General features: G+C 43.0%; 57 protein-coding genes (1 of these 57 running past the window's edge). 23 read left to right on the top strand and 34 right to left on the bottom strand.

Features of this window, described 5'->3' with window-relative positions; genetic code table 11:
- The 5 genes from KNP91_RS14530 to KNP91_RS14510 form a co-directional block, all read right to left on the bottom strand.
- Positions 1–468, bottom strand: the beginning of a protein-coding gene (locus KNP91_RS14530) for a GH1 family beta-glucosidase (RefSeq protein WP_214850784.1). It extends 879 nt beyond the left edge of the window; 468 of the gene's 1,347 nt are visible here — the first part of the coding sequence; its start codon is at positions 466–468; its stop codon lies off the left edge, out of view.
- 22 nt (positions 469–490) lie between these two features.
- Complete coding sequence (locus KNP91_RS14525) at positions 491–1,414, bottom strand: carbohydrate ABC transporter permease (protein ID WP_114597012.1); 924 nt, start codon at positions 1,412–1,414, stop codon at positions 491–493.
- A 3-nt stretch (positions 1,415–1,417) separates the two neighbouring features.
- Positions 1,418–2,314, bottom strand: a complete 897-nt coding sequence (locus tag KNP91_RS14520) for a carbohydrate ABC transporter permease (protein WP_214850782.1) — start codon at positions 2,312–2,314, stop codon at positions 1,418–1,420.
- Positions 2,315–2,374: 60 nt separating this feature from the next.
- A complete protein-coding gene (locus KNP91_RS14515) occupies positions 2,375–3,682 on the bottom strand; it encodes an ABC transporter substrate-binding protein (protein WP_214850780.1) in 1,308 nt (435 codons plus the stop codon).
- A gap of 204 nt (positions 3,683–3,886) precedes the next feature.
- Positions 3,887–4,900 (bottom strand): LacI family DNA-binding transcriptional regulator, encoded by a 1,014-nt coding sequence (locus KNP91_RS14510; protein ID WP_214850778.1) that lies wholly within the window; start codon positions 4,898–4,900, stop codon positions 3,887–3,889.
- 212 nt (positions 4,901–5,112) lie between these two features.
- Between KNP91_RS14510 and KNP91_RS14505 the strand changes: the two genes are divergently transcribed.
- Entirely contained in the window at positions 5,113–5,541 is a 429-nt protein-coding gene (locus tag KNP91_RS14505; protein ID WP_214850776.1) for a VOC family protein, read from the top strand.
- 82 nt (positions 5,542–5,623) lie between these two features.
- On the opposite strand, the gene KNP91_RS14500 is transcribed toward KNP91_RS14505, so the two are convergent.
- The 5 genes from KNP91_RS14500 to KNP91_RS14480 form a co-directional block, all read right to left on the bottom strand.
- Entirely contained in the window at positions 5,624–5,866 is a 243-nt protein-coding gene (locus KNP91_RS14500) for a hypothetical protein (protein WP_214850774.1), read from the bottom strand.
- 143 nt (positions 5,867–6,009) lie between these two features.
- Positions 6,010–6,438, bottom strand: coding sequence for a hypothetical protein (locus KNP91_RS14495; RefSeq protein ID WP_214850772.1), 429 nt, complete (start codon positions 6,436–6,438; stop codon positions 6,010–6,012).
- A gap of 19 nt (positions 6,439–6,457) precedes the next feature.
- The gene (locus KNP91_RS14490) at positions 6,458–8,443 is read right to left on the bottom strand and encodes an AAA family ATPase (protein ID WP_214850770.1); all 1,986 of its coding nucleotides are present in this window, start codon (positions 8,441–8,443) and stop codon (positions 6,458–6,460) included.
- The gene (locus KNP91_RS14485) at positions 8,443–8,625 is read right to left on the bottom strand and encodes a hypothetical protein (RefSeq protein ID WP_131503331.1); all 183 of its coding nucleotides are present in this window, start codon (positions 8,623–8,625) and stop codon (positions 8,443–8,445) included. Before KNP91_RS14485 ends, KNP91_RS14490 begins: the two co-directional genes overlap by 1 nt.
- Positions 8,626–8,642: 17 nt before the next feature.
- Positions 8,643–10,022 (bottom strand): DEAD/DEAH box helicase family protein, encoded by a 1,380-nt coding sequence (locus KNP91_RS14480; protein WP_214850768.1) that lies wholly within the window; start codon positions 10,020–10,022, stop codon positions 8,643–8,645.
- Positions 10,023–10,157: 135 nt separating this feature from the next.
- Between KNP91_RS14480 and dptF the strand changes: the two genes are divergently transcribed.
- The 3 genes from dptF to dptH are packed head-to-tail and all read left to right on the top strand — an operon-like array spanning position 10,158 to position 17,776.
- Positions 10,158–12,419 carry a DNA phosphorothioation-dependent restriction protein DptF gene (gene dptF, locus KNP91_RS14475; RefSeq protein ID WP_131503329.1) on the top strand — a complete coding sequence of 754 codons (2,262 nt, stop codon included), beginning with the start codon at positions 10,158–10,160 and terminating at the stop codon, positions 12,417–12,419.
- A 1-nt stretch (position 12,420) separates the two neighbouring features.
- Positions 12,421–13,794, top strand: coding sequence for a DNA phosphorothioation-dependent restriction protein DptG (gene dptG, locus KNP91_RS14470; RefSeq protein WP_214850766.1), 1,374 nt, complete (start codon positions 12,421–12,423; stop codon positions 13,792–13,794).
- Positions 13,775–17,776: a DNA phosphorothioation-dependent restriction protein DptH gene (dptH, locus tag KNP91_RS14465; protein ID WP_214850764.1), complete on the top strand. Its 4,002-nt coding sequence runs from the start codon at positions 13,775–13,777 to the stop codon at positions 17,774–17,776. The genes dptG and dptH overlap by 20 nt, the downstream gene beginning before the upstream one ends.
- Positions 17,777–17,812: 36 nt before the next feature.
- Here dptH and KNP91_RS14460 read toward each other — a convergent pair whose 3' ends face one another.
- The 7 genes from KNP91_RS14460 to dndD (KNP91_RS14430) all read right to left on the bottom strand — a co-directional run bounded on the left by KNP91_RS14460 (position 17,813) and on the right by dndD (KNP91_RS14430) (position 26,837).
- A complete protein-coding gene (locus tag KNP91_RS14460; protein WP_214850762.1) occupies positions 17,813–18,934 on the bottom strand; it encodes a cysteine desulfurase family protein in 1,122 nt (373 codons plus the stop codon).
- A gap of 14 nt (positions 18,935–18,948) precedes the next feature.
- Positions 18,949–19,320: a DndE family protein gene (locus KNP91_RS14455; RefSeq protein WP_131503325.1), complete on the bottom strand. Its 372-nt coding sequence runs from the start codon at positions 19,318–19,320 to the stop codon at positions 18,949–18,951.
- A complete protein-coding gene (dndD, locus tag KNP91_RS14450; RefSeq protein WP_214850760.1) occupies positions 19,317–21,323 on the bottom strand; it encodes a DNA sulfur modification protein DndD in 2,007 nt (668 codons plus the stop codon). Before dndD (KNP91_RS14450) ends, KNP91_RS14455 begins: the two co-directional genes overlap by 4 nt.
- Positions 21,298–22,947: a DNA phosphorothioation system sulfurtransferase DndC gene (gene dndC / locus KNP91_RS14445; RefSeq protein ID WP_214850756.1), complete on the bottom strand. Its 1,650-nt coding sequence runs from the start codon at positions 22,945–22,947 to the stop codon at positions 21,298–21,300. The genes dndD (KNP91_RS14450) and dndC overlap by 26 nt, the downstream gene beginning before the upstream one ends.
- Positions 22,948–24,051 (bottom strand): DNA sulfur modification protein DndB, encoded by a 1,104-nt coding sequence (dndB, locus tag KNP91_RS14440; RefSeq protein ID WP_131503322.1) that lies wholly within the window; start codon positions 24,049–24,051, stop codon positions 22,948–22,950. It lies immediately after the preceding gene.
- Positions 24,052–24,177: 126 nt separating this feature from the next.
- Positions 24,178–24,582: a hypothetical protein gene (locus KNP91_RS14435; protein WP_214850754.1), complete on the bottom strand. Its 405-nt coding sequence runs from the start codon at positions 24,580–24,582 to the stop codon at positions 24,178–24,180.
- Complete coding sequence (gene dndD, locus KNP91_RS14430) at positions 24,582–26,837, bottom strand: DNA sulfur modification protein DndD (RefSeq protein ID WP_214850752.1); 2,256 nt, start codon at positions 26,835–26,837, stop codon at positions 24,582–24,584. The genes KNP91_RS14435 and dndD (KNP91_RS14430) overlap by 1 nt, the downstream gene beginning before the upstream one ends.
- A gap of 178 nt (positions 26,838–27,015) precedes the next feature.
- On the opposite strand from dndD (KNP91_RS14430), the gene KNP91_RS14425 reads away from it, so the two are divergent.
- On the top strand, positions 27,016–27,405 hold the full coding sequence (locus tag KNP91_RS14425; RefSeq protein WP_214850744.1) for a RidA family protein: 390 nt from the start codon (positions 27,016–27,018) through the stop codon (positions 27,403–27,405).
- Between the two features lie 38 nt (positions 27,406–27,443).
- On the opposite strand, the gene KNP91_RS14420 is transcribed toward KNP91_RS14425, so the two are convergent.
- On the bottom strand, positions 27,444–27,824 hold the full coding sequence (locus KNP91_RS14420) for a hypothetical protein (protein WP_214850741.1): 381 nt from the start codon (positions 27,822–27,824) through the stop codon (positions 27,444–27,446).
- Positions 27,821–28,192 (bottom strand): hypothetical protein, encoded by a 372-nt coding sequence (locus tag KNP91_RS14415; RefSeq protein WP_251136080.1) that lies wholly within the window; start codon positions 28,190–28,192, stop codon positions 27,821–27,823. The genes KNP91_RS14420 and KNP91_RS14415 overlap by 4 nt, the downstream gene beginning before the upstream one ends.
- A gap of 204 nt (positions 28,193–28,396) precedes the next feature.
- Between KNP91_RS14415 and KNP91_RS14410 the strand changes: the two genes are divergently transcribed.
- The 6 genes from KNP91_RS14410 to KNP91_RS14385 all read left to right on the top strand — a co-directional run bounded on the left by KNP91_RS14410 (position 28,397) and on the right by KNP91_RS14385 (position 32,022).
- The gene (locus KNP91_RS14410) at positions 28,397–28,735 is read left to right on the top strand and encodes a PadR family transcriptional regulator (RefSeq protein WP_114596987.1); all 339 of its coding nucleotides are present in this window, start codon (positions 28,397–28,399) and stop codon (positions 28,733–28,735) included.
- Entirely contained in the window at positions 28,728–29,210 is a 483-nt protein-coding gene (locus KNP91_RS14405; protein WP_214850739.1) for a hypothetical protein, read from the top strand. Before KNP91_RS14410 ends, KNP91_RS14405 begins: the two co-directional genes overlap by 8 nt.
- On the top strand, positions 29,207–29,716 hold the full coding sequence (locus KNP91_RS14400) for a permease (protein ID WP_214850737.1): 510 nt from the start codon (positions 29,207–29,209) through the stop codon (positions 29,714–29,716). Before KNP91_RS14405 ends, KNP91_RS14400 begins: the two co-directional genes overlap by 4 nt.
- Before the next feature lie 17 nt (positions 29,717–29,733).
- On the top strand, positions 29,734–30,393 hold the full coding sequence (locus KNP91_RS14395; protein ID WP_214850735.1) for a Type 1 glutamine amidotransferase-like domain-containing protein: 660 nt from the start codon (positions 29,734–29,736) through the stop codon (positions 30,391–30,393).
- Positions 30,390–30,800, top strand: a complete 411-nt coding sequence (locus KNP91_RS14390; RefSeq protein ID WP_214850734.1) for an NUDIX hydrolase — start codon at positions 30,390–30,392, stop codon at positions 30,798–30,800. The genes KNP91_RS14395 and KNP91_RS14390 overlap by 4 nt, the downstream gene beginning before the upstream one ends.
- A gap of 235 nt (positions 30,801–31,035) precedes the next feature.
- On the top strand, positions 31,036–32,022 hold the full coding sequence (locus tag KNP91_RS14385; protein WP_214850732.1) for a DNA/RNA non-specific endonuclease: 987 nt from the start codon (positions 31,036–31,038) through the stop codon (positions 32,020–32,022).
- 57 nt (positions 32,023–32,079) lie between these two features.
- On the opposite strand, the gene KNP91_RS14380 is transcribed toward KNP91_RS14385, so the two are convergent.
- A complete protein-coding gene (locus tag KNP91_RS14380; protein ID WP_214850730.1) occupies positions 32,080–33,165 on the bottom strand; it encodes a GGDEF domain-containing protein in 1,086 nt (361 codons plus the stop codon).
- Positions 33,166–33,323: 158 nt separating this feature from the next.
- On the opposite strand from KNP91_RS14380, the gene KNP91_RS14375 reads away from it, so the two are divergent.
- Positions 33,324–33,509 (top strand): hypothetical protein, encoded by a 186-nt coding sequence (locus KNP91_RS14375; protein ID WP_012369209.1) that lies wholly within the window; start codon positions 33,324–33,326, stop codon positions 33,507–33,509.
- An 81-nt stretch (positions 33,510–33,590) separates the two neighbouring features.
- On the opposite strand, the gene tnpB is transcribed toward KNP91_RS14375, so the two are convergent.
- Positions 33,591–34,763, bottom strand: coding sequence for an IS200/IS605 family element RNA-guided endonuclease TnpB (tnpB, locus tag KNP91_RS14370; RefSeq protein WP_214850811.1), 1,173 nt, complete (start codon positions 34,761–34,763; stop codon positions 33,591–33,593).
- A 164-nt stretch (positions 34,764–34,927) separates the two neighbouring features.
- Positions 34,928–35,452 (bottom strand): NUMOD4 domain-containing protein, encoded by a 525-nt coding sequence (locus KNP91_RS14365; RefSeq protein WP_214850728.1) that lies wholly within the window; start codon positions 35,450–35,452, stop codon positions 34,928–34,930.
- A 137-nt stretch (positions 35,453–35,589) separates the two neighbouring features.
- On the opposite strand from KNP91_RS14365, the gene KNP91_RS14360 reads away from it, so the two are divergent.
- Together KNP91_RS14360 and KNP91_RS14355 are read left to right on the top strand one after the other, a co-directional pair.
- Entirely contained in the window at positions 35,590–36,174 is a 585-nt protein-coding gene (locus tag KNP91_RS14360; protein WP_214850725.1) for an AAA family ATPase, read from the top strand.
- On the top strand, positions 36,132–36,467 hold the full coding sequence (locus KNP91_RS14355; RefSeq protein ID WP_251136078.1) for a hypothetical protein: 336 nt from the start codon (positions 36,132–36,134) through the stop codon (positions 36,465–36,467). The genes KNP91_RS14360 and KNP91_RS14355 overlap by 43 nt, the downstream gene beginning before the upstream one ends.
- A 238-nt stretch (positions 36,468–36,705) precedes the next feature.
- Here the strand turns inward: KNP91_RS14355 and KNP91_RS14350 are convergent, their stop codons facing one another.
- From KNP91_RS14350 to KNP91_RS14340, 3 genes are read right to left on the bottom strand one after another with little or no spacing between them, the layout of a single operon-like run.
- Positions 36,706–37,032 (bottom strand): hypothetical protein, encoded by a 327-nt coding sequence (locus tag KNP91_RS14350; RefSeq protein WP_214850723.1) that lies wholly within the window; start codon positions 37,030–37,032, stop codon positions 36,706–36,708.
- Positions 37,029–38,084 (bottom strand): DNA alkylation repair protein, encoded by a 1,056-nt coding sequence (locus tag KNP91_RS14345; protein ID WP_214850721.1) that lies wholly within the window; start codon positions 38,082–38,084, stop codon positions 37,029–37,031. The genes KNP91_RS14350 and KNP91_RS14345 overlap by 4 nt, the downstream gene beginning before the upstream one ends.
- A complete protein-coding gene (locus tag KNP91_RS14340; RefSeq protein ID WP_214850719.1) occupies positions 38,081–39,133 on the bottom strand; it encodes a bifunctional transcriptional activator/DNA repair enzyme AdaA in 1,053 nt (350 codons plus the stop codon). The genes KNP91_RS14345 and KNP91_RS14340 overlap by 4 nt, the downstream gene beginning before the upstream one ends.
- A 168-nt stretch (positions 39,134–39,301) precedes the next feature.
- Between KNP91_RS14340 and KNP91_RS14335 the strand changes: the two genes are divergently transcribed.
- A complete protein-coding gene (locus tag KNP91_RS14335) occupies positions 39,302–39,868 on the top strand; it encodes an ATP-binding protein (RefSeq protein WP_214850710.1) in 567 nt (188 codons plus the stop codon).
- A 136-nt stretch (positions 39,869–40,004) separates the two neighbouring features.
- On the top strand, positions 40,005–41,795 hold the full coding sequence (locus tag KNP91_RS14330; protein WP_214850708.1) for an acyltransferase family protein: 1,791 nt from the start codon (positions 40,005–40,007) through the stop codon (positions 41,793–41,795).
- Between the two features lie 44 nt (positions 41,796–41,839).
- Here the strand turns inward: KNP91_RS14330 and KNP91_RS14325 are convergent, their stop codons facing one another.
- From KNP91_RS14325 to KNP91_RS14315, 3 genes are all read right to left on the bottom strand, one after another.
- On the bottom strand, positions 41,840–42,859 hold the full coding sequence (locus KNP91_RS14325; protein WP_214850706.1) for a copper resistance D family protein: 1,020 nt from the start codon (positions 42,857–42,859) through the stop codon (positions 41,840–41,842).
- Entirely contained in the window at positions 42,856–43,410 is a 555-nt protein-coding gene (locus KNP91_RS14320) for a copper resistance CopC family protein (protein ID WP_214850704.1), read from the bottom strand. The genes KNP91_RS14325 and KNP91_RS14320 overlap by 4 nt, the downstream gene beginning before the upstream one ends.
- A 69-nt stretch (positions 43,411–43,479) precedes the next feature.
- A complete protein-coding gene (locus KNP91_RS14315) occupies positions 43,480–44,853 on the bottom strand; it encodes a copper amine oxidase (protein ID WP_214850696.1) in 1,374 nt (457 codons plus the stop codon).
- 267 nt (positions 44,854–45,120) lie between these two features.
- On the opposite strand from KNP91_RS14315, the gene KNP91_RS14310 reads away from it, so the two are divergent.
- Positions 45,121–46,134 (top strand): MSCRAMM family adhesin SdrC, encoded by a 1,014-nt coding sequence (locus tag KNP91_RS14310; RefSeq protein ID WP_214850693.1) that lies wholly within the window; start codon positions 45,121–45,123, stop codon positions 46,132–46,134.
- 73 nt (positions 46,135–46,207) lie between these two features.
- Here the strand turns inward: KNP91_RS14310 and KNP91_RS14305 are convergent, their stop codons facing one another.
- Together KNP91_RS14305 and KNP91_RS14300 are read right to left on the bottom strand one after the other, a co-directional pair.
- Positions 46,208–46,693 carry a FixH family protein gene (locus tag KNP91_RS14305; RefSeq protein WP_214767208.1) on the bottom strand — a complete coding sequence of 162 codons (486 nt, stop codon included), beginning with the start codon at positions 46,691–46,693 and terminating at the stop codon, positions 46,208–46,210.
- A complete protein-coding gene (locus tag KNP91_RS14300; RefSeq protein ID WP_012369198.1) occupies positions 46,686–48,065 on the bottom strand; it encodes a PepSY-associated TM helix domain-containing protein in 1,380 nt (459 codons plus the stop codon). The genes KNP91_RS14305 and KNP91_RS14300 overlap by 8 nt, the downstream gene beginning before the upstream one ends.
- A gap of 489 nt (positions 48,066–48,554) precedes the next feature.
- On the opposite strand from KNP91_RS14300, the gene KNP91_RS14295 reads away from it, so the two are divergent.
- Positions 48,555–49,925: a copper amine oxidase gene (locus KNP91_RS14295; protein ID WP_214850691.1), complete on the top strand. Its 1,371-nt coding sequence runs from the start codon at positions 48,555–48,557 to the stop codon at positions 49,923–49,925.
- A 112-nt stretch (positions 49,926–50,037) separates the two neighbouring features.
- Here the strand turns inward: KNP91_RS14295 and KNP91_RS14290 are convergent, their stop codons facing one another.
- Positions 50,038–50,628 carry a DedA family protein gene (locus tag KNP91_RS14290; RefSeq protein WP_214767029.1) on the bottom strand — a complete coding sequence of 197 codons (591 nt, stop codon included), beginning with the start codon at positions 50,626–50,628 and terminating at the stop codon, positions 50,038–50,040.
- Between the two features lie 193 nt (positions 50,629–50,821).
- Between KNP91_RS14290 and KNP91_RS14285 the strand changes: the two genes are divergently transcribed.
- Positions 50,822–51,616 (top strand): NUDIX domain-containing protein, encoded by a 795-nt coding sequence (locus KNP91_RS14285; RefSeq protein ID WP_214850689.1) that lies wholly within the window; start codon positions 50,822–50,824, stop codon positions 51,614–51,616.
- Positions 51,617–51,668: 52 nt separating this feature from the next.
- Here the strand turns inward: KNP91_RS14285 and KNP91_RS14280 are convergent, their stop codons facing one another.
- Positions 51,669–52,523 carry a VOC family protein gene (locus tag KNP91_RS14280; RefSeq protein ID WP_214850687.1) on the bottom strand — a complete coding sequence of 285 codons (855 nt, stop codon included), beginning with the start codon at positions 52,521–52,523 and terminating at the stop codon, positions 51,669–51,671.
- Between the two features lie 120 nt (positions 52,524–52,643).
- Here KNP91_RS14280 and KNP91_RS14275 point away from each other — a divergent pair, with 120 nt between their 5' ends.
- Together KNP91_RS14275 and KNP91_RS14270 are read left to right on the top strand one after the other, a co-directional pair.
- Positions 52,644–53,024 carry a winged helix-turn-helix transcriptional regulator gene (locus KNP91_RS14275; protein WP_012369193.1) on the top strand — a complete coding sequence of 127 codons (381 nt, stop codon included), beginning with the start codon at positions 52,644–52,646 and terminating at the stop codon, positions 53,022–53,024.
- A gap of 80 nt (positions 53,025–53,104) precedes the next feature.
- The gene (locus tag KNP91_RS14270) at positions 53,105–53,875 is read left to right on the top strand and encodes a nucleotidyltransferase domain-containing protein (protein ID WP_214767033.1); all 771 of its coding nucleotides are present in this window, start codon (positions 53,105–53,107) and stop codon (positions 53,873–53,875) included.
- 273 nt (positions 53,876–54,148) lie between these two features.
- On the opposite strand, the gene KNP91_RS14265 is transcribed toward KNP91_RS14270, so the two are convergent.
- Both KNP91_RS14265 and KNP91_RS14260 read right to left on the bottom strand, forming a co-directional pair.
- Complete coding sequence (locus KNP91_RS14265; RefSeq protein ID WP_214767035.1) at positions 54,149–55,078, bottom strand: NADP-dependent oxidoreductase; 930 nt, start codon at positions 55,076–55,078, stop codon at positions 54,149–54,151.
- Between the two features lie 101 nt (positions 55,079–55,179).
- On the bottom strand, positions 55,180–56,652 hold the full coding sequence (locus KNP91_RS14260) for a methyl-accepting chemotaxis protein (protein ID WP_012369190.1): 1,473 nt from the start codon (positions 56,650–56,652) through the stop codon (positions 55,180–55,182).
- A gap of 148 nt (positions 56,653–56,800) precedes the next feature.
- Here KNP91_RS14260 and crcB (KNP91_RS14255) point away from each other — a divergent pair, with 148 nt between their 5' ends.
- Positions 56,801–57,202 carry a fluoride efflux transporter CrcB gene (crcB, locus tag KNP91_RS14255; RefSeq protein ID WP_012369189.1) on the top strand — a complete coding sequence of 134 codons (402 nt, stop codon included), beginning with the start codon at positions 56,801–56,803 and terminating at the stop codon, positions 57,200–57,202.
- Complete coding sequence (gene crcB / locus KNP91_RS14250) at positions 57,199–57,546, top strand: fluoride efflux transporter CrcB (RefSeq protein WP_026829473.1); 348 nt, start codon at positions 57,199–57,201, stop codon at positions 57,544–57,546. The genes crcB (KNP91_RS14255) and crcB (KNP91_RS14250) overlap by 4 nt, the downstream gene beginning before the upstream one ends.
- The last annotated feature ends 125 nt before the right edge of the window (positions 57,547–57,671 follow it).

Raw genomic sequence — 57,671 nt, 5'->3', positions numbered from 1 at the left:
CGAGTCAACGATCCCGTCGAGCTCTTCAAAGCAGACGCGGGCGAAGTCGAGGAACCAGTCGACCGAGTCGCGGTTGACCCAGCCACCTTCTTCGTGCGCCCACATCGGAAGATCCCAGTGGTAGAGTGTGACCGCCGGTTTAATGCCTTCTTCCTGGAGACGTGTCGCCAGTGTCTTGTAGAAGGCCATCCCTTCCGGATTGAACTGCCCTTTGCTCGGGAAGATTCGTGGCCAGGCAATCGAGAATCGGTACGTATCGACGCCTAACTGTTTAATGTGTTGGATGTCTTCTTCAAACCGGTGGTAATGATCGCAAGCGACATCCCCGTTATGTTTTTCAAAAACTTTTCCGTCCGTGTCGCAGAACGTATCCCAGATCGACGGCGTTCGGCCGCCCTCATCGTGTGCGCCTTCGATTTGGTAAGAAGACGTCGCCGTCCCGAAGACGAAATTCGGTGTAAATTTCATAGGTGTAAGCTCCTTTAACAGTTTATTCTTTGACGGCACCAGCTGAGATGCTGCTGACGATGTATTTCGAGAGGAACAGGAAGGCGATCATGATCGGTACGACGGAAATCGCGATTCCGAGATAGAGTGAACCCAGGTTTTCTGCGACCTGTGATCCTTTGAGGAAGCCCATCAGAACCGGTAATGTGTACTTTTCCGGTGAGAAAAGCAGGACGAGCGGCATAATGTAGTTGTTCCATGAACCGATGAACGTAAAGATCGACATCGTCGCGATGGCCGGCATCATCATCGGCAAGGCGATTGTATGGAAGATGCGCATTTCGCTCGCACCATCCATCCGTGCTGCTTCAATCAAACTCGGGTGCATGACCGTCTGTAAATACTGACGGACGAAGAACACCGTGAACGGACTGGCAATCGCCGGAACGATCAACGGGATGAAGCTGTCGAGCAGTCCTAAGTTCTTGCTGAGTTCGTAAAATCCGATCAATCCGAGTTGACCCGGAATCATCATCATGACGAGCATGAAGACGAACAGGACATTTTTTCCTTTGAACTGGTAAAACGCAAATCCGAATGCGGTCATCGCCGAGAAGTAACCGGATAAGACGGTGACGAGGACGGCGATGATCAGACTGTTCTTGAAACCGGACCAGATGTTGACGTAAGAACTTAAAGCCGCATAGTTTTCAGCGAGCGAGTTTCCTGGAATCAACGAGAAACCAGACAGGACTTCTTCGTTTGAGCGGGTCGCGTTGATGATCATCATCAAAAACGGAATGATACAGGCGATCGTCAAAGCAATCAGCGCGATATAAATTACACTCTTGCCGAACCAGGCTTTTTTCTGTTTCGGGGGTGGTGTCAATTTCAGTGGACGTTCTGAACGATCCGGTTGATCCTCCGTTTGTGGCACGATCCGACGTGCTTCTGCATTTCGTTCCATCGGTCAGGCTCCTTTCGGTGAACGTTCTTTTCGGAACATCCCTTTGAAGACGATAATTGAAAAGACGAGCGTTATGGCAAACAATCCGTATGCGACAGCAGCGGCGTAGCCATAGTTGTTGTACTTAAAGGCTTGGTTGTAGAGATAAAGCACCATCGTGTTCAGGGCACCATCCGGCGCACCGACACCATCCGTGATCAACATCGGTAAATCGAACAATTGCAGTCCGCCGATCAATGACGTGATCATGATGTAGAGCAGGATCGGTTTTAAGAGCGGTAATGTGATCCGCGAGAAGATTTGCCAGCGTGTCGCACCGTCAATCAGTGCCGCTTCGAAATAATCTTTCGAGATGCCGGATACTCCGGCCATGACGACGATGAACGAGTGACCGAGCCACATCCAGGTCAGGATGAGGGAAACGGAAATTTGTGCCGTAACCGGTTGTGTCAACCAGTTGATTGGCTCGGAAATCAAACCGATTTTCATCAGCATCATGTTGAGTGAACCGTGCTGCCAGTCGAGCAGGATACCAAACAATAAGGCAACCGAGCTGATTGTGATCAAGTTCGGCAAGTAGAATGTCGCGCGGAAAAATGCGAGACCTTTTATCTTGAGCTGTAAATCCGAGAACAGTAAAGCGAGCATTAACGCTCCCCCGATTTGCAGGATGAAGTTCAGTCCCCAAATCTTGATCGTATTGAAGAACGCTTCAATGAAGTACGTATCTCCGAGCAAACGCGTATAGTTCGCGAGTCCGACGAGTTGTTCGCCTTCTGCGCCTGTGTAGTTGGTGAAACTGTAATAGAACGTCAGCGCGACCGGATAGATGCTGAAGATCAAGAAGACAATCCAAAACGGTACGATGAACAGATAACCATGGCGATCAAGTTTTTTCACAGGTCAAACCCCTTTCTTAAATAAGAAAAGGTGAAGCGAGGATCGCCCCACCTAGACTCCTTATTCCGGTACTTTAACGTCCGGATACGCATTTTTGACTTTTTTGTAGAATTCAGCAAGTGCTTCGTCTTTCGACTTTTTGCCTTGGACATATTCCATGACTGACGCACCGTACAATGTGTCGAGCTGTTGGTCGTACTTCGTCACGATTCCCGGTGTGATCTTGTCTGCTTGATCGAGGAAGAACTCGTAGTTGTTCTGTCCGCCGAGGAACTCATCTTTGAAGTCGGTTTTGATTTTATCCGTAACCGGTTTGTAAGCGAGGACGTCGCCTGTTTCTTTCGCCCAGTCTGTCAGGAACTCTTCGTCTTGCGTCATCATCTTAACGAAATCATATGCAAGCTTTTGTTTCTTCGAATCTTTGTAGACACCTAACCATGTACCGCCCCAGAAGTATGGGCTCGGTCCGCTTGTAACAGCCCAGTCACCGGCTGATTTCTTCGCGTTTTCTTTCAAGACACTGTGTAAGCCCCATGTCGGAAGGACATATGAGAAGATTTCTGTTTCGGTTTCTTTGCCGTTTTCTTTGACTTTAACCGGCTTGTCCATCCCGGCGAACCATGATGGAGACCATTCCGGCGCAAGTGCTGTGTATTGTTTTGTCCGTAATTCTTTTGCGTAATCCATGTAGTTTTTCTTGTCTTCTGTCACGACGAGTTCTTGTTTGTCGTTGACCCAGGCTTGCGGCTCATTGCCTTGTGCGAACCAACGGATTGATCCTTCATCCGGGAACATTTTGTAGCCTTTGCCTTTCATCTTTTCAGCGACTTCGAAGACGCCGTCCATCGAGTTCATCATCGCACCGATTTCTTTTGGATCATCTGTGCCGAGAACTTTTTTCGCGATGCTTCGTTTGTAGTAGACGCCACCTGGTGTCGTTTGCCATGACAGGGCACGGACGTTACCATCTTTGTCTTTCCCCATGTCATAGACATACGGGATATAGTCATCTTTAACTTCGCCTGCGTTAAACGGTTTTTCTGAGAGGTTCGCCCAGTAGCCAGCATCCACCCATTGTTTTAAGAAGGCAATCTCACCTGTGAAGATATCCGGTGCGCCGACGCCGCTCTCAAGTGCCGGTTTTAATTTTGTTGGATAATCCGCGATCGGAACGATTGTCAATTCGACTTTGACGCCGTTTTTCTCTTCGAACTTTTTGATCGGTTCTTTTAACTCATCCGTGAATGACCAGATTTTCAAGACTTCCTTGCCGCCGCTCGTTTTTTCTTCTTCGCCGCCTGAACATCCTGCTAAAACGCTTGCTGTTAATGCGCCGATTGTTAATACGCTGACAAACTTCTTCTTCATGTCATCCCATCCTCGTCTTGTTTTAGTAGCCCACTAAGTAAGCGGTCTCATTTATTATTCAAAAATATCGAAAGCGCTTTCGTAAATGGTCTGAAAAAAGTTCCGAAAGCCCTTTCGGAAACGTACAAAAAATATAGTATGGATTTCGAAACCGCTCTCGCGTTTTCTCGAAGACAACCTGCGAGAGCGATTTCGAAAAAGTGATTATGCTTTGACAGGTCCCGTCGACTGGCGGACGATCAAGTCGACCGGAATGATATCCGTCGTCATGACCCGCTTTTTGTTGACGATCTGTTCGATTAAAAGGTTCGCTGCATGCTGTCCGATCGTATCCGTATCTTGCCGGACCGTTGTCAGCTTTGGTGTAATGAACTTAGCCAGTTCGATGTCGTCATAGCCAACAATCGAAATATCTTCCGGAATCCGTAAGCCAGCTTCATGAATTGCGTCAATGGCACCGATGGCCATTTGGTCACCTGCAACAAAGACAGCCGTTGGTTGTTCCGGCAGTGCGAGTAACTCTTGCATTGCCTGTTTTCCTTCTTCGACCGAAAAGAATCCTCCGCTGACGATATATTCATCAGGAATCGGTAATCCTAAGCATCCCATTGCTTGTTTGTACCCTTCAATCCGAGCCGATCCTGCGTCAGTCGTACTATCCCCTGCGATATGGGCGATAAGTCGATGACCGAGCTGGTGTAAGTGATTAACGGCAAGTGCGCCGCCGGTCAGATTATCCGAGAAAACGACACTGCAATCCGTACTGTCCATATCAACAACAACGATTGGAATCGTACTTTGAATCAGTTCCTGAACGTGTTGGTCCATTTGATCGGAACAGATGACGACGATGCCGTCGACCGCCCGATGCCGAAAGTGCTCGAGATAACTCATGTCCCGATTACGCAGATTCCGTGAAGCGAAGATTAAGTCATAGCCTTGTTGCTCTGTTGCTTTTCGGAAACTTTCGATGATCGCGTTAAAGAACGGATGCATCATTCCGACTCCATGTGCTTCCGAGAACATGACGCCGATTGTCCAAGATCGTTTCGTCGAGAGCGACTGGGCGTGGGCGTTCGGCAGGTAGCCCATATCGGCTGCTGCCTGAACGATTTTTGCTTTCGTCTTCTCACTGACATCGGAATAGTTATTTAAGGCTTTTGAGACCGTGGTGATCGAAAAACCGGTTATTTTCGCTAAATCATAAATTGTACCCATGTAACCACTCCATTTCACCGAAAGCGCTTTCGATAAATTTAGTATAGACGGTGATTTGGAAAGATACAACCATTTTTTTAGAATTTAATCGGAATTCGCAAAATAAATGATATCGCTTTCATTTTGTACTCGAGAAACCTTTAAATAAGAACAAACGTTTGGTATACTATAAATATCAGTCAGCCGTGTTTAAAATGGAGAGGAGCATTACTATGCCGATTACCCCTTATCTTGTGTTCAACGGTAATACCCGTGAGGCGATTCATTACTATGCCAAAGTCTTCGGCCAGGACATTCCCGACATCATGGAGTTTGGTCCCGGCAATGGTCCGGACGGTCAACCGTTTGAAAAAGATGTCCAGTTGCTTGTCCTGCATTCGCAATTGATTGTTCACGGGACGCGCGTCATGTTTTCCGATGCCATGCCACAGGATCCAGTGACGATCGGACAAAATGTCACGCTGGCCCTGCATCTGCCAGACGTCCAAGTCATTCACGAGACATTCGATAAGCTCGCGCAAGACGGCAACTTCATCATGCCGATCCAAAAAACGTTTTGGAGTGAAGCCTACGGCATCGTCGAAGATCCGTTTGGTGTTCAATGGCAACTGAATCACGAAGTGAGTGAAGTGACGGTGTAAAACGAACGACCTGGCTTCAAAAGTCAGGTCGTTTCAATTTATAAGTATATGTATTTGACTCATACATTACTACTGTTGAAGTTTAATCAATAGAAATATATAATCGAGCAGTTTTAATTTCACCTTCAATTTGATTTTGTTTCATTTCTTTTAGAAACTCTTCTGCATTTTGAAATGATTCAAATCTCATTGCATTTTCAAGAGTTCCCTCTAAAACTTTCCCTTCGAAAATATCATCTTCTACTACGTATAGACCTACATTTAAATCCATCGATGTTTGTACTACAAAACATTGATCAAATTCTTCTATTTCTTTTTTTGACATACTTATCTCCTCCTTTAATTTAATTATAAAAAAACATTTATTCAAATATCCGATTCCACATAGATTTAGTCTATAGATTTTGAATTAATAACCTCTAAACTTTATATATAATTAGCAAAAGTTTAGATTTTTACTCGCTAACATTAAAGATGATCTTTATAGAGAGTTTCTGTTACTAGACGGTTTCTATAGTTCTCTAAAGACTCCTCATCCTTGAAATCATATAATAATTCAATATATCGATCTATAGCGTTGCTTCCACTATTCTTAATCAATATTTCATAAAGATAAGAAACTCCACCCGCAGCATAATTTTCGATTCTTTGAAGCTCTTCTTTACTAGGCTCAACTTCTCCAAATTCATCGTAAATAATTGAATTAATTAGAAGCTCATCATCACTTGAAAAAACAGATTCGTTGAAAGCTTCTGCATTCTTCCCTCTTTTAAATGAAATAATTTTTCCGGTTTCACGCCCTATCATTAGTCCCGCCATAAAAATATCTTTGAACGTATTGAAAAAGCCGAACTCTCCATCACGATGTAATTCATCGTATTCACGTTGTTGTTCCAAACTCCGGGATAGTCTCATCTTAGATTCTTCCCTCCAATATTTGTGTATATTCTAAATTATTGTTGTCTTCAATGTAACGGAGTGTATATTCTTTACCTGCATGCTTATTTAACTGACTCTCTACTTCACCGTCCCATTGAGAGGTAGATACAATGACGATTACTTGGTCAGATAGCTGATGTATACCTTCTGCAACACGTTTTCTGTGATCCGCGTCTAGTGCACCAAACGGAGAATCCATCACAAGTGGATATACGGCTTTCATATTCGCACCTTTTATTTGAAGACCCCCATTCGGTTTTTCTGCTTTTTTACGTTGCATATCAACGATAGCACCAATAAATGCAAGACTTGTTAGTTGTCCTTCTCCTTGAGACATTCCTACTTCTTCATGTCCACTATCAGTAACAATCAATTCATATTCATTTGTCATTGTTACATTGTAATTTTTCCGTAGGAATTTAGAGAATACTTCTTTAATTTGAAAGGCAAGACGTTTTCTTATATCTTCCTCCTGAAATTTAAGAAGGCGGCCAATCACGTTTTCAAATTTCATTGCTGTATTTAAGCTATTTTGAAGATTTAACTCCTTTAAATTTTCTCTTTCTTTTTTTATGATCTGTTTTTCGAGTAAATCAACTTTTACAGTTAATTCTTCCCGTTGTTTTTCGTAATAGATAATCATTGCTTTTTGTTCTTGAATAGAACTTTCAAGTTGTGTAAACTTTTTTTGCAAATCAACTAGTTCTGGATTGTTTCTCGTACTCTTACTTATATTTAGCTCTGCAATTTCTTGCTGTACTGTCATGATATCTTTGAGTTGCTGATTTCTTTGATTTGAGTAAGCACGTACTTGTTCAAATATGCCGTTTCTTTTTTCTTTAATAATACTCATTTTTTTATGCAAAACATTAATCCCATTATCTTGTGAATAAATGGACGACTTTCTCAAATGCATAATATGTTCTTTTTCATGTTCTGAAATAGGACGACCACAGATACAAATTTCTTCTTGTTCGAGTTTTTCTAGGAATTCTTCATCTATATAAGACTCAATTCGATCATCGTTTTCAGATTTGAGTTCAATCTGTTGAATCAATGGTAGAGCAATGACAAGATGGCCATTATTACTTAATAACTTTGCTAACTCAGTTTCGATTAAAGTTAGATTTTTTTGTAATCGTTCTAATTCTTTTTTCTTTGAATCATATTCAATTTGTAATGCACCAATTTCTGCATCCGCTTGTAGCTTCTCATCAATCACTTTAATTTCTTCTTGTAATGCTATTGTGTTGTCTCTAGTATCTAAAAGTTTTTTTTCTATCGTCTCTTTTTCAGTGTATAGAACTCCCCTTTTATTTATTAGCTCTTCATATTCTCCTCCATTTTTCTGCGCAAGCTCTCCTTGAAGTCTATTTTTAGCTGATCGCAGATCTTTTTTAGCTGATACAAATAAATCGAGACCCATCATTAATTTAATTGAATCCTTAATTTCAGTTTTTGCTCTTTGTTTACCTAAATTATCAATTCTTTCTCCATCAAAAAAGAAAAAAGAGCTTAATTTTTGCGGAATAATTTTATCGATTGTATCGGTAACACTTTTTATGATTTCACCTTCACCTAGTTCATTAATTCTTTTCAAAAGCACTTCTGATTTTTTAAAGGGTGTATAAGTAACTCCATCAAATTTATGATTTAAAAATCGTTCAATCTCAAATTGATGATTTCCATCGTTAAAAAAAAGCTTTACTGAGGTACTAATTTCGGATAGTCCAACTAACATAGATTCTCGAGCAAATCTTCTATTTATAATTTCGTTCGGATTTGGTAAGTTAAGAGGTTTTCCATATAAAACCCACAGAAAAGCGTTAATTAATGCAGTCTTTCCAGATCCATTTTCACCATGTATAACTGTTACATTATCGGTTTCTCCATAGGCAAAGCTTAAAGACTGTTCACCATAGTACTGTCTAAAATTATTTAATACTATTTTTTTTATAATCATTAGTTATACAACCCTTTCAGAAGACGTACAATTTCTCCTACAATTTCTCCGTTAGTCCCACTTTTTGTACTTAAATAAGTATCCTCTAAATTTAGAATTTTTGAGAATACTAATTTTTCTTCATTGCTGAAATCATTAAATTCTTCTTCAAGAATATCTTGTAATGTTCTTTGTTCATCCATTTATACTCGCCCCTTACTTATAAATGTTGTAAGTTATATAAAATTTTCAATTCAAGTAATGTCTGCGCAGCTTGTGGCCCATTAATTGCTAGAGAAGCAAATTCTTGAACTCTCTTTAGCTCTTTTTCGAGTAAACTCCGTTCAATATTAAAATCCGCATCAGGCAATTGATTTGTATCTGAAATTTCCTGAGAAATAACAATAAAATCATATAGAATAGCAAATTCTTTTCCACGTGCTTTTCTCAATACTCGACCTCTTCGTTGAATAAATTCTTTTGGATTAGAACTACTTGCCAAAATATATGCAGTTCGAGTATTTGGAACATCAACACCTTCATCTAAACATCTAATAGCAATGAGTGCCTCAATTTCCCCAGAGTCAAATTGACTAAGTAAGTCCCGTCTTTGTTTATTATTTTCGTGAGACGTATAACTGCTGCTGTAAACCCCTAATTCCTTTCCCATCATTTGAACAAGTCGATCCACTTGTCGTTCGCCTTCTTTTTTTTGATCACCACAATAAACAATTGTATGTCTCATTTCTCCATCATTCTTTTGCTTTTTTAATAATTCTTTAAGTAATCCTTCTTTATTTTCAGCACTGTTGACTAATCGAGCACGCTTTATTAAAAGCTGTTCTAGATATTCATTTTTAGTGTCTTCTCCTTGAGAAGCAAATAGCTTGGCGATTTTTTTACTTAACTCCATATATTCTTCTCTTTCTGATTCAGTTAAAACTACAATTTGTGGATAATAATAATATGGAGTTAAATAACCTGCATGAATAGCGTCACGCAACTCATATTTAAAAATAGGTTCACCACCGAAATAGGAAAAAATAGCATCTGTTCCGTCATCATCATTCCATCGTCTTGGAGTAGCTGATAAAGCTAGTCGATATTTAAAATGACTTGGTAACGATTCAATTGATCTTGAAGTTCCTATATTATGTGCTTCATCAACAATGATTAAACTTTCTTTTGAAAGTCTTCCCAATTGTAGTTGTACATCTTTAGACATTTTTAAAGTTTGCATTGTTGTAATAAAACATAGTACATCCTGATTCTCTATATTATATTGAGTGATTTCACTACTTGTTAAATCAAACCATTGCTTTCTATTTTGATAAATACGTATTGGTTGTAGTCCAAATTCTTCCGCATTTTTCGCCCATTGATCTACCAAATCAATCAGCGGACATACAATAATAATAGCTAATCGTTTTTTTTCTTGGAATAATTTGCATGCAGCTGAAAGAGCTGTTAGTGTTTTTCCTGTCCCTGTGGCCATCTCAAATAATCCCTGATAATTGTTATCTTGCCAGCTTTTAATTGCTTGTTCTTGATAAGGATGAAGAGTCAGCCACTTTGGTATTTCATAGGATGTAGATTGCATAATTTTCTCAACTCCATCATCAGAAAGAAAATTTTTGTTATACTTTGATTGTAATCTTTTTAGCAAAAAATTGTTATTTTTTCTATTGTTAGTCTCAATAAATAATAAATCGATTTTATATAAGGAGTAAAAGCAATGAGTGAAAGTACTTTTGATTTTTTAAAAGAGTGGAACGAAGATGCCTTTAAATTAGCACTCGATATGGAACGCCAATATTATATTGATTCGGATGCTGCGTTAACATATTCACGTAAATTCATTGAAGAGCTCGCAAAAGATATGGTTTGGCGAAAAAAGTTAGATCAAGGATCTTTAGTAGAGATGATTCGATCACTTCAGGGAGCACATACCCTGTCAAGCAAATCAATTGATGATTTACACTATATACGAAAGCTTGGAAATAATGCTGTTCATAATCATTCAACGGAAAGCAGCATTCATTTGACTCGTGTACATAAAGCTATGTTTGATATTTCAGTCGACTATTGTACACGACATTTTGATATGCCAAATATTCCTCACTATACGTTACCGTCTGTTCCTGTAACTTCATCACCAATGGACGATCAAAGTATGAAAGAACTTTTCATGAGATTACTTGATGACGTTGGTTTGACTGCGCCTCCCGCTATACCTGAAGATCATATACAAGTTGAAGATATCAAACGACCTGCTTTTTCTTATTTAAATGAAGAAGTTAATGATAATTATCTCTTCACTTATATTTCTCGCTTACAAGAAACGTCTAAAGATGCAGTGGAAAATGGTAACGATCCATTAAATGAATTAAGTAATTATTTGCATGTTGATCGTAAAATCCAGGTAGAACTTGTCGAACAGTTGACAAATAGCCATGAAAATCGCCTCATCCTACTATGTGGAAATGTAGGTGATGGGAAATCTCATTTATTGAGTTATATACAAAAGAAACACCCTGATCTTCTTTCTGATTACAAAGTCTACAATGATGCTACAGAAAGCTTTGACCCTACGAAAAATGCTGTTGATACTTTGTTGGAACGACTTAAAGATTTTTCGGATCAATCTTTACAAAATAATTTAAGTTCATCAAAAATGATTCTTGCTATCAATATTGGAATGCTTGCTAAATTTCTTGATCATACAAAAGAAGATTCCGAATATACTTACTCATCACTTCGAGAATTTGTAGAGCAAACAAATGTTCTTAAACCGGGGAAAACTATTAGCATATCTTCGAGTTTTTTTACATTATTTAGTTTTTCAAGTTATCAATCTTATGAGCTAACTGATAATGGTCCAAAGTCTTCATTTTACTCTGATCTTCTTGAGAAAATTTGTTCTGACTCTCCAGAAAATCCTTTTTACGATGCATATCGAGTTGATAGAGAAAATGAAGTTGATACGATTTTACATCGTAACTACGCATTGTTAAGCCAAAAAAATATACAAGATCAAATTGTCCAAGTGTTAATTGAGTTGATTGTAAAGCATCACGAATTGATCTCTGTCCGTGCCTTTTTCAATCTAATTTCTGACTTATTGATTCCTGTGAACTGGAACGAATTAAAACATGTTTCTGTTAAACCTTCTATAATGCTCGAAAATGGTTTACCTGAGCAGTTATTTAATCGTCCAGAACGCTCAAAATTATTGACTCAAATAGCCCAACTCGATCCTTTAAGAACACGTCATCGTACTGTTGATGACTTATATCTTTCACTTTATACCGGTGGAGATGTAGATGAAATATTAGAACACTTAGACGAAAATGCTCAAGCCTTTTACTCACCAGCTCAAGTAGACAGCATTCAAGAATGGACAGGGCAATTGATTAGATTGATGGTTTTAAGTAATTCAGAATTTGCAGAAACAATTCAAGATTCAGTCTATCGAAATTACCTTCATTTTCTCTACCAATACAACAAAGGAAATACTCGGCTTTTGCAGCCGCTCTATGAAATAAGTAGCTCAGCTTACTACAAGTGGTTTGGCTCTCCAAAACCTTATTATGTATATACAAAAAAAATTACAAATCGTCATCGTCTTGCTTTTAAAGCTGAAATTGAAGGTAATCCAACAAAGATTAAATCAAGTACAGAAAGTATTCTAAGTAAGTTTAGCCCGACTATCCTCTTACACTTCAATAAAAAAGGTAACGAGACTAACTTAGCTGAGCTTGAAATCGACTATCCATTATTCCAATTATTCATGGATATTCAGGATGGATATCGTCCTACTAAAGAAGATGATCATCGATCTATTAAATTTTTAGAGTTCGCAGAGAAAATTCATGAAATGTGTACATCCCCATCAGAGGTAATGATTGTGACTGAAGACTCTAAACAAGCATATTTATTAAGTCAGGATCGCTTCGGTACTAAAACCTTTAAACATATGGGAACAGCGGAGGATTAACATGGAACTGCAAAGAGGAATTATTGAAAAAAAAGTTATTACAAGTAAAAAGAGAGATTTGAATGCATTCCGTCAAATGTTCCCTTTTAACACTAATGCTACCAAATTAAAAGTTGATGAAACTTTTAAAGAAAATTGGACAGGAGAATTTGCTTCTTTTGCTCGTTTAATTAGTGGATATAAAGGTGAATATTCAGTTGGAACTCAAACGAATGATTTCGAACCACTTTTAAATGAGATGTCTATTGAGCCTAAAGATCATGATGAATTTATTGCTTTACTAAACGAATTAGTAATCACAGGAGAAACAAAGCAACAACTCCAACATCCAAATATGTTATTGCACTTAGAACGAGTAGATTTAAAAAATCGTACTTTTAAAATTTCAGATTATCTTTATGATTTGTGCAAAGATCATACATCACTTCAGAATATGTTTAATGCTAATGAAGAGAACGATGTCTTACAAAATATCACGAAAAATTTTAAACCGCTTCCAGAAAAAAGAGAAAAATCGCTTACAACATTCGATCATAAACTACCTTGGTTAGGTGAACTGTTTACAGATGATTTATTATTTTTAAGAAATCATCCAGATTTCTTTATCAAATATGCTGACTTAGTAACTTACTACTATACATTTTTCTTACTGAGTCAAAACATTATTAAACTTTCATTACTTGAACATGCTGATTACAACAAAGGAAATGTAGAGCAACTTTATTTCACACTCGATTGGGAACCTACTGTTTCAAGCAGGCGCGATGCTGTGCGCAAGGGATTTAAATACTTGGAAGAAATGGCTAGTAAATTATTTAGCACACAGCTTACATTAGCTCAATTGAGTTGCAATACAAGAAATTTAGAATCGGAAACAATGATGGAATTTCCTACAATTAAATCAATATTTGATCAACTTTCAAGTGAAGAACAAGGTGTGTGGTTAGAAGAAGTAGATGCGCAATCTACTTACATCATTGAAAAATCAAAACTTCAACGTCAAATTACAAAAAGTAAAACATTTTCAGATTCTGTTAAGCAATTAATTTCTGTTATGGCAGTTTCTTCTCCTGAAGCTCCTCAAGGACGTTATGGAAATGCTGTTACTGAAATCGCCAAAACTCGAATCGTAAAACAACGGGGACGAAATGGGAATGTTTTTTCACTTAATCAAGAAATGCTCACTATGTTCCTTATAGTTATTGTTCGATCTTCAAAAATGCGCCTTCAGGATGTTTATTCAGAACTTGAAAGAAGAGGAGTTTTCTTGGATCGCTATAGTCGTATTGAATTTGAAAATACGTTAGAAAAAATGAACTTACTCATTAAAATGAGTGACAGCGGGGAGGCACAATATGTCAAATCAATTTTATGACTATTTATCATTACACATTAATGACTATTTTGTTCAGCATCCACCTAATAATGGTGATAAATATTTTATTCGTTTTGACCATCAAGAAGAAGTTACACAGTTCCTTGCGTCAGTTCAAAATAAAATCTCACCAGACTTTTTAAGTCCTTTTAAATATACACATGAACAGCAAACTCCTTTTCATTCTTATTCCATTCTCTATGGCAATATAAGATTGATACTAGCTGCTCAAACATCTGATGTAACAGCAGATTATTTAGTATTGTTACGAAATTTAGTAAGTCAACAACAAGAAGGATGGAAAAATACTGCACTCTTAATGTTACTACCTCATCAACTAGATAGTATAGAAGGTGGAAGTCGAAATTTACAAAAGCAAGGAATGCCTCTTCACGTAAAAGCCTTGATTCATTCTTTAAAAAAGGATGTAGGACAGAAGCTTTTCAATGAGTCTGATCAAGCACTAATGTCATTCTATTTATCTCAATTTATTGAAGAACATGGTGATACTGGTAATATAAATTTCATGGATTTTGAACCTATCCTTGATGTTCTAGCAAAAGGAAAAGTTTCCACAGATGATTATGAAAAACTTGGATTTTTTAAAGACGACTTAACTCAATATGTAGGAACAAAAAATATTGAATTGCGACTTAAAGAAAATCAGGAACTCTACCAAATCATTCAAGATTATCATCTCTACAATATAGAAAAAGTTCTTGATAAAAAGTTTACGGTTGAAGGGCAAAAAAAACTAAAAGAAACTGATTGGAAAGAGCTGAGTTATTCTCAAGTAAATTCATACGTTGAACAAACAAAGAAAAAATTTGAGCTTGTAACTATTTCAGCAAAGCAACATAATAAAAAAATTAGTGTTTGGGAATTACCTAAAAGTAATACTGCTGCCGGTCGAAAGCATCGTCATATTATTGTTTTCAATCCGGAGGGGTTAAATCAGATGACGCTCACACTGGAGTTTGATATCGACGGCGATCACAAAATGCCAAAAAGTATTAAATCTTCTGGTGCTCGTAGCAAAAATATTTCGGGACAAGCCAATGTTTCATTTGAACATAGTGGAAAAAAATTAAGAATTCTTTTGGATGAACTTGAAAATCAACCGCTTAACCTACATGCCGAATATCTTCATATTACTGGTCTTAAGAATAACTTTTATATAACTGTTCTTCCTTTTAGCGAAGACGTACTTGGAAATTACAAAGCATCTTATTCTAATGGTTGGACAGACGATTCCCCATTTCTTTCTTTAGAAGATCCAGATGGTGTCATTCGCATCGGAGATCCTAACTTTGTACACCCTGAAGAATTTATAGTAACAAGTGATAAAGAAATTATTCGGGTAACTAGTGAGACAAATGCCGTTTTTTCTTTTGATCCTGAGTTAATGGATGGTGATCAAATTCTCAGAATCAATCTGCAGATTGATGAATTTAACCCCATTGAGTTGCTTATTTCTGATTTACCAAATAAGCCTCATCCCATCACTGGAATGCGTCTTTGGCAAATGAAACGAGAAAAATCTTCTTCTGTTCTTGTTTCAGGAAAACGTCTGATTATAGGGAATGAGCAGTTTTATGATCATTCGGAATATCGTTCATTCGTAGAGCAAGAAATTCGTTGGGTTAAAGACAGTATGTTTACTGGTATCATACAGAATGGTGAGCTTTTTTCTAATGAAGAGTACGAAATACAAAATCTTTTATTACGTGAAACGTATAATCGATTTATTAATTATTTCAAAGGAATCAACAGTGTCCCCTTTTACGAGCAGGTTAATGAAGAATATTTAAATGTTGCTATTCCTTACCTGAATGCCTATCTTCAGTTGGTCCAGAATCTCAAAACAGATGAAAAATTGATGGAAGACGGATTAGGTACTGATCGTTTAGGAACTATTTATTCAGTTGATCAGAATCAGGTTTTCCTAACTCCTTTTCATCCATTGAATGTTGCTTATCAAATTGAACTTTATAAGCAGTTAGAAAATAATCATGTGAATTACTCTATCATCAATCGTTTGCGCCCTGATGCGCTCTTACCACTTTTGAGTTATCAGCCTGATGGTCAAAATCAACAATGGTATAAGCCAGAAAGTCAAAATGTTGCTCCAGAATGGATTTTATATAAACCGCTCGATGAACTCACTATTGTAGATGCTGAAAAATTTCTTGATAAAGTTATATTTGATAAAATGAATCAATTTATTAATCATTTTGATTTTCTTTTTAATACTGAAACAAAAGCTTCTTTGAAACTAAATATAATTGAAATTTCAAGTGGACGCCCTATTTTAAAAGGTATTGTTTCTTGGATGTTCAAACAAATAGAAAAACATGGTGCTGACAAACTAATTCCTGTAGAAGTTCGTCTATATAATCACCATCACGAATCTGGACATAAAGACTTAGATGACTTCTCTCAATATGATTTCTTCAATGACCTTGAAAATCAATTCGATGACCTTCGTTCTTTGATGAAAAAAAGTAGTAATTACTTATTTGAAGACTTAATTCGAATTGTTCGTGCTAACTTAAAATTTTATCGATTCAGCCAGAGTAATGATTTTGAGTATGCACATATCAGTTTTTATAAAATGAGAGGAAAAGAAAACATTTATCCAGATCGTGCGGATAATATGAAGACTGGTATGGCTTTAGGTGGGCTCTATTCTACTTTATCAGCAACAATAAATAAGACTTCTTATTTAAGCGGATTCGGAACAAAGTTATATCCAATTGACTCAGAAGAAATCTTGGCGAAAATTGCATATTCTGTGAATGAATTTAATTTCAACATGCGTGATGCAGGAAACAATCCTTATTCAAAAGGAACAGTAGCAGTTTCTTCGATGAAAGTTTTACCAGATGATACGTTTAATGAGATCTATGAACAATCTCATTGGGTAACATTTATAGAACCTACAGTAGATTTAGGATATTTTCATGGTAATAAAAATACAAATCAAGATTTACTAGTTATTCATTACAGCGATCAGTACACTTCATCATTCCGTTATGATGCTATCACCGTTACAAATAAAGCTGGTCAATATCAGTCAATTGTAAAAGAATTCTTTAAATCGAATCAAATGATTCATCATGAACCAACGGATCAGCATATTGTTCAGGCCATTAAAGCCTTTAATACAATTAATGGTGAATGGCTTCTTGAAATGATTCGCCGTGGTATTGAGAGTCCTGAAAAACGAAAACACTTTAGTCGAGAGAAATTTAGTATTCTTTCAGCTGTTCGATATGCGCTTGCTTTGTTTGATCACCCTGCAATTACATGGGTTCCGATATCACTTGAAGAAGTCCTTAGAGTTGCTGGTGCTGCAGGATTTACTCGCGATAGTGTATTTTCAGCAAAATCATTAAATCGTTCTGGAACTCATTCTGATGACTTACTTTTAATCGGTCTTGAAGAATCTTCAACTGGATTAAAACTTCACTTTTTCCCTGTTGAAGTGAAAATCGGTATTAATGATGAGAGTGTAATAAAAAAAGCAATTGAGCAAACAAAACATACAAAAGATCTTTTCCGTACTAATCTTTACAATCAAACTGGGGATACGTTTGAAAATGACTATTATCGTCTTTTCTTCGCTCAACTCTTCCTGACAAATGCTAAAAAGATTCATGAAAGTGAACTTTGGCCTGAACGGACAAACTATGATTTTGAAAATAATCGTCAATCAGTCATAACGTCTTTATTAAAAGGAGATTTTATAATTGATGATTCTCTGGAACCTTACCTCGGAGATGGAATTGTACTTTCCTTCAAACATGATGTCCCAAGCGCTTCTCTCGTAAAACGAGAGGATCATACATTAGTTCATTTGCCAGAAGCATTTGGTATTAGAGGAGTACTTCAACCAATTCAACAAATTAAAGATCATATCGATAAAATTACAAGTGATATCAAAAAAGAAGATTTAATCGAATCTTTATATACGACTTAACAAAAAATCAGCATCGGTTTATCCGATGCTGATTTTTTATAATTCTAAAAAGACATCTAACTCTTTTTCTGATTGATAAGGAGATAGTGAAAAACGAATAGTTGAACGTAATTGTTCCATGGAACAACCAATTTCTTGAAGTACATGACTTGGTTTACTTGAACTACATGCAGACCCTGTTGAAACCGCCATAACTGGTGCAAGCTCTTTGCAAAGAATCTCATTGTTCAAACCTTTAAACTGAACACTTAAGATTCCAGGGATTTTGTTTTGTTTATCATTATTGAAATGAATGACATCACCAAATTGTTGAATTAACAATTGATTAAGCCTATCTTCAAGTTTCGTTAATTGCTGGAGATTTTCATCTAACCTTGAATGAGCTATTTCTGCTGCCTTTCCCATTCCTACAATTAATGGGACTGCATGGGTTCCACTACGATAACCATTCTCCTGGGCACCTCCATGTAAAAGAGGCGTTATCTTCAAAGACAAACCCATATCGTCTTTCCGAACGATTGCTGCACCAATTCCTTTAGGTCCATAAAACTTATGTGCTGATACTGATAGAAGCTGCACGTATGGTAACTCATCTAAATTAACTCTTATTTTTCCAATTACTTGAGTCGCATCTGTATGAAAAAAAGCACCGTATTGACTTGCGAGTTTAGATGCTTCTTTGATTGGATTTAATGAACCTAATTCATTATTACCCCATAAAAGTGTTACCAGTACGGTTGGTTTCTCTAGTAAAGCTTCTTTCAAATCTTTCAAATCAATTCTTCCGTATGAATCTACTGAAAGATATACAACATCGAACCCTTGAGTCTCAAGATATCGAAGTGTTTCTAATACAGACGGATGTTCTACAGTACTCGATATAATTCGTTTACCACGATTAGGGTGCGACATCGCAATTCCTTTTAGTAAAAAGTTGTTACTCTCGGTTGCTCCGCTTGTAAAGATTACTTCGTCAGCTTTACTATTTACTAACTCTGCTACAGCTTGTCTAGCATAATCCACTGCCACTTTTGCATCAACAGCTTGAGAGTAGTATTTACTAGAAGGATTACCAAAAACATCTGTCCAATACGGTAGCATCGCATCTACAACGTCTTGATGCGTTGGTGTTGTTGCACTGTTATCTAAATACAGCATACTATTCTCCTTCTCTACTCAATTTCTAATATCTTCATCCAAAACTTTTGAGGATTTCCTGAGTATTGATAGATTTTAAATAGTTCGTCGGCTCCTCGATCAATATGAGCGTTAAAAAGATCAGGAAAATAATGTTCTTCTTCAATTGCTTGATTTGCATGTTGTAGAATCATAGCTTTATATGAAAAATCGTGTTCTCCAGTCAATGTAGCTCTGGAAATCTCAAAATTTGAAATTTCTTTTGTATTCACTTTTGGTATTTGTTCATTTTTTAGTGAAAGTGCAACAGCTATCCTTGCCAATACGTTAGGTGTAATATTCGTACTTGCTTGTAGCTGTTGAAATATTTCTAGTGTTGTCTTGGATAATTTTAAGCGATGATTCATGATATTTTCTCCGTTTCATTAAAGCGGAAGTAACTTGGTACTACCTTGATCGAGCGTTCAGTTGTATCGAAATTCAAACTGTATTCTCTATTGATGACAGGCTTTAATAATTTATAGTTTGCTTCTGTCACTTCAGAGTCTGTCGATAGAATCAATACTTGCTCACCAAATGCAGGAATGAGTTCGGTTAAAAGATTCTCACGATGTTCCACATCCAAACGACCTAAAAGTGTATCGAAAATAAACGGTAATTTGTTTCCTGATACATCAAATACTGCCCAAACTAGTGACATGAGTAATAGCTGTTTTTCCCCTGCCGATAATGTAGATTGAGGAATTCGTTTTTGGTCCTCAGAATATAAAGTAACCTCATACGTCATTGAATTAATTACAAGACGGTGCAAATAACCTCTTTTTCGGAAGAGACGATTAATCATTTTTAGTGCTTGCTTTTCAATCAATTGAATACCTTTTTGCTGTTGCTGATTTTGGAACTCTAAAAGTAATGCTCGCATCGCTGTAGCATTATGCATAACACTACTTGATTGGTTAGCTTCTCTATCAATTTCTTCACTCAATTGATCATATTCTTCCTGTAAACTGACACGTTCTCCTTGGACTACAGCCCATTGTTTAGTTGTTACTTTCAAATCTTGGTTTTTTTCTGCATATTGCTCTTGTAACTGCTCAAGTTCAGATAACATATCCATAAAATCTTCAACACTATCACTTTGAACTGTAAGTTTTTGTTTGATTAATTTAATTTGTTCATCCATATTTTGTTGATCACTTATTTTTTTACGATAATAAGAAAAATCAAGATTTTTAATCCCTTCAAATACAGACTCAATTTGAGCTTTTTCACCAAAGGAAGCACGATGAATAATTGATTGACTCTTCGGTTGAATAGCTGTTAAAGATTCTTGAAGCGCTTCTTCTAATTGATTTGAATTAGTTTTAATACGATGTGATAACTCACTGGCTAATTCTTTAAGCATTTCTCTTTTCACATCATCAATACTTTCAATCAATTTCTCTTCTTTCAACTGTCCTCTTACTTTTTCAATTAAATTACGATTCAATAGGAAAGGTAAATTACCATTAATGAGTTCTTGGACACTTGATTTATTCTCTTTTTTCTTGCGTTCTAATTCGTTCAATTCACTTTTTAATTCTTCTTCTTCTTCTTTTAAAAGACCACCAAATGATTTCAATTCATTTTTCTGAGAAGTGACAGTTAAACTAATTTCCTCTAAATCATCAGATAGAGTATCATATCTTTTTTGTAGCCTATCATCTTCTTGAATCAAATTATTCAATTCTAGTTTCAATCTTTCAAACTTATTTTGCTTATTCGGATCAACTGAATTTTTAGTTTCCTCGTTGATAACACGATTAATTGTGTCTTCCAACAAGAAAGGAACTTCTAGTTTTAAAGCACTTTTAATTAAGCGCTCTAAATGGTTAGATAGTTCATCTTGTTGAATAATTCTATTAATTTCTTCCCCATCAAATAAGCATACATCATACAAATATGGAGGAAGTGATTCACAAAAACGATTGAAAATCAGATCTCTTTTTTCGTCACTAACAGGAAGACTTGCACCGTCTTTATAAATTGAAAAAAACTCTTTTCCGCCTGTTTCCGTAAAATTCCACTCTCTCACAAATCGAATTTCTTCTCTTACAGAAGATTCTACCTGTTCAAAAGTTAAATCAATTTTAAACCAAGGCATTGATATTTTTAAGCCTTCTATTTTTTCTAATTCGTCATGATTCATTAATCCTTTAATTCGTTTAAAATATGTTGAGGAAGTGGTTTTCATATCATAAGCAAGAGGTCCAAATAGTCCTAGCTTCATTGCAGATAAAAATGTTGTTTTACCTGCACCATTCTTCCCACCAATCAATGTCACATTTTGCTTGTTACGTTTACTTGAAAAATCAAAAGTTTGTTGTTTATACGCGCCAATATTTTTAAGCGTCAATGACGTTAGTTTCATTCTCTATCTCCCCTTCATGGTACAACTGAAGGTAATCCTGCTTGAGCAAAGATGTCACTTCTTTTTGGAACCCACGTTTTACTTTTAAGCTTACATACTCGTTTCCAACGTGGAATAATTTTTTTACAGTATTTAAGTCAAGTTGATGTTTTTGAACTAGTAATTCTAAATCTGACATTTGATCTGCGGTCATTAATGGTCGATCATCATGCTCCCAATCCAGTTCTGTACCAAATACCTCTAGATAGATTTGTGGTAATGAGTCGTTCCAATCACCTTCACGTAACCACATTCTTCTGATCATACGAAGCTCTTCTTCTTGAATAAGCGGAATATCATGTGTAGTTGGTGCATTCAAGTCACGTTGTACTTCTAATAATTCTTTTAATAGTAATTGTCGTGCTTCAAGTGTGAACGGTCCTAGACCTAATTGCGAATACGTAACATTTCCTTCTCGATCCGTTTGACGAATGAAAAAATCTCGATGTTTTTCTGGTCGACTTAGATCAATTTGATTATTTACGATATATGAATTTAAGTTGTACTCTTCGACAATCACAGCAGTTTCTACGTTGTTTGATTCTACATCTTCAGTAGAATAAAGTTTTGCTTGTCTACCACCTTTTTTCTTAATTGAAAGATACGTGATACCATCTTTTTCATAGCTTTCCACACCAATCAAATAGAATTTACCATTCATCCGACGATGCATTCTTAAATTACGATCATCCCTCACATGGACTAAACGATTTCTATACTTTAGTAGAGGAGTCATCCATTCTTCACCGCTATTAATAAATCCTGTTAATGATTTGTCTTCAGAAACCACTGGACAAACCCAACATCCAAAGCGACTGTTCCCACATGATCCGGCACTTTCTTTGATAGATTGATCGACTACTAAAGGACATTCACCACTAGAATTCATGTACATTTCCTGTAATTTTGCATTGTCTTCTCCCCATGGTGAAGGGTTAGACAAAAGATATCCCCATACATCATCTAAACCAAAGTCTTTTATAGGAGCAAAAACAAAAGCATTGTTTAAAGTCGTGTGCTTTAACAATTCTGTACCTTGGATTTCATGTTCTTTGATTGAGTTACCTCGACTCTGACTTTCTTTAGAACGGACACCTAAAACCATAATAACTTCGCCAAAACGATTCACTTTATCTTTAATAAAGCGATCTGCAGGATCAATTTTTAAGCGATCAGTACACCATCTAAATGTTTGATTAGGTGTTGGATATCCTCGACCAATAATATTTGACCAGAATGTTTTTTCTGTTAATGGTTTTACTTTTTGAGTTTCTAAAGGTAAACCTACTCTTAACGCAGTATCTTGCATTCGCTGTAAAGAACCGTTAATCATTGCTGCCACAAGTGGATTTTCTACCATTGTATCTGAGGAAATTACATAGATTTTTTTATGCCACTGCTCTGGCGACATCTCTAGTAATGCTTCAAAAATAAGCTGTACTGTCAATGTTGAATCTTTTCCTCCACTGTAGCCGATAACCCACGGTCTCTCATCTTGTTCATATACGCGTTTAATTAGTTCTTTAGATTGTCTTGCTAAAGGATTGTCTTCTTTTTTTGCTAGTTGATTACTAATAATCCCCATTTAAATTAACTTCCTTTCTACAGAAAACTCCTGCTCCATCGACTTTTCTTTATCATTTAAATCTATATTCAAAAGTTGTTTGATTCGGATTGATGTCAGAGCAATCGTTCGACGATTTTTGATAATTCGTCCCGAATCATCATAAGCTCTTCCTTTCCAATCTTTTTCATTCGTCCGACTCCAGTCAATACCTGATAGTTCTCTAATTCCTAATAACCACGAATCAGGTCTCTGAGCAATCAATGTTCTTCCCACTTCTGCTACTGCTTCAATAAATAAACCTTGTGCCGTAATTGATTGCAGTCTCAATATTCTTGGAGAAATATTTCTTTTCAGTACTTCTTCCCATTCAGGAATAGTCTCACATAATGTACTCCAAAACAAATTAATAACTTCTACATCTTGTTCAGTAATTGGTTCGCCTTTTGATTTTTCAATCAATCTCAAGTTTGCGTTGTAAATATGATTAATTGAAAGTAATTTTGGAGAATTTTTTGAAAGTGATGTTCTTTCTTTTTCTGTATACCTAGCTAAAAGTGGAATCTCATCCAACAGATTTTTAGTTACCATAGATAGTTGATCGCGATGGTCGTACAGTATACCAATAGAAGATGTAGTATTAACGGCATGACGATTCAAATCTGAAAATATTTGTTGTGATCGCTTTAGACCAGCATCTTGGAAGAATACAACTGATATTGTTTCATTTCCAAGCTCAGGTGCTAGTTTTAATGCTTCTTCAATCGCCGCTCTTCGATGCTGGCCATCATTTATTAAAAATCTAGACTCTAGTGAAATAGAAAGTTGACCAAGGTTTTGGTAATTAGGATGATCATTGAATGGTTCAAAATTCATTTCACCATCTACTGATGCTGTTAAAGAAGAAAACACATAGTCCTCTGGATGATGAACAATATATTCTGTTATTTCCGGAATTCGTCCTTTATTAATAATTCGCTGAGCACGATATTCAACAGGTACTTCTTCCTCATCAAACAAAAAGATTTTAGGGATTAGTTTTAGTGGGCACATTACTACAAAATATTCTTTATTTGCTTGGTAACCTTTTAAAGCTGGAAAATTATAATTAAATGTAGCATTCATGTCGTATATAATCCCCTCTCATTACGTACGTAACTTTGATACAAGTATAAAAAAATAAAGGTTAATATTCAAGTGAATATAACCTTTATTTGTATTTTCTTTAATCAATATTTATTCTAAAGCTGTTTAGTTTAAAATCTTTATTTTAAAATCTTCTAAATCTCCACTGTTATGATGATTTTCCCATATGAGATATAACGATTCGATTCCGTGTTCTATAAACATTCTCATATGCTTTTTAATTTCAGAATCTGATAAAGAAGTTCCTGCTTCATTAATGATTAAATGTTTAAAGATCATAAAATCGTCGCCTGAAATTATTGATCCCATTTCCCAATCACTACTTTCACATCCAGAAGGGAATTCTTTATATAGCCCTCTACTGTTAGCGATGCCTGTAGAAAGCCCTAATTTTACAACGAATGGTCGAACATCTTTTGAGCTTTCATCAAAAGAGTCCGCGAACTCTCCCATTAAATCATCGATCCTTACTTTAGTTAATTTTGATAACTTTATTCCCTTAGAATCCATCACGATACTCCTTTCGTAAATTCAAAGTATCCTTCACGGATTACCGTGTACTTCTCTTGCTCGTTATAATCCAGCATAAGTTGTTTCGCTGTATTTTTCTCCATCAATTCCATATATTCTTTTGTGATTTCTGTATCTGTCGATAAAATAACAACTTGTTTACTTAATTTTCTATAAAAATGTGTTATCAAATTATTTCGGTGGTGACTATCCAATCTCCCTAACGGTGTATCAATTACTACAGGTAAATCTAAATCAGAAGCTTTTGTCATTGCCCATATAAATGCCGAAGAAATAATTTGCTTCTCACCTGCTGAACGCTCTTCAATCGGAATTTCTGTCCCAACTTCGTTTTTAATTCTGATACACATACTTTTTTGGTCAAAATAAGCATTTCCAAATTCATTTTGTTTTCTAAATAAGGCAGATAACATTTCTTTGAATTCGAAACTAATAAGAGCAACTTTCCAATTTAACACATGCTCTGTGTAATGATTGACTGCTTTTTGAATTCTTTTAGAGAACTCATATTTTTGTTGTAAATCAGAGTCTGTTTCTGCGTTTTCTCCAAGACGTTTTAATTCGTTCACTAATTTTGTAAGTTCTTCTTTGATTTGATTTACTTTATTTCTTCTAACACGTCGAGTTTTTTCTTTATCACCCACATCCCGATTTAAAACTTCAATTTCCTGATCTATCTCGGAGACGTCTATTGCTGAAGGTGCTAAACTAACTCTACGATTTAGATTTTTCAAATCGTTTTCGTATTTTGAAATATTTCGAATCAAATTCTTAATTTGATCGCCTTTTGCATTTGAAGCTAAGTTAGATAACATTCGTTTCATATCATTTGTAACATCATGGAGAATTTCGATCTCGTCAACTTTTGAAATATTGTGATCTTCCATCCAAATTAGTTTACCTAGTTCTTGAATTTGGATTAGTTGATTCTCAGTTAAGGCAGGTTTTAAAGGTTTTGATAATAACTGCTTCATAAACTCATCATATGGCTTCAACGCTGCTGTTGAGCGAATTATTTTTTCCTGTGAGAGCTGTTCTTCTTTCATTCGCTGGGATAGCAAATGTATTTTATTCTTTAAAATAGTTGGTATAATATTTTTTTTATAGAGAATATTTAAGTTGTTTTTTTCATTTTTTAATCTTTCTTCTAACTGGCTCACTTCTTTTACAATCACATCACGCGTATCTCTATTTTTCATTAAAATATCAGTTTTTTGTTTACGTAATTCAGCTAGTTTTTTATTACGCCCACTTAAATATATATCGACTTTATTTAACTTGGTTTCTGCTTCTTCTAATTCTTCTCTTAATGTTTTGATTACCTTGTTAATCCGACTCACTTTTGCGGCATCAGCCATTTGTGCAAGTGACCGTTCATAGTCTCTTACAATTGAATCAATATCACCTTTGAGGTTGTCATAAAACATTAAGCCAATCATACGGTTGATAGCATCTTTAAACTTAGTCGAGTTTCTAGAAGCAACAAGTGTGCTAATTTCTTCTCCATCAAATATAAAATATGGTGATGACTCCAATGGAAGCCATCCATCAATCAATCGATTAAAAGTATCCATGTTTTCCTTAGTAATAATGTTATTACTAACAGGTCTAACCGAACCATTTCTTTTCTTAATTAAAGTTCTTGTCTCACTAATCATTCTTTTGGCATTGTCATATTGCCATGTTAACTTTATTGTATGGGTGTAGTCGTTATCGACAGAAAGTGTTAACTCAGCACTTGATTCGCGACCGCCTTCAGAAAAAAAGCGATTACTGATCGTATTAGCAAATTGTTCCTTATACTCAAGATCAGTCATATTCCTTTTTCCATATAACAAGACTCGTAATGCTTTTAAAATAGTAGTTTTTCCGGCACCATTCATTCCGCCTACTAAAATAATATTTTCTTCTGATTGTGTAGGCATTTTAAAGTTCAAGGTTTGTTTTCCGTAATATGTTTTATAGTTATTTAATTTTAATTCTATAAAATCAACAGCTTGTACTTGTAATTTAAGTGCAGAATCGTCTGTCAAAATTTTCTTTTCTTTTGAATACAGAACAATTTCATCTCTTATTCGCTTCCGTCTTTTTGCATCAGACCCTTTTTCAGAGTAGTGATCAATTTTTGCACTTTGTAATATTTTATATAGTGTATTTGGAAAAATATTATTAGTAAGGGCCGCTTCTTTTAAAATATCGACTTCAGTTTTAGTTTTCAACGAATCATCATACATTGTTATTAACCTCCGTTATCTTTACAAAACGACTAAGCTTGATTAAATTAATTAAGAATTACCTAAACAATAAATCATGAATTTTCAAACTGTATTTATTAATTTTATCACGCATTTTTACTTAGTAGTTAATGACCATCTTGTATTTTCTATCCTAAAAATTAAAGGAGGATTTCCCATGGAAAAGTTTAAAAAAATTGAAACAACCAACGCCCCCGCTGCGATCGGTCCTTATTCACAAGGCTTCATCGCCAACGGTACGTTATACGCATCCGGTCAAATCCCGATCAATCCAGCAACGGGTGAAATGGTCGTCGGTGGCATTACGGAACAGACGGAGCAGGTCATGAAAAACGTTGATGCCATCTTAAAAGAAGCCGGTCTGACACCGGACCGTGTCGTCAAGACGACCTGTTACTTAACGAGCATGGATCATTTTGCTGCATTTAATGATATTTACTCGGATTACTTTGCTCCGCATAACCATTTCCCGGCCCGTTCCTGTATCGCCGTCAAAGAGTTGCCGAAAGGTGCTTTGGTTGAAGTTGAGATTTTAGGATTAGTCTAATACTTTGGAACACGTCACGTTTGGTGGCGTGTTTTTTATTACTTTGTTATTTTCTTTATCCGCTTTTTCGCCTCCAGTGACATCGCCACTACTATCGCAATCAATTGTGGAATGAGCATCAAGAGACTGATAAGCAAAATCAATTGTTCTGCCGTCAACGGTTTGAAATAACCGCCCCATCCGAAAGTGTTCATTTGACTTGCAAAGTATATCGATATGAAATAGGACACGATATTACCAGCAATCACAAACAGCAGATGACCCCACCGCTGACCGATGAAAGCGAGCACCGTGAATCCGACAAGTAACAGTAAATAACCGAGTAATGTCCCTGTCTTGAAGTCTTCGAGCAATGCCCGGTAGACGAATGGAATACAATAGCCGGCTAAGACAGCTAACCCGATCCACCACTTCTTCATCCAAACTCCCCCTCGTCCCTTCCAAACTGACGGTACAGCCAATCCCGAAGCAGTTCCCAGTATTCCGGATAGGCGTTACTGCCCTGAGATGCTCCGTTTCCCTCTGATCCCGTCCAACTGATTTCCCAATAGGTCCCGTCGAGAATCAGCCATTCTGTCGTGTATTCCGGTTGCCAGTCGATGACCCCGGCCTTCTCTAAACGTCGTGTCAGCTCCTGCTGTTGCCGTCGGGACAAGAGAACGGTCGTTTCTTCTCCTGTTCCCTCCTCTAGTCGTAATTCCTGAGTCGCGGCCGTCCACGTAAATAGTTGTTCTTCTCCCATGCCGGACTCCCGGTAACGGAATTGTTGGATTGGATTGTCGCTCATTTTTATCCGTCCTTCCTCGTTTACTCCTGTTATTTCCAGTATAATTCATTTTCCATTTTCTACCTATCTCAAAAAATCATTAGGTTTTGCTGATGGATTGATTTCCAATCGGCAGTTGCATTTCCATCTTTCTAACCCTATACTGTTAATGACAGTTAAGTGTTAATAACAGTTATAAATATAACCGATCAGGAGGGATTTACATTGAAACATACCGGTCGCCACACAGGCGCTTTTTTACTCTTATTCCTTGCGAAAGGTCCCACCTATGGCGGGGATCTGCTCCAACGCTGCGAGCAGGAGTTGCCGTTTAACCCGATTGACAGTGCGATTCTCTACCGGACACTCAAAAAACTTGAAGAAGAAGGTTTCGTCACTTCCATCCTCACCACGTCTCCCCAAAACAAGATGGTGAAAATGTATCAGATGACATCGTCCGGTCGGGCACAGCTCGATCGCTTTCATGAGGACATCGAACAAAAACTTCAAAATCTACTGTATTTCCAGACGCACTATGCAAAACAGGTAAAATCCGATGGTTAACAGCATCGTGCTGTACGGAATTGTCATTCTTCTGTCCAGTTTTTCCTTCTACAAGGACAAACAAAAGACGCAGGCGGCATTTGCGAAAGCCTGGAAAATCTTTACGAACCTGTTGCCGGATCTCCTGGCCATCCTGTTGTTCGTCGGTTTGTCGTTATCGATTCTGTCGCCTGCGCAAATCTCGGCCTTACTCGGACAGGATGCCGGGTTTCTTGGTATTATACTGTCGCTCGTCATCGGTGCGATTGCTCTGATTCCGAGCTTCGTCGTCTTCCCGCTCGGCGCGACCTTACTTGAGAACGGTGCCGGATTGGCACAAGTTTCGGCTTTAATGGCTTCACTGATGGCCGTCGGAATCATGACGATTCCGCTCGAGAGCCGCCTGTTCGGCAAACGGTTTGCTTACGTGCGCAACCTGTCCGCCCTTATGATGTGTCTGTTCTTTTCGTTACTCGTCATGGAGGTGTTTGGATGAAACGAATCAAAACATATGGCTTCTTCCTCACGATGTCCGTTCTCTTGCTCGGACTTCTGCTCATCGATCCGGTACGCGGTCAGCATGCCGCCCGGCTCAGTTTGAAGAGTCTGCTTGATATGCTACTTCTGTTACCGCCGATCCTCGTCTTGGTCGGTCTACTCGATCAATGGATCAAAAAAGACACCCTGCTGAAATACATGGGACCAGATGCTGGGGCTCAAGGATATCTATATGTCTTATTACTCGCTGCCATCGCCGCCGGTCCGCTCTATGTCGCTTTTCCCGTCGCCGTCCTCCTGCTCGAAAAAGGAGCCAGCATCCGATATGTCGTCTTTTTCCTCGGAGCGTTCACGACGGTCAAGTTACCGGTCCTGCTGTATGAAATCTCTTCGTTTGGTCTTATGTATACCGCACTTCACATCGGATTCGGTCTGCTGTTCTTTTTCATGACGGCCCAACTTTTTGAGCGGTATCAGACCGCTTTGCAGATGAAAACATTTTAACTAGAGGAGGGTTTTTCATGAGAGATCAACAACTGTTTCTCTTCGGCGGCGGTCCGCCGTTCACCCCAATGCTTTGCCGACAATTCGTCTCTTGTCTCAAACAGTCAGGACCGGTTGCTTTACTGTATGTGCCGCGTCCCGGCTCAAACTGGGACGATTATGCCCCAATCTATACGGATGCGTTAACGGCAAATGGTGCGACAGATTTTTTCCACTTTCCATTGTCTGCGCGTCCGACATCTGAACAACTCGAACAATTAGCCGGAAGTGCCGGGATCATCATCTCGGGCGGGGAAACGGAACGGTATCAACAGTTCATCGTCGACACGCCGATCGGCACCATCATTCAAGAACGGTTTCAGCACGGTGTTCCGGTCGCCGGGTTTTCAGCCGGTGCCTTACTGACACCGGACGAGTGTCGGATTCCGGCAATCGATCAACGAAACGGTCAAGCGTTAGTCCTGAAGGGTCTTGGACTGTTAACGGACGCTGTGATTTCCGTCCATTACGATACATGGCAGGAAGAGACAAACTTGTCCGAGGCGTTCATGAAGACAGCAAGTAATTTCGGCTACGGTTTACCGGAACGAAGCGGCATTCATCTGAAGAATGGTCAGCTGATGCAACAGGAAGGTCCGGAAGTTGTTCTACTCAGACAAAAGGGGGAAAACATATGACAACGATCGTAACAGCTGTCAAAGGCATCGTGCAGTACGACAACCGGATCTTAATCGTCCAACGCGCCGCTGCCGACTCCGGTGGCGGAACATGGGAATGTCCAGGTGGGAAAATTGATTTCGGTGAGCAACCGGAAGACAGTCTGAAACGGGAAATCGAGGAAGAAACGGGACTGGCGGTCACTGTCGACCGGATTGCTTATGCCTCAAGCCTGATGACGCATCCTGACCGGCAAGTCATCCTGCTCGTTTACTTCTGTACGGCAACAAACGATGCTGTCGAACTATCCGACGAACATGACGATTATTTGTGGGCAGATGACGCGATGTTTCGTCAGAACATCGCGCCCAATATCCTGGCTGATTTTGAACAACATCACATTTTCCGGAAGCTGCTTTTGTCTTAACGGTCCTACTGCCTGAACTACGTCCAACACTGGAATACCCGTTCCAACACGTCAGCTGTCTGCGGCGTGTTTTTGGCGTGTACTTTATTTTTGAACCAGCATCCTAAAACACTGGCATTTTTGGTGAAACGGCTCCTACCATATATTTAATTTAGTTCATTATTTAAAATCAGCTTGTATTCGAAGGGAAAGATTCCTAGAATGGACAAGAATGTCATGTCAAAGGAGTCGAACCATGAAACACACACTTACATATCTCAGTTTACCGTTAGCTGCCCTTCTGTTAACGGGATGCGCGGCGGAAGAACCGGTATCGCAAGAGCCGAAAGTTGAACAACAGAGCGAGCAGAAAACAGCTCCTGAGCAGACAAAACCTGTCCAGGAAAAGCCGAAGACGACGGATGCTGCTTCTGAACAGACAACGGACGCAACATCATCGAAACCGGCCAGTCCGGCGGCAAAACCGTCCGCAAAGGAAGCTCTTTTTTCCGGTTACAAACAGATTCAAGTCGACGGCGGTGATCTGTCCGGTGACCGGGAACCAAACGTCGTCGTCAACATCGGCTTTGGTGACCGGAAGTACTGGGCGTTTACGAACGAACATGCACAACTGGTTAAAGTCGTCGCTAAAAAAATCACCTTACAAAATGATGCCGAGGAGACGACATCCTCCGGCCGTTACTACTCGGATGAAGCGAAGGTCCCCGGTGTCGAGAGTCCGCAGCTTGATGAAGGACACGTCATTGCCGACTCACTTGGCGGAGTCTCAAACGCCTATAACATCACCCCTCAGGACAGTACACTCAATCGGCACGGCGATCAGGCTTATATGGAAAACACCATCCGTAAAGCCGGTGAAGTGACGAACTTTGAAGCGACCATTACGTATCCGGATACGACGACACAAATCCCGTCGCATTATCACTATACGTACACGTTGCGCGGAAATAAAATCATCGATGATTTCGATAACGTCAACCCGGATGAAGTCAATGCCGAACTCGGTCTGACCGAAGACAAAGAAGAACCGGCACCAGCCCCTGCCGATCCGGAACCGGCTTCGGACGCAACGGGTGACGTCTCGACCGTCGATACGAACGGTAATGGACAAGTCACGATCCAGGAAGCAAAAGACGCCGGATTCAGCATGCCGATCACGGATGACCATTGGCTTTATCCCTATATGCGGGACAATGACCATGACGGCATGGTCGGTGAATAATTTTTACGTGCAGCATAAAACAGGCGGGCTCCCCGGAGTCCGCCTGTTTGTATTGGATTATTCTTCACTGTATGCGACGACCTTATTCCGTCCTGTCTGTTTTGCTTGATAAAGGGACTGATCGGCCTTTTGGATGACTTCAAATGATGTCTCGCCTTGGTCCGACGAGGCCGCCCCAATCGATAACGTGACATGGAATGCCGGATACGTACTGAAGACAAAGTGTTGATCGGCACAGGCCAAGCGGATTGTTTCGCCGAGCCGGACGGCATCTTTAAGCGGTGTGTCCGGTAACAGGACGACAAACTCTTCCCCGCCGTATCTGCCGACGAGCGCCTGATCCGGACAACAGTGTTCGAGCAAGTGGCTCAATTGACGTAAGACGACATCGCCCCCGTCATGGCCATATGTATCATTGACCGACTTAAAAAAGTCGATATCGACGATCAAGACGGAAAAGGCAAAACCATCTTTGTCATAAGACGCTAGGGTCTCGTCGAGTTTCCGCCGGTTGGCGAGATTCGTCAGACCGTCCGTCAAAGCAAGCTCCTGCTGGGTTTGGACGAATTTGAAGTGTTTGCGTAATTCCTGCAGGAAACGGTACGTGACGTAACCGCCCAGTAAAATGAAAATGATATAAACCAAGGCAATTTCAAGAAATCGGTTAAACGTCTCCGTCAATAGATAAAGGGCGGGTAAACTGTAGCCAATTCCGATCCCGATCAGGACTAAATAATCTTTCAATGTATGCGACGCAAAGCGGCGGTAAATACTTGCCGTGATGAGTAACGCGATACAAATCAAGCCGGTCAGGATCAACCCTTCGTAAGCCCCAGGCGGTGTAACCGCAAACCGTGCCCCGAGAATGGCGAGTGTCGTAATCCCGCCACTGACCCAGCCGCCATAATAATATGCCGTGACAAGCGCGACGAGCCGTAAATCAATTTTTGCCCCGTCATACGTAATACTGTTCAGGACAAGTAATACACTGATAAATCCGGCAATGAATCCGATCAGGATACGAAGCTTGACCGGTGACGCCGGTGAAATGCGTTTGACGTGGCGGAGTGGTAAAAAGGCAAATAACAGTGATGTGATCAATAACGAAAAATTTAACAGAAACTGATTAAACTGACTCAACATGCTGCACGCCCCTTAATGTAAAACTAATTCCCTACACGTTATAGTTCTTTATCGGACTAATTCTTACCTGTTTCAAGCACTCTGACAGGTTTCCATTTTTTGCATCAGGGAATCACTTCAAAGAGACTGTTTCTACTTCATAAGGGGGTAATCGCATCATGGATATGAAAGAGGAAAAAAAGAAAAGCAAGATGCCGTTTTTCGTCATTCTCGTCATCATCATTTTTGTCGCCGTCGCCGCTGCCCTGATTATTTATGTTACGTCCGAACCAAAAGAAGAAACTCTTCAGTTCATGCAAATGACGACGAGTTTCGTCTCGGCTTATCTGCCTGTCGCAAGCTAATTTCTTTTGAACTACCTCCACCTACGCTACGCTAAGAGGTGGAGGATTCCTGAGTTATCCGACCTATCGGTCGAAAAATGATCAGGCTAACCCCGTCGTCCCGACGGTTGAAGAAGCTAAGATACGTTCCGCTTCTCGTTTGAGATTCAGTCCTGCGTTCACGTCCCGGTCGTGGTGGATCCCGCAACTCGGGCATGTCCATTCTCGCAAGCCGAGATGTTTCACGTCTTTGTGTTGATGGCCGCAACTCGAGCAGAGTTGGCTCGATGCGAAGGTCTTTCCGACCTTCACGACGGTTTTGCCATACCAGTCCGCCTTGTATTCCAGCATACGGAAGAACTCTGACCAGCTGACGTCAGAGATGGCCTTGCTCAACTTGCGGTTCTTCTGCATGATTTTCACCTGCAAAGTCTCGATGCCGATGACGTCGTGGTTTTTGACGATCTCGGTCGATACCTTGTGCAGGAAGTCAGTGCGCTTGTTGACGATCTTCTCGTGGATACGGGCAACCTTACGCTTCTGCTTCTGATAGTTCCTCGCCTCGGAAAGCTTCACTTTCTTGGTCAGGGCGATGCGTTGACGGCGGGAGAGCTTACGTTGTTCGCGCGCCAACTTCTTCTCAAGCGAACGGAAGTAACGGTCGTTTTGGTACACCGTGCCGTCCGACAGGATGGCGAAGTTCTTGATTCCGACGTCGACGCCGACGGATGAACCGGTCTTCGGCAGTTCGTGAATCTCCTGCTCGACGAGCAGGGAGACGAAGTATTTCCCTGAAGCGTTACGTCGGATCGTGGCGTTCAAGATACGACCTGTGATCTGTTTTGAATGGGCGAAACGTACCCATTTCAGCTTTGGAAGTTTGAGCTTGTTTCCGACGATTGACACTTCAGGAAGCTGATTTTCGCCTTGGATGTTGGTCTTGAACGACTGCACGGGATTACGCTTCGACTTGAATCGAGGACGTTCGTTCTGCTTCTTGAAGAAGCGGTCAAACGCATCGGCAAGATGTTTGACGCTGATCTGAACAGATGTGCTATCGACTTCCTTCAACCAGTCGAACTCCTGCTTCAACAAAGGAAGCTCTTTGGAACAAGAACCGTAGGACAGTCCTTTCCCAGTGGTCTTGTATAATTTCTCCCACTTCGCCAGGAAGTGGTTGAAGACGAAGCGCGAGCACCCGATCGTCTTCGCGATCAGGATTTCCTGCTCTTTCGTGGGATAGATTCTGAATTTGTAGGCTTTGTGCTTCAACACCATTTTTCACCTCCCTTAAAAGAAATATACCCGAAAGGGAGGTTGGCGATTCATCTCCCACTTTCACTTCGTTTAGAAGTGGGCGTATTCTCGCCTAATTTTTGATAAAGTAGAAGGCAGACTCGATTGATTCGGGTCCGCCTTTTTTGATGTTTGTTTCGGATTCAGATGACATACTGCGCTTCCTTTTTGTCGATAATATTGCGAATCCGATTTTCCGTCACCTGATACGTCAGTGCCAAGCGTCGGATTGACTGTCCTGTTTGGTAACGGTAGCGGATAGCCCGAATCTGCCGGGGCGATAATTCGATGTGTTGACTGAGCAATGATTCGAATTCATCAAGTAATGACGCATATGCCTGGTTCGTCGACGGTTTAACGGTCAAATTGTCGATGTTGTCGTTCAAGCAGTTTCCATCTGCCCGGATCACCCGCTCTTGTACCGCTTCGCCATCAATAAATGTTTTTGCGACAAGTTCTCCAACGTAAAACCGTTCGCCCCGTCCTTGCTGGTATAACGTGACTTTCCGGTACCCTTCCTGATTGATCCGTGGCCGTAAGACGACACCTTTCCGTCGTTGTTTCACCCCCCGGCTCGTCTCGATGATCCGGTCAAGCGAGCGGACATTTCCTGCTGTCGAAACTTGATACATCCCTTCATACCCTTCTATCATCTTCCAATGCTCCATATGATAAATGACCTCCATTCGGTCCTGACACGATGACATTCCTTACTGTCATTATATCATTTTACGAACAAACGTTCTAATGTGAACACTCTGTTTTTCTATGCTAGTATTAACAAAAAAAGGAAGAGGTGTCAGGGATGAAGTTTGTGCTATTACTCGGTCCGCAAGCCGTCGGCAAGATGACAATCGGTCAGGAACTCGAGCAAAAAACAGGAATGAAATTATTCCACAACCATCAGACGATTGACCTGCTACATCCGTACTTTGACTTTACGAAACCGGCGCACCATAAGCTGAAGGACTTGATCCGGCGGGAGATGTTCAAAGAGATGGCCGTCAGTGATCTCGAGGGGGTCGTCTTTACGTTTTTATGCCTGTTCGGTGTCGAAGGTGGAGGTCTCGAATTTATCGAGGAGACCGTTCAGCTGTTCGAAGAAGCCGGTGCCGAGGTCTTCATCATTGAACTTGAAGCTGCCCTGTCAACCCGTCTTGCCCGGAACCAGACGGAAAACCGCTTACTGCATAAGTTTACGAAACGGGATATTGCCGCGTCGGAAGCCAACCTGCTTGAAACAGCCGAACACTACCGGACACATTCACTTCCGGGTGAGTTGCTGTATCCGAATTACTTACGGCTCGATACTGAGGGGCGCTCAGCCGCCGAGAGTGCCGACGCCATTTGCCGACACTTCAACTGGTCGACACGTTTGGTCGAACAATGACCAGGTCCAAGCAGACGTATTTGCCGGTTTTCCTGACGCTTGGTTTGCTTCTGTTCAATATGCTGACTTCCTACTTGCTGAGCGGAAAGTTTTTTCCGAACTTGAGCCTGTGGGTGCCGATCGGTCTCAACGTGTTGGTCGGACTCGGCTATATCGTTTCGCTGGTAATGGGTCTCCGGTCGACAAATAACTACGTCAAATGGTTCAGTATGTTGGCGAACACCGCCTTTTTGCTGTCACTATCGGTCATCACCTTTATGTTGTTACTCGCGAACGGCATTTCAGAGCCATAATACTGCACACGAAAAACCGTCTGTTCAGAAGCTTATTTTCTGAAGAGACGGTTTTATTTTGACCGATTCAAAAAAATCGTCGACACCACTCGACTTCTACAGGAAAAGGAAGCGTGCTTCCGTCAAGAACAGGCGAGACCCGGTCGTCCGAGGACGACCGCGGCTTGCGTTCCGCCTGAGAAAAGCGAGTGGTGGAAAGACGATTCTTGGCTCTCTTTGTTTAATGATTTTCACCACTTCAATGCGTCAAGTCACGACGAAAGACTGGACCGTCCTTATAAAATCCATTCTCAAGCCAAATCTCTGCTTCTCCGCCCTCTCCTGTCACGAATGGCAACAGCAACGTCCGCGCGAGATACGAAAGGATGACGGTCAAGGCTTCTTGGATATAGCCGTCTCGATCAGACGGATCAATTGTGTCATAGCTGAGTTGCTGACCGGTTAATTGAATCAGAGCGACCTGTTCGTTCTCTCTTTTCTTCAGTACCCAGATACATCCGTTGGCAGTATCCGTAGCTGTAATCGATAACCGGGATGTCGTAAAGTCCGGATGGCGACCTTTCATGTTGTTTCCTCCTTCGTGACATCAAACTCTGTCGTCGCATAGGCTTCTCCGTTAATTAAAATCGTCACTTGATGTGTTCCCGGATAATGGACCCGTGTCGTCAAATTCCGGAACGACTGCCGCTTCGCAAACGTCTCCCGTCCCGTTACCTGCCGCTCACTGATCCGAAAGACTTTTTGACTCGTCCCCCGTTTTTTGACGTAGTCGATCGCATATTCAATCCGTAGGACTTGCGGTTCGGTTGTCGTCACGTGAAAGGAAAAAGCCAGTTCTCCGCCAATTGCCAGTGTCGGTGTGACCGTCAGTTCGTCGACGGTCACGGTTCCCCGCGTAACGAGACCAAAGGCTTTTAAGACATCCCGGTGGCCTTGTTTCAACAGAGTTCGTGAGGCATGCCGTAAAATCCAGTCCGTATGCGAATGCGTTCCGAGCCGCTCCAATCGTTCAATGACGAGTTCCGGATGGGTCTTTGCGATATCATTCAAGTGATTGGCAACACTTTTTCGGACGTATAAGGCGTCGTCTTCAAGCAATGAATCGAGAATCGGCAGGACCGGTCTCGGATCGGCAATCAGTGAGGGAATCATCTGTCCCCACGGTAAACGGGGGCGTGTCCCTTCCGACGCTAATCGTCGGACATGCTCGTCACTCGACTGACTCCATCGCGTCGCCACCTCTAAAAACCGGTCCTGATCATCGAGCAAAAACCGACGGACGGCAAATTCCGATGTCGAATGCGGTGTTAATCGTTCGAGCGCCAACATAGCCCGGTCCCAGTCGCCTTCTTCCGCCCGGATTTCAATGTAATTTGGAAAAACGATTCCGGGTAATCCCGGAAAGTCCGGAGCAATCGTCTCGAGCCGGGTCGCCGCCTGTTCAAATTCAGCCGGTACATGATGTTCCAGTCGGGTCGCAATCCGACGGACCCGTTGTTTAAACGCCAGTTCCTCCCAGTCCTCCTGTTGTACCGTTTTTCTAAAATCGGTAGCGTTTAACGCCTTGCCCAACCGATCGAGCCACTCGTCCGTAAAGACATCTTTAATCAAACTCATCTATGATTCAATCCTCTCTTCGTCCGTTCTAGTTTGAGTAACGCAGCTTTTCGCGCCAAGCCGCCGGCGTAACCGCCAAGATCTCCGGCCAGCCGGATCACCCGGTGACAGGGAATCAGAATCGCCAGTTGATTGGCACCGTTCGCCCGGGCGACGGCGCGGACGGCTGCCGGATTTCCGACACGGACGGCCAGTTCCTGATACGAAATTGTCTCGCCCTCCGGAATTAAACACAATTGCTCCCAGACCTGTCGTTGAAACGGCGTCCCGTAGAGAACGAGCGGAAGATCAAATCGGTCGCGCGTTCCGGCAAAGTATTCTTCCAGTTGAACCGTCACCTGTTCAAACACCGGGGCGTCGCCGGGAATGATCACAGCCCGGGCTGTCAGCCGCAACCGTTCCACTTCCCGTTCCAGTCCGCGTCGATCGACGAACTCGAGTAAGTGCAGTCCTCCTTCATCGGCAATCGCCAGCATCGGTCCGAGCGGCGTATCGAGCCACTTCGCCTGCAGATAGGCTCCACTCCAACGTTTCGGTGTCTCGCCCAAAATGCGGGCAAAGGCATCGCGGAAACCGCTGCTCGATTCATAACCGCTTGCCAGTTGGGCCTCGATGACCGGTTGCCCCTTCCGGATTTCCTTCATCGCCAGTCCCATCCGGCGTGACCGAGCATATTCGACGAACGTCATCCCGAATCTTTTTTTGAACTGCCGTCGTGCGGTCGAGGCATCGAGTCCCAGTTCACGAAAGTCGGCGTCTTTGAAGCGTTTTTCGGGATTTGCTTCGACCGCTGCAATCAAGCGGGTGATGACCTCACTGTCCCCCGGGTAAGCGAGCGGTTTACAGCGTAAACACGGCCGGTACGAAGCCAGTAACGCCTCTTTCGCCGTCTCAAAAAACTCACAATTCTCCTGCTTCGGTTTCCGTGCCGGACAGGTCGGCCGGCAAAAAATCCCCGTCGTCTTGACCCCGACAAAAAATGTCCCCTCGTACGAACCATCACGACGGACGAGCGCTTCATAATAATCCGTTTCCGGTAAGGTATTCATCACGTGTCCCTCCCCTTCTTTTCCTCAGTATACCGAGTTTGCCGTTAGTCATGTCGCCGAAAATCAGGCACGGATGTTTTCTTAAGACAAACTTAAGAATTCTCTCCTGTTTGTGAAAGATATGACCTGTATCATCGGTGATATACTCAAGAAGAAAGTAGGTTTCATATGTTTGATTTTTTAAAGGAAGCCATCCAATCACCCAAAACGATTGGCGCGATTGCCCCAAGCAGTCCCCGTTTAGCACAAATGATGGCACAGCGGGCAGTCGCCGATCATCCGGACGTCATCATCGAAGTCGGCGCCGGTGACGGGGCGATTACCCAAGCCCTATTGCGCGCGCGTCACCCGGAAACGACTTATCGGTACGCAGGACCGGCTCATTTGAGCGTTCAAGCTGCCCCGAACCTGTTGCGGCGCTTGATCGAAATTCTTGTACGTAATGCGACACTTCACGGAACAGGTGATTTGTCGTTCGAAGTGCTCCAAGAAAGCGGTCACTTGACCTTCCGTTGCTCCAATGCCATTCCGGAGACCTTAACGCCTCATCAACTCACGGAACTGGCAACCCCTTTCGTCACGTCCGACATGTCACGGTCCAATGGTGGATCCGGCATTGGTCTGTCGATCATCGAACAAATCGTTGCCCGGCACAACGGGACGATGCAACTAACGTCGGAACAAAACCGGTTTATCGTCTCGGTTGTCTTGCCGGATGCTTATAAAGAGGGATGACGGTACAGGATGAACTCACAAAAATTTGAGTTCATCTTTTTTTGGTTGTTACTGGTTCGACACTCCTTCTGAAATGGAATTCGATACACTAGAGAATGTCATTCTTTAGGCACAGCCATGGAGGAGCTCCTTACTTATGAAATCATTCAACCGTTCGACCACATATATGCCCGGACTCGATGGTCTGCGTGCGTTCGCTGTCATCGCTGTTATTTTGTACCATCTGTCAGTACCGATGCTGACCGGCGGGTTTCTCGGCGTGGATGTGTTTTTTGTCCTGTCGGGTTACTTGATTACCGGCTTGTTGCTCAGTGAGTGGCAACAGACCGGTCGCATCGACTTAAAACGGTTTTGGGTGCACCGGTTCCGCCGGTTGTTCCCGCCTCTGTTCGTCCTGCTTGTGCTTGTCCTCAGTTATGTCACGTTGTTTGAACGGGACTCGTTGCATTCGCTTCGCCAGGACAGCGTGGCGGCTCTGTTGTATACGACGAACTGGTGGTATATCATCCATGACGTCTCGTATTTCGAATCGTTCGGCAAACCGTCGCCGATTCAAAACCTGTGGTCGCTTGCGATTGAGGAACAGTTTTACTTGATATTTCCGATCGTGCTCAGTTTTGGACTCGGATCAAAACGGCTGTTGCTCCGGGGAATTGCACTCCTTGCCCTGCTGTCCGCACTCCTGATGGCGATTTTGTTTACACCGGGAATGGATCCAAGCCGTGTCTATTACGGAACCGATACCCGGTTGTTTGCCTTGTTGATCGGCAGTCTGCTTGCCTTTGCTTGGCGACCGGAACGGTTCAAGAAAGAGATTCCGTCACGGGGTGTCCGGTTATTGAACGTGACCGGTGCCGTGATTGTCCCGGTGCTTGTTTTGCTGATGCTCGTGACAAGTGAGTACGGTCGTTTTCTGTATTATGGCGGGTTTGTATTTGTCGCTGTTCTTGCGGCGTTACTGATCGCCGTTGTTGCTCATCCGGCGTCTTTTTGGAGCCGGTTGTTCGCCGCACAGTGGCTGATCGCCATCGGTAAACGGTCATACGGTCTGTATTTATGGCATTTCCCGCTGATCACCTTGATGACGCCAGTTGAACAAACCGGAACATTTTCCTGGCTCCGAAGTCTCGGGATTCTCGTCATCCTGATCGTCGTGACGGAACTGTCCTATCAGTTCGTCGAACGTCCGGTCCGCCGGCTTGGTCTGCTTGGATACATCCGACAATTTCAGATTCACCCGCGGACCTTCCGGCAGTTTTCCCGGACGAAGTGGGTCTCTGTTTCCATCGCCAGTCTGCTTCTCCTCAGCTTCATCGGGAATTTATCGATTCTTGCCGTATCGGACGAACCGGCTCAACAATCGATTCCGACAGTCGCGGCGCCGCATTCCAAACCGGTACTTGTCAAAAAACCGACGAACCCGGTGTCTGAGAAACGTACACGGTCAATGTGCCGCCCGACCCTAGCAATCGGCGACTCGGTGTTGCTCGGGGTCGAAGATTATCTCGGCAGTACACTTCAACACGTGACAGTCGATGCCAAGCTCGGACGTCAGCTCCGGGAAGCCATTCCGCTCAGCACGAAGTATGCGGCGTACAATCAAACCGACCATCAAGTCATCCTGCACCTCGGGACAAACGGCAGTTTCCGTCCCGAGCAATTAGAGGAGCTGCTCGACCGGTTCGCACATGCCGATCAGGTGTACCTCGTGACGACGCGGGTGCCGCGTCCCTGGGAACAGGAGGTCAACACGATGCTGAAGCAAGCCGCTGAACGCAAACGGGTGACGCTCATTGACTGGCATGCCGTCGCCGTCAAGCATCCGTCGTACTTTGAACAGGACGGTGTCCACTTGAACATCAAAGGTGCCCGGGCCTACTCGAAGCTGCTTGCCAAAGCGACAGGGTGCGCGACCACCACAAAATGACAGAACACAGCCACCATTCTCCGATCGTTGAGAAGGTGGCTGTTTTAGAGCGTATACACGAGTCCGATGTAGAGCAGGCTGACACCAAGGAGACAGAACAGACTGCCGAGCAGAAACGGCAGGCGTTTTTGATAGGTCAACAGCAACAATCCGATACTGACGCAACCCGATAAGAGCAGGACACGGTTCGACCAAAGAATCGGCTTGACTGCTCCAAGCGTGTTCAAATCCGGCGGTTCTAGATTACTGAGGGTCGCTGTCGCAAGAAACACACAACAGAGGATCAGACTCTCAAAGCGTAGACCGTGCCGCGGATCAACATCCGGTTCCTTCTGTAACCGCCTTTTGACGAGTGTCCCGTTGATAAACGCATAACCGAGCAAAGGAATCAGCAACAAGTGTTTCCACAGCAATGCCTGTCCGTACGGAACGTTCCAGGCATTGCGGTACTCGCTTAACGGAACACTTTGACGCATCACGAAGAAGCCGGTCACGATGACCCCTAAAAACGTCAATTGGGCGAACGGACTGAACCAGCGTAAAAACGACAACCAGTGGTTAGAGTCCCGGGCACACCAACCGATGACGAATACGACTCCAACCCACAACGCCATCAGGCTAAAATGACTGGTCTGTAACACAAGCCCCGGCAGGCCATGCTTCGCTGCGGCGTGACTGGTTCCGGAAATTCCCAGAAACAGCGGGATTGTCACACCGAGCAGCAACCACCGTTTGATGAGCCGGATTCGTTTCATGAACACGATGATGAGTGCCACGAGTGCTGAAAAATACACCATCAAAAAATACGTACCGATCCGGACATCAAATAAGCTTGCCCGTAACGCTTCACGGAAGGATAAGTCCATTTCCTGCTGAAAATAAGAATATACACGCCACAACGGAAGGACGGATCCAATTACAATGCTGATGAGAGCGGCACACGCAAGACCGTCTAATGAACCGATTGTCGGTTTTTTATCTTCTGCCACAAACAGAAGCAGGAGCCGACCTGCCCAAAGTGCCCCACCAATATAGATGAGCAGTTCACTGATGATGCCACTCATGATCGTTTTTGACGACGGAGCAGGAAGAACGTGATGATGATTGCCAAAACCAAAACAGCCACGAGCCAAGGTAAGAACGTCGGGAACAGTCCCGGTTCGACGGTTTCTGTTGATTCGGTTGGAACGATGCTTGATTGTTGCGGTTCTGGTTTTGTTGCTTCCACTTGATCGTCCGTCGCATCGCTTGACGCAACAGCTGCTTTTACGTCAAAACGAATGGTGCCTCCGACCGGATGTCCATCTTCCGAAATCAATTTCCAGCGTATGAGATATGTTCCGCTTTCGAGTTTTTGTTGAACGGCTGCACTCCATTCATTACCGATGATCAGGGGTTTCTCAAGTGAAATCACGTCACCTTGACCTGTTTTCAGTTCGACCGTACTGGTTTTTTCAATCGCCGTATCGAAATTCAAACGGATTTTTGTTAAGTCTCCTTTGATGACTTCCCCTTCTGCAGGATTTGAATTCTTTAGACTCGTGTGAGCCGAGACCGAAAACGGCTGAACGACGAATAAAACCAGAATAAACAGCACAAACCATTTGATCTTCATCCTAAACTCCTCCTTTACAGAAAATGTGTAGAAAAAGACCCGCTGTTTCCAGCGGGTTCGGTTGTCCGATTAGTGTTGTGAACGACGTCCGCGAAGTCCGAAGAATCCGAGAATTGACGCAGCGGCGATTCCGAGTAATGACCAGAGGATGCCGGCTGAAGATTGTGCTTCAGCTGCTCCACCAAGACCCGTATTCGGCATACCGGCTGGTGCGCCTTTGAATTTATCCGGGAACTGATCGACGATTGCGGTTGCTGTTCCTTCACCGACACCGTACATATGACCGTAGGCTTCACGGATCGCCGGGTACGTTTTGTCGTAATCTTTTTCATTGTAGCTGTTGAACGCCAGTAACAGTTGATCGATATGGACCTTGAGTCCTTCTTCCAAGTCTTTCGACTTCAGGCGTCCCTCTGTTGCGGCATCCAGGAAGGCGGCTTGTTCGACGCGGTACTCATCCAGTTCCTGAACGGCCATGTCGCGTGCTTCCTCGTCTTTTGCACCGGTCGCTTTGACATAATCGACGAAGTAACCGATATGGCTCGACCAAATTTTCTTGAACTCCTGGGCCGCTTCGCTGCCGTAAACAGAACCGATCGACGCTGTCAGATCATCCGTGTTCTCACCAAGCGCTCCTGCTGCTGCATCGAAGTCTTTTGCTCCGTCAATCCCTTTTTGCATCGCCAGAACGGCCAGTGCGGCGTGTTCCGAGAAGTTTCGGTTTAAGCCGGCACGAAGGTCAGCCGCTGGTGTATCGACTTTCGTATTTTTGAATTTGTCCGGGTATTGATCGACGATGGCACCGGATAAGCCTTCTCCTACCATGTACATGTGCTCAATGGCGATACGGAGATTGCTGTAGGCGGCGTCATAATCACCGGCGACGTAGCTGTCGAATGAAGTCAACAATTGCGTGATATGGACTTTTAATCCACCTTCTAGATCTGCTGCTTTCAAGCGGCCTTCCGTCGCTTTATCGAGGAAAGCGGCCTGTTCGACGCGGTATTCATCGAGTTCCTTCAACGCTTTTTGTTTCGCGTCTTCATCTTTAGCGCCTGTTGCTTTCACGTAATCCACGAAGTAACCGATATGACTCGACCAAATCTTTTTGAACGCTTCGCCGGCTTCATCCCCGTAGACGGATCCGACAGCGGCCGATAAGTCATCCGTATTTTGGTTTAGGGCAGCGGCCGCCTGATCAAAATCTTTTTTGCCGTCAATGCCTTTTTGCATGGCGATGACTGCTAAATACGCATGTTCAGATAAAAGCTGATCAAGCGTCGCTCGCAAATCCGATGCGGGAGACGAGACATCTAGAGATACTTTGCCTGAGCTGTGGGACATCTTGCTATGATCTTCATGACCATGGGCACTGACGCCTGCTGCCGGAATCAATAATGCGGCACTGAGTGGGACGGCGAGATACGACTTTTTCATCTTCATCTTATGAACACCCCTTTGTTTTTTTAAACTACACACAGATAACGTAAGCAGTTCACAAATAGTTTTATTTTTTTACATTTTTTATTTGAAATATTTTTTCTTAAAAAATATAAGGCGTTTTGAAAAGTTTTCTCTTTAACTATTTTAACTATTTTATTTTTTACTGACTCGTTTTTTGAAAGAGCGTCCTTATCTTAGAACAATTTGATTAAACTCTTCTTAAGATTGCTTTTTAAACTATTTTTCATCAGGAACAGGAGTGAACGTATGAAACGAATCATTATTGGAGCATTGCTCGCCTCCGTCTGTCTCTCCCAGTCGGTCGTATCAGTAGACGCCAAGACAAAACCAAAGAAAAAAGAAGTTACGCAAGTCGATCGCGATCAAAACAAGATTCCGGATTCCTGGCAACGTAAGTATCATTTAGGATATGGAAAAACCGTAGCGACGGCCGATCGTGACCGTGACCGTCTGACCAATCTCCAGGAGTATCAATTGCAGTTGAATCCGACCAAAAAAGACACAGACGATGACCGGCTGGCTGATGGACAAGAAGATGCAGATCGTGATCGCGTGACGAATCAACAGGAATATCTTGCCAAGCTTAATCCCTTGAAAAAAGATTCGGATCAAGACGGGATTTCCGATGCGGCAGAAGATCAAGATGTGGACAACCTGACGACGGAAGAAGAATTCATTGTCGGCACACAACCGATCCAAGCTGATTCTGATCGAGACGGTCTAAAAGACGGGGAAGAAGATCGAGACAAAGATCAATTGAATAACGAGGACGAATTCGAACTGGGATCAGACCCGACTCATGCCGATAGCGATCATGACGGTGTTCGCGATGATCAGGAAGATGCAGATCAGGACGGCGTCCAAAACAGTCAAGAAATCAAACGAATGACAATCAAGTTGACTAATATGAACAAACAAAAGTTCGAATGGCGTTACAGCAGTGAACACCACCGGAACGTATTACGAATCAAGGATGAGATCGGTCTCAAAGATATCGCCACGTTACGTGAACGGTTAACGCTGACTGCCTCGATGACGAAAGAAGAACTCTTAGTACAGGTCACTCAAGCCTTACAACTTCCGACGCCAATCAAAAGCTTACAAGTCGAAGTCAAGTTCGTGAATGGCCATGAGATGGAATCAGAAGATGAATCATCGGATGATGATGGACAATCCGATGATTCCGCAGATGACGACGAGTCGGATGATGATTCAGACGATCAAGGGGATGACCATGGATCTCACGGAGAAAACGATTAATCTAATCTCTTGTCCACAAAAAAACAGGACGCCGGATTTTTGATCCGTCGTCCTGTTTTTTTGTCTTATTTTTTTAATGATGATGCCCGCTGCTTCCACCGGCAGGTTTGGCACCGCCCTGTAAGATTTTTAAATCGTTGGCGGACAGTTGACCGACAATAAACTGTCTGGTCGGCATAATCATCGCCCCGTTACTGCTGGCATGGACCTTGATGTAATACAGACCTTCCTTCGGCAATTTCTTCTCAATCGAGTAAACTCCCGGTTTCGTTTCATCTGCCGGTTCCATACTGTACCGAAGTGTTCCATCTGCTTTCCAGATTTCAAAATGGACATATTCCGCTTCTTTAATTGCTTTTTGATCCTGCCACAGTGTCGCTCCGAATCGGTACTGTTTTTCCTGATCAGCTTTCAGTACTTTCGGAATTTCAAACTTTACAGACAGCGGTGCTGAGACTGCGTAATGTTCTGCCGCGTCAGACGTAACACTACATCCTGCAAGACCGGTACTGGTGACAATCAGTCCACTTACTAAAAGACCTTGGATGGACTTACGCATTCAAAAACCTCCTTAGAACCGCAATTCGCCGGATGATGATGAAATCCACCAGCCAGACCACAATTAACGACAGACCAACCAGCGGGAACAGGACACCGAGGATAATCAGCACGAGAATAAACCATTTGATGGATTTCGCCGGCGGTCCTTTCGGTGCCCCCATCCCTTTGCCCGGTTTCCGTTTCAACCATAGATAGAATCCACTGACCGCTACCAAGATGATTCCAAGACAAATGGCTAAACTGATCAATTGATTGATCAGACCGAATTCTGTTCCTTTGTGCAGCGTGATACCGAGTGCAACGATTTTACCGACAAGCCCATAGTTAGCAAACCGGTAATCCGCTAAAACAGCACCAGAATATTGATCGAGATGAATCGTCGCTTCATTTTCCGCTTTCGCCGGGTAGGCCGACAGTGTGTAGACACCTGCCGGATCACTCGGAATGCTGATCGCGAAGCTTGGATCCATCCCCTGTTGTTTGGCGATTGATACAATGTCATCGATTGATGCCGGAACAAGTCCTTCGACGTTTGATTTCGGCACGTCAAGCGTCTCCGCTGCCCACGGGACTTCTGCCACATCTTTCGTTTGAACGGCTGATACCGGCGCATCTCCTCCCCAAATCGATGGTGGATAACCAAGTCCTTGATTGGTTGCAACTGATTGGAAATTGGCGCCCCAAAAACCGGACCACGGCAATCCCGTCAAAATCAGGAATAACATCCCGGCCGTAATCCAAAAGGCCGGTACGGCATGCAAATCACGTCGGAAGATTTTTTTCCCCTGGCGCAGACGCGGAATCAAGACACCACTCCAACCGGCTGCTTTTTTACGCGGGAACCATAAAAATAATCCTGTTACGATTAAGACAATCGCCCAACAGGCAACAAGTTCAACGATCCGGTCTCCGATTGTCCCGGCCATCAATTCGCCGTGGATTTCTTCGACTTTATTCATGATCCGGTCATCATCCGCCAGTTCGCCGATAATTTTTCCGGTGTACGGATTGATGAAGACCGTCGACGAGGCCTCTGCCGTCGCAATCTTCACTTCACTCGACCGTGCATCGGTTTCTCCGGGGCGGTACTTCGTAATACTTGCGTCCGGATAGTTTGCTTTGACAGCATTGATTTGTGCCGTCGCTGAAATCCGGTTTTCTTGCGGTGTCACTTCATAATACTTCTGATATAACACATTCTCGATTTGTGGTTTGAATAAGTAAATCGATCCCGTCACGGCAAGCATGACAAGAAATGGTGCAAAAATCAGTCCGGCATAAAAGTGCCAGCGCCAAACCGTCCGGTAAAATGATGATGCGGAACGGTTTTCCGTTTTCTGTTCTGTTCCCCTCGTCTCGAGTTGATTCATGTTCAATCCCCGCTTCTTCGTTAAGTAGATGTTCTCATGACAATATGTAAGATGAGTTATGATGGCACACGTGTTGTCACGAGTCTGCTGTCTTATTCTACGTGTTCTTTTCTCTCCCCACCCCTTCAGTGATTTCAGTTTTCCGTACATCCGTGAAAAATATGTCCAGCTGGTGAACGCTTATTAAGTATAAGCGGTTACACAATTTGCGGACCGCTGACACTATGGCGATTTTTTGCCAATCCGGTGATATCTCTGCGTGTTAATTAAGTAGTTGCTTCGTTAAATTCCACACAATAATTTCGTACATATAATAAGAAAACACTTAGTTTCTTTGCAAGTGAGTTAAATGATTTTGAAATTTTTTCATATTTTTTAATCTTTTTTAAATCCAATTCAAAACCGGGTGCGTATGCTGTTCAGAACGATGAGGAAATGAATTACCAGATTGGTTAAAATAAACACCCAAATTTGAGAGGATGAGACAAGATGAAAAACACGAAAAAATTCGCAGCAACAGCCATGGCAGCAGCACTCGTATTACCAGGAACGGCAGCATTCGCTTCCGGTGGCGGAGACGACATGAAACATGAGGAGAGCGCGAAGAACGTCACGGTCAAAACGAAAGCCGCTGACCTCCGTGCAACACTCGATCAGTTACTCTCAGAGCACTTCGTGCTTGCCGTCATGGACATGAAAAAACAATATGACGGATCAAAAGATGCACAGTATTATGAAGCGGCACTGAAACAGAACGCACTCGACATGACACCGGCGATCGCTTCTGTGTACGGCGACGAAGGCGCAAAACAATTCGAAAAAATCTTCGTTGACCACAACAAATACACAACGGATCTCGTCAAAGCCGTCAAAGCGGACGATCAAGACGGCATCAACGCGTCGAAAGCGGAAACAGAAGAGTTCGTCCAGGACCTCTCGAGCTTCCTCGACACAGCAACAGAAGGTAAACTGCCGAAGGCAGCAGCGGAAGAAGTTCTCCGTGCCCATGAAGCGGACGTCTATAAAACATTCCAACAATATGCAGCTGGTGACTACGAAGGATCGTACAACACGTTCCGTGAAGGTTACAGCCGCATGTATGATATCTCAAAAGCACTCTCCGTCGCGATCACAACACAGATGCCTGAGAAGTTCGACAACACGAAAGCGGACACAAAAGCCGCTGACCTCCGGTCAACACTCAACAGCCTCGCAGCTGAGCACGTGGCACTGGCGAACATCAGCATGACAGCCGGCGTCGACCAAGCGAAAGACTACGATGCAGCAAACTGGGCAGAAGACATGCACACAGCTGACTTCAAAGCGGCTATGAAATCAGTCTACGGTCAAGCGGGCGCGGATCAATTCGAGCAAGTTTGGACGAAAAACCACATCGAAGCGCAAGCAAATCTCGTCACAGCAGCGATCAACGACGACAAGAAATTGATGGGTGACGCGCAAGACATGCTTAAAATGTTCTCAAATGACTTTGGTGCATTCCTTGGCGCAGCAACAGAAGAAAACCTTCCGACAAAAGCAGCACAAGAAGCAGTCTCTGGTCATGAGACATACGTCCAAGATACATTCATGCAGTATGTCGAAGGCGACTACAAAGGATCAGCTGACACATTCCGTGAGTCGTATGCTTACATGTACGGCGTCGGTGAAAACCTCGGTGAAGCGATCGTCAAACAATCACCTGAGAAATTCATGGACGGTACACCAGGTTCTATGCCGAACACAGGTAACGGCGGCATGAGCGACAACAATACAGCAGGTACAACAGGTGCGATCGCTCTCTTCGGTCTTGCACTCGGAGCAGCTGGAATCGTCCTCGCACGCAAACGTCAAAACGCATAAGAATTCACACCTAAACAATAAACATCCCCTTCAGAAATGATTTCTGAAGGGAATGTTGTCATGTACAGAATAATCCTGTCGAATCCTGGATGTTCATATTACTCATCAGGCATTATTCCGTGACAAATTCTTCTTCTTTTTTTAAACGATTGCGTCGTTTCGCGTGCACGACACCGGAAATAATAATCGTCAATAATGCCGCAATAATCAGAAGTACCACACTTGGATGTTCACTTAACCACATTCCCAGTTCCGACCAGGTGACCGTCTGCCCGATTCGTACGATTAAAAAAGTCCATAATCCGGTGTACAGCCCTGCCGCAACGAATGTCATCGCCAAATAACGGGGTAACGGATAACCGAGTAATCCGGCAACATAATGGATCGGATGGCGGACTCCAGGTAAGAAAAAGGACAAACCGATCGCCCATAATCCACGGCGTTCTAAAATCGATTCAGCCTGCTCCAGGAATTTCGATTTCATCAACCGTTTGACGAGTGGAATTTCACGGAAAAAGCGTGCCAATAAGTAAAACCAGGCAAAGGCAATGAAAAAGATAGGCCATGCGGCTAACCAAATCAAAACCGGATGCATGCCTTCGCGGATCCGTAATGCGGCATATCCCATCATCAATACATCGTCGGATAGCGGCGTAAACATGATACCTCCTGCCAACCGGACCAATGCCATAACATCCACCATTCTCTCACGTCCTTTTTTTCTCTCTATAAGTAAAGTATGCCCGAATTTCCTTGAGTTGAGCCCTCTTCTTTTCTTTAGTTTTTCTTTTCTCGCAAAATGCATGTCGAATTGGAGGAACAGGCAGGGATATTCCACCTGATACGAGAAGGTAGTCAAGGAACCTAACTGCTTAAAAGATAGAGGAGGAATTTCCATGTTACATCGCCGGAAGACCTACACGATTCGCCCGGAACGACTGCAGGAATTTACCGAGTTCTTTCACACGTATCTCTACCCTTTACAAATCAGTCACGGTGCCCGCCTTGTCGGCCGCTGGGTGAATGAAGCAGAAGATGAAGTCATCGCCATCTGGGAATACCGTGATCGCGAACATTACGAACAAGTCGACCGGGACGTCCGCGGCAGCACGTTACGCCGCGAAGCCATGAAAAAACGCGCCCGTCTCGGGAAAAACCTTTATATTAAATCAACGGAAGACTTTTTGACGGCGACCGGCGTCTATGCTCCGCCACGTGCCATCGTCAGCGTCACCGCTTATATCACGAACGAAGCCGGCGAAGTCCTGCTTGTCCGCAATCTCCATCGTGGTGACACGTATGAAATGCCGGGCGGCCAGGTCGAGAACCATGAATCGATTCTCGATGCTGTTAAACGGGAAGTCAAAGAAGAAACTGGAGCGGATGTCACGATTGAAGGCATTACCGGTATTTATCAAAACGTCTCAAGCCACGTCCTGTGTGTCGCCTTCCGCGGTACGTATACCGGCGGAGAACTCCGTCCGCAAGAAGGGGAAACGGCAGAAGTCGGTTTCTTCGACTTGAACCGGGAGAACATCGGCACGTATATCAAACGGGAACACTTCCAGTTGCGGACGCTTGACGCGATGGATCCGCATTACTTCCCGCATGCCCTTTATAAAGTCCGTCCTTACGAACTGATCAGCCGTTATGACGGCAATGCCCCATCAGCTTTATCCGGTCAAAATTAAAAGACGTCAAAAAAAGCGATTTCGTTATCGAAATCGCTTTTTTCTATGGTGATTATCCTTTAGAGAGTAAACGGGCGGTAATGCCGGCATCATCCGTGACGTAGACTGCATCCTCTTGCCGGTTGACTTCGTAAGGAGATTGTTCGAGTGCTGCGACTGCCGTTTCACGCGAAGCCGCGTCCGGATAAATCAGTGTCCAGTAGGTCAGGCCAACCGCATCAGCCGGTGTTTTCGGTGCATCAACCCCTGACCAGACGTTCGTTCCGATATGGTGGTGGTAGCCGCCGGCAGCAAGGAACAATGCACGCATCCGGGAAGCATCCGCTGCGACATCAAATCCGAGTGTCTCCACATAAAACTTCCGCGCTGCTTCAAGTGACTTCACATGGAAATGGACATGTCCCATGACGGTCTCTGCCGGCATGCCGTACCAGTCTTCCTCACCCGCCTCGACGAGCATACTTTGCCAGTCAACCGGATCCGTCGTCATTTTAACATCACCGTTTGCTTCATACGTCCACGTATCACGCGGACGATCGGCATAAATCTCAATCCCGTTTCCGTCCGGATCTGATAAATAAAACGCTTCGCTGACGAGATGATCCCCTTGCCCGAGTTCAATTCCTTGGGCAATCAAGTTACGAATGACGAATCCGAGTTCTTTCCGGTTCGGTAATAAAATCGCAAAATGATACAGACCCGCCACTGAATTTTTCGGGAGTTGTTTTGCCGTACTGTGTTGCTCCAGAATGACGAGCGGTGTCGTCTTCGCACCAAGTGTTGCCGTCTGTTCGTCTTGTCTTAAAACCGTTAAGCCTAGTGCATCCCGGTAAAACGCAATCGATTGTTCCAGATTGGTAATCCGTAAGCTGACCGGTCCGAGTGTAATGTTTGGATTGATGTTCATTTTGCTTCCTCCTCATAAGTTCGCTTCGTATCTTCATTATCAATCAGAAGTGACAGGAACGGAAGTAGGCACAAAGAAGTGGTATAGTATCCTAAACGATACCATGAAGGAGGAACCGCCATGGAAGAGACACCAAGCTGCCGCGTCGAGACGGCACTCGAAATTCTGACCGGGAAATGGAAACCCTCGATTTTGCTCGAACTGATCACGCATGACACGCTCCGATTCAGTGAACTGAAACGGAATCTCCCGAACATCACGCAAAAAATGCTGACAGCCCAGCTTCGGGAACTCGAGCTGAACGATATCGTCCATCGCGAAATCTATCAGGTGGTCCCGCCGCGAGTTGAATACTCGCTGACGGATTACGGAAAAACATTGATTCCTGTTCTGAACGCTATCAATGCCTGGGGCGAAAAACACGTAGAACATTTGGCGCAGAAAGACATGCTTCAAGATACGACACCAACACTTGCTTCTAGTACGAGCGATTCATTTTAATGGAATCGCTCTTTTTCATGGAATAATATCCCTTATTTCACGTATACTGACGGAATAGACTATATAAGGGAGCGAGCCCCATGCATCAACTTCATGCGATTGAACAGTTAGTAGCACGCTTAAAGCAAGATCCGGCTGTCGAAGCGATTTTTTTGAAAGGTTCATTTGGACGCGGTGAAGAAGATGTCTATTCGGATATCGATCTTTACTGTTTAGTATCCGAAGAACGGATGGCGAAATTTCTAACCCGTCGACTGACGCATCTGTCCGTCTATCGCCCGATCATCTGGAAAGACGATATCTTCATTGTCGCACCGCAACTAATTGTCGTGTACGATGATCTCCTGCATGTCGACCTGTTTACGGTGACGCGTGAATCGTTGAACCATTCCGATACGATTCGTGTCTTGTATGATCCGAAAAGACAACTCGATGCGTACGTCGAGACTTCTTCTTTGGCACTCGGGACACAAGAAGCTGTGGATGAAGCGATTGATTCCGTCTGGTTTCTGTTCCAGTATCAAAAAGCAGCCGGTCGCGGGAATGGATTATGGGCGGTCGAGATGTTACGGAGTGCACTAATCAAATTTGCCAAAGTCCTGTTGCACCGGTATGTTCCTGACCGGGCGCAACTCGGTTTAAAAACGCTTCCTGACTATTTACCGGAATCTCCACGTCTACGTCTTGAAGCGATTTATAACGTCCTCGTCCCGGCAACGCATATCGAAGCGGCACGTCTCTACCGGGAATTCTTACAGGAAGAACGGTCGCACTTGCAACAGATGCTGATTAATCAACCGGACACGTTACAGTTACTCGACCGACTGTTGGCATCCGAACAGGTGTATTGAGACCATCAAAATCCAGCTTTATGCAAAAAGCCGATCCCTCTTCTTTTGAAAAAAAGGGATCGGCTTTCTTGTGTGATTTTCAATAGCTTGTTAGAGAAGCAGGCAAAACGAAGACTTCTACGGGAAAAGCGGAACCGGTGAGACCCCGCAAGTCGCGCATGCGACGAGGAGGCTCACGTTTCGCCCGAGGAAAGCGAAGTCTTGCCTGTGTATCTCATAGATTACGTAAGCTATTGACTTTCGTCTATTTGAGAGCGCGTTCTGTTTTCTTGCTCACTTCACTTTAATGACGATTTTCCCTTTCGCATGACCTTCTTCTCCGTAATCATGCGCTTCTTTAATTTGATCTAAATCAAAAATCCGATCGACAACCGGTTTCAACTCTCCCCGTTCCACTGCTTGAGCGATATGTTGCAGCCGCTCGCCTGTCGGTTGCATGAAGACATAGGCGACGCGTGCCTGTGCTTCCTTCGCCTGATTTTCGTCCGGTGGTGTTGAAATCGAGACGAGCATTCCGTTTGGTTTAAGCATCTGGTACAGCTTTGCTTGTCCGTCGCCGCCCATCGTATCAAACACAAAATCAAGATCACGGACACGATCTGCCGGATCTTCCTGTTTGTAATCGATGACTTCGTCTGCTCCGAGCGCTTTGACCCAGTCGACGTTTTTTGTGCTCGTCGAGGTGATGACATGCAGCCCGTGCGCTTTCGCGAGTTGAATCGCGACTGTTCCGACACCGCCTGAACCGGCACCGATAAAGATTTTATCCCCTGCTTTCGCGTCCATCACTTCAAACATGACCTGCCATGCCGTGTGGGCGACGAGCGGCAGTGATGCTGCCTCCTCAAACGTCAGCGCTTCCGGTTTCTTGACGACAAGATGGGCGTCGACGGCGACATATTCCGCATAAGTCCCTTGACGGGCAATATCCGGACGGCTGAACACTTCATCACCGACCTTCAAGTCTGTCACGTTCTCTCCGACTTCTTCGATGACACCGGAGACATCCCAACCAATGACGAGCGGCATATCGTAACTGAGCATTTCCTTTAAGTATCCTTCACGCAACTTCCAATCAACGGGATTAACACTTGCTGCATGCACCGCAATCAAGACGTCATCTGCTCCGACGATCGGACGGTCCAGTTCCCCCACTTTAAATTGTTCCGATCCACCGTACTGTTCAATATAGGCTGCTTTCATGTGATTTCCTCCTCTGATTGTTGTACCTCTTAGTTGTTCCCGTTCACCACTTGCGACAAACGAAAAAAGTGCACCGACTCTTAAGAATCGGTACACAGGTGTCAGGCATGGGCCGTCTGTTGAAGGGTTAATGCGGTCTCGTTTAGTGTATGAATCGCTTGCTGTAAATCACCAATTTGTTCGACTTGCGACCGCGTCAGACCGGACAGTTGATCACTGCTCGTCAGTAACAGATCCATGAAGGCGTCGAGTTGTCCGGTAGCCTGTGCGATATTCGAGAGACTATTTGTAATCGTCGCGAATTGCTGTTGCGCTCCGCTGATCGCCTGCACGGAATCATTGGAGTCTGCCGCAATCGTCTGCAACGCGATTTGACTCCGTTGCATCCGCGCTTCCTGCTCCCGCAGTAAGTTGGTGCTGGCATCAATCGAATTACCGGTCTGCATGACATCACGATCAACCCGTTCGATGATCTGATTGATTTCCGTCGAAGCCGCTGCCGTCTGCGCGGACAAATTCCGGATTTCCTGGGCGACGACGGTGAACCCTTTACCGAATTCACCGGCACGTGCCGCTTCGATTGAGGCATTTAAGCTCAATAGATTGGTTTGTGTCGCAATCGCATTGATGCTCGAGGTGATGCTGACGATCTCTTTGAAGCGTCCGGCGAGCTGTCCAAAGGCGGTGACCGATTCATCCATACTTTCGGTTAATTGCTGTAACGACTCGCCGGCCTCGCTGATCGTAGCCTGGCTTTGCTCGGCCGTGACTTTTGATGACGAACTGAGGACAAGTGCCCGGTCGACGGCTGTCGCGACATCCGTCATCAACTCGACGTTATCGGTGTTCATCCGTTTGATCTGTCGGACGGATTGGGCATTTTTCGAAGAATTATCAGCCAACATCTGCATCGCCTGATCAATTTTCTCAAACGAGACTTTTGCCGTATCGACCGTTTCACTCATCTCTTCCGTGAACGTCGTGACATCCGTCGCGGTCGCCGCTGACTGACGAAGCGTCAGTTGAGACGTCTCCGCGTAATGTTCGGCTTTTTCTTGTTGACGTTTGACTTCCCGCATGACGTTTCGCCCAAATACGGCGACGAACGTCGCTGCCGAAAAGATCATCAAGTAGATAACGAAAGCGACGATCATGTCAAACGTGTTCGTAAAGACGATCGTTCCGAGCAGCGTAAAGAGAACCAGTTCAAACAATCCGAGGACACCTGCGAGCACGACCAGGTGCGGGATGAGATAGACAATCGAGATCGTCAGATAGAGATAGGCAATCGTCCAGATGCTTTGGGACGGTAAGGTGATAAGCACCAGTGCCAGGACAAGGTACGTCAAGACGATTTGAATGTATTTCCCACTTGGCTTTTCACCAAAAAACTGATTTCCAGCAAGCAACGCGATTGTTAATAACAGTCCACCGGCTAAAAATTGGTAAAAGACGCTCATCGGGACATAGCCGATTTGGGCAAAAATAAAAATCAAGGGATGGGCAACTGTGATCAATACAGGAATCAGACGAGAGAGTATTTTTGTACTCAATCGTTCAAGCGGTGAGACCATCTGCAAAACTCCTTCTATTGGATTCGTACACTTTTCTTATCGTCCAATTTTAAGATGACGTTTAGTCTCTATGAAAATTTTCATGACTTGACGCATGATTTCTGAAAAGCGTATGTTGAATACAAAAATGAGTGGAAGGGGGCTCCTTATGCTCTATCTATTAGTCGGGCTCGCCGGCATACTCGGCGCCTCTGCCCGGTATGGTCTTGGTCTTCTCATCGGAAATGTGGTGGTGGGTGCGTTCCCGTGGACGACGTTAACCATCAATTTAATCGGTTGCTTCGTATTAGGTTACGCGACACATTTTTTATTTAAGACGACCTTACTGCATCAGTATGCAATGACGGCACTCGGAACCGGTTTTGTCGGTTCCTTCACGACCTTCTCGACGTTCAGTGTCGAATCGGTTGAATTGTTGCGGGCTGGTGTCTATAGTTATGCGTTCGCCTATATCAGTCTCAGTTTGTTTGGGGGCTTATTGTTGTCTTACGTTGGTTATCTACTTGGAACACGCCGGTTACGCCGCTTTCAAAAGGAGGAGGTCTCATGAATTTCCTCGCGCTTGCGACCGGTGCCTTTTTTGGGGCAATCAGCCGCTTCGCCTTAAGCCAATGGACCAAAACGGTTTGGAAAAAGGATTTTCCGCTGGCGACCTTCATCATCAATGTGCTCGGTTCGTTTTTACTCGGTCTTGTCATCGGCTCCCACCTCGATTCGACCTGGACGTTGTTGCTCGGGACAGGATTTCTCGGCTCATTTACGACGTTTTCGACCTTTAAGCTGGAAACGTTACAGCTCGTCCAGAATCAAAATCGAAAGACACTGGTCCTGTATCTCGGACTCAGTTACCTCTGCGGAATTGGTGCCGCTTTTTTAGGAATTATTCTTGCCTGAAATACAAGAAAAAAACCAGAATCTGTTCCCTGTCTCTGAACTGAGCCCTAGAGTTTGGACAGTTTAATAAAAGCACCCTTAACGTTTTAAGCTGCTATGAGATGGCTTCGGTATTGTACCGGAGT

This window comes from Exiguobacterium sp. s138, assembly GCF_018618775.1.
GTDB lineage: Bacteria > Bacillota > Bacilli > Exiguobacteriales > Exiguobacteriaceae > Exiguobacterium_A > Exiguobacterium_A artemiae.
Note: the sequence above shows the minus strand (reverse complement) of the source record. Positions and strands in the feature narration are given on the sequence as shown.

Excerpts from the sequence above, each read along its gene's own strand:
- KNP91_RS14375 (WP_012369209.1), top strand. The coding sequence starts at position 33,324 with ATGGATATGAAAGAGGAAAAAAAGAAAAGCAAGATGCCGTTTTTCGTC.
- KNP91_RS14415 (WP_251136080.1), bottom strand. The coding sequence starts at position 28,192 with ATGAGCGACAATCCAATCCAACAATTCCGTTACCGGGAGTCCGGCATG.
- dndD (WP_214850752.1), bottom strand. The coding sequence starts at position 26,837 with ATGTATGATGATTCGTTGAAAACTAAAACTGAAGTCGATATTTTAAAA.
- dndC (WP_214850756.1), bottom strand. The coding sequence starts at position 22,947 with ATGGGGATTATTAGTAATCAACTAGCAAAAAAAGAAGACAATCCTTTA.
- KNP91_RS14300 (WP_012369198.1), bottom strand. The coding sequence starts at position 48,065 with ATGAATCAACTCGAGACGAGGGGAACAGAACAGAAAACGGAAAACCGT.
- KNP91_RS14270 (WP_214767033.1), top strand. The coding sequence starts at position 53,105 with ATGCATCAACTTCATGCGATTGAACAGTTAGTAGCACGCTTAAAGCAA.
- KNP91_RS14315 (WP_214850696.1), bottom strand. The coding sequence starts at position 44,853 with ATGAAGATGAAAAAGTCGTATCTCGCCGTCCCACTCAGTGCCGCATTA.
- crcB (WP_012369189.1), top strand. The coding sequence starts at position 56,801 with ATGCTCTATCTATTAGTCGGGCTCGCCGGCATACTCGGCGCCTCTGCC.
- KNP91_RS14345 (WP_214850721.1), bottom strand. The coding sequence starts at position 38,084 with ATGAGTTTGATTAAAGATGTCTTTACGGACGAGTGGCTCGATCGGTTG.
- KNP91_RS14310 (WP_214850693.1), top strand. The coding sequence starts at position 45,121 with ATGAAACGAATCATTATTGGAGCATTGCTCGCCTCCGTCTGTCTCTCC.
- KNP91_RS14510 (WP_214850778.1), bottom strand. The coding sequence starts at position 4,900 with ATGGGTACAATTTATGATTTAGCGAAAATAACCGGTTTTTCGATCACC.
- KNP91_RS14420 (WP_214850741.1), bottom strand. The coding sequence starts at position 27,824 with ATGAAGAAGTGGTGGATCGGGTTAGCTGTCTTAGCCGGCTATTGTATT.
- KNP91_RS14365 (WP_214850728.1), bottom strand. The coding sequence starts at position 35,452 with ATGGAGCATTGGAAGATGATAGAAGGGTATGAAGGGATGTATCAAGTT.
- KNP91_RS14320 (WP_214850704.1), bottom strand. The coding sequence starts at position 43,410 with ATGAAGATCAAATGGTTTGTGCTGTTTATTCTGGTTTTATTCGTCGTT.
- KNP91_RS14275 (WP_012369193.1), top strand. The coding sequence starts at position 52,644 with ATGGAAGAGACACCAAGCTGCCGCGTCGAGACGGCACTCGAAATTCTG.
- KNP91_RS14435 (WP_214850754.1), bottom strand. The coding sequence starts at position 24,582 with ATGGATTCTAAGGGAATAAAGTTATCAAAATTAACTAAAGTAAGGATC.
- KNP91_RS14500 (WP_214850774.1), bottom strand. The coding sequence starts at position 5,866 with ATGTCAAAAAAAGAAATAGAAGAATTTGATCAATGTTTTGTAGTACAA.
- KNP91_RS14360 (WP_214850725.1), top strand. The coding sequence starts at position 35,590 with ATGAAGTTTGTGCTATTACTCGGTCCGCAAGCCGTCGGCAAGATGACA.
- KNP91_RS14525 (WP_114597012.1), bottom strand. The coding sequence starts at position 1,414 with ATGGAACGAAATGCAGAAGCACGTCGGATCGTGCCACAAACGGAGGAT.
- KNP91_RS14280 (WP_214850687.1), bottom strand. The coding sequence starts at position 52,523 with ATGAACATCAATCCAAACATTACACTCGGACCGGTCAGCTTACGGATT.
- KNP91_RS14490 (WP_214850770.1), bottom strand. The coding sequence starts at position 8,443 with ATGATTATAAAAAAAATAGTATTAAATAATTTTAGACAGTACTATGGT.
- KNP91_RS14390 (WP_214850734.1), top strand. The coding sequence starts at position 30,390 with ATGACAACGATCGTAACAGCTGTCAAAGGCATCGTGCAGTACGACAAC.
- KNP91_RS14395 (WP_214850735.1), top strand. The coding sequence starts at position 29,734 with ATGAGAGATCAACAACTGTTTCTCTTCGGCGGCGGTCCGCCGTTCACC.
- KNP91_RS14385 (WP_214850732.1), top strand. The coding sequence starts at position 31,036 with ATGAAACACACACTTACATATCTCAGTTTACCGTTAGCTGCCCTTCTG.
- KNP91_RS14325 (WP_214850706.1), bottom strand. The coding sequence starts at position 42,859 with ATGAGTGGCATCATCAGTGAACTGCTCATCTATATTGGTGGGGCACTT.
- KNP91_RS14340 (WP_214850719.1), bottom strand. The coding sequence starts at position 39,133 with ATGAATACCTTACCGGAAACGGATTATTATGAAGCGCTCGTCCGTCGT.
- KNP91_RS14460 (WP_214850762.1), bottom strand. The coding sequence starts at position 18,934 with ATGCTGTATTTAGATAACAGTGCAACAACACCAACGCATCAAGACGTT.
- KNP91_RS14350 (WP_214850723.1), bottom strand. The coding sequence starts at position 37,032 with ATGAAAGGTCGCCATCCGGACTTTACGACATCCCGGTTATCGATTACA.
- KNP91_RS14330 (WP_214850708.1), top strand. The coding sequence starts at position 40,005 with ATGAAATCATTCAACCGTTCGACCACATATATGCCCGGACTCGATGGT.
- KNP91_RS14405 (WP_214850739.1), top strand. The coding sequence starts at position 28,728 with ATGGTTAACAGCATCGTGCTGTACGGAATTGTCATTCTTCTGTCCAGT.
- KNP91_RS14335 (WP_214850710.1), top strand. The coding sequence starts at position 39,302 with ATGTTTGATTTTTTAAAGGAAGCCATCCAATCACCCAAAACGATTGGC.
- KNP91_RS14290 (WP_214767029.1), bottom strand. The coding sequence starts at position 50,628 with ATGGTGGATGTTATGGCATTGGTCCGGTTGGCAGGAGGTATCATGTTT.
- KNP91_RS14455 (WP_131503325.1), bottom strand. The coding sequence starts at position 19,320 with ATGAATCATCGCTTAAAATTATCCAAGACAACACTAGAAATATTTCAA.
- dptF (WP_131503329.1), top strand. The coding sequence starts at position 10,158 with ATGAGTGAAAGTACTTTTGATTTTTTAAAAGAGTGGAACGAAGATGCC.
- KNP91_RS14400 (WP_214850737.1), top strand. The coding sequence starts at position 29,207 with ATGAAACGAATCAAAACATATGGCTTCTTCCTCACGATGTCCGTTCTC.
- KNP91_RS14285 (WP_214850689.1), top strand. The coding sequence starts at position 50,822 with ATGTTACATCGCCGGAAGACCTACACGATTCGCCCGGAACGACTGCAG.
- KNP91_RS14480 (WP_214850768.1), bottom strand. The coding sequence starts at position 10,022 with ATGCAATCTACATCCTATGAAATACCAAAGTGGCTGACTCTTCATCCT.
- KNP91_RS14380 (WP_214850730.1), bottom strand. The coding sequence starts at position 33,165 with ATGTTGAGTCAGTTTAATCAGTTTCTGTTAAATTTTTCGTTATTGATC.
- KNP91_RS14505 (WP_214850776.1), top strand. The coding sequence starts at position 5,113 with ATGCCGATTACCCCTTATCTTGTGTTCAACGGTAATACCCGTGAGGCG.
- dptG (WP_214850766.1), top strand. The coding sequence starts at position 12,421 with ATGGAACTGCAAAGAGGAATTATTGAAAAAAAAGTTATTACAAGTAAA.
- KNP91_RS14515 (WP_214850780.1), bottom strand. The coding sequence starts at position 3,682 with ATGAAGAAGAAGTTTGTCAGCGTATTAACAATCGGCGCATTAACAGCA.
- crcB (WP_026829473.1), top strand. The coding sequence starts at position 57,199 with ATGAATTTCCTCGCGCTTGCGACCGGTGCCTTTTTTGGGGCAATCAGC.
- KNP91_RS14425 (WP_214850744.1), top strand. The coding sequence starts at position 27,016 with ATGGAAAAGTTTAAAAAAATTGAAACAACCAACGCCCCCGCTGCGATC.
- KNP91_RS14485 (WP_131503331.1), bottom strand. The coding sequence starts at position 8,625 with ATGGATGAACAAAGAACATTACAAGATATTCTTGAAGAAGAATTTAAT.
- KNP91_RS14305 (WP_214767208.1), bottom strand. The coding sequence starts at position 46,693 with ATGCGTAAGTCCATCCAAGGTCTTTTAGTAAGTGGACTGATTGTCACC.
- KNP91_RS14265 (WP_214767035.1), bottom strand. The coding sequence starts at position 55,078 with ATGAAAGCAGCCTATATTGAACAGTACGGTGGATCGGAACAATTTAAA.
- KNP91_RS14295 (WP_214850691.1), top strand. The coding sequence starts at position 48,555 with ATGAAAAACACGAAAAAATTCGCAGCAACAGCCATGGCAGCAGCACTC.
- dptH (WP_214850764.1), top strand. The coding sequence starts at position 13,775 with ATGTCAAATCAATTTTATGACTATTTATCATTACACATTAATGACTAT.
- dndD (WP_214850760.1), bottom strand. The coding sequence starts at position 21,323 with ATGAAACTAACGTCATTGACGCTTAAAAATATTGGCGCGTATAAACAA.
- KNP91_RS14260 (WP_012369190.1), bottom strand. The coding sequence starts at position 56,652 with ATGGTCTCACCGCTTGAACGATTGAGTACAAAAATACTCTCTCGTCTG.
- dndB (WP_131503322.1), bottom strand. The coding sequence starts at position 24,051 with ATGAATGCTACATTTAATTATAATTTTCCAGCTTTAAAAGGTTACCAA.